At 38.6% G+C, this 57,671-nt stretch carries 57 protein-coding genes and 1 riboswitch (1 of these 58 running past the window's edge); of the genes, 50 read left to right on the plus strand and 7 right to left on the minus strand.

Going from position 1 to position 57,671, the window contains the following annotated elements; translation table 11 throughout:
• Positions 1 to 17 precede the first annotated feature (17 nt).
• The 4 genes from WBG45_RS01585 to WBG45_RS01600 all read left to right on the plus strand — a co-directional run bounded on the left by WBG45_RS01585 (position 18) and on the right by WBG45_RS01600 (position 4,229).
• Entirely contained in the window at positions 18 to 1,268 is a 1,251-nt protein-coding gene (locus tag WBG45_RS01585; protein WP_424412043.1) for a sugar ABC transporter substrate-binding protein, read from the plus strand.
• A gap of 75 nt (positions 1,269 to 1,343) precedes the next feature.
• The gene (locus WBG45_RS01590; protein ID WP_424412044.1) at positions 1,344 to 2,273 is read left to right on the plus strand and encodes a carbohydrate ABC transporter permease; all 930 of its coding nucleotides are present in this window, start codon (positions 1,344 to 1,346) and stop codon (positions 2,271 to 2,273) included.
• A gap of 34 nt (positions 2,274 to 2,307) precedes the next feature.
• The gene (locus WBG45_RS01595; RefSeq protein ID WP_424412045.1) at positions 2,308 to 3,111 is read left to right on the plus strand and encodes a carbohydrate ABC transporter permease; all 804 of its coding nucleotides are present in this window, start codon (positions 2,308 to 2,310) and stop codon (positions 3,109 to 3,111) included.
• Between the two features lie 224 nt (positions 3,112 to 3,335).
• Positions 3,336 to 4,229 carry a Gfo/Idh/MocA family protein gene (locus WBG45_RS01600; protein WP_424412046.1) on the plus strand — a complete coding sequence of 298 codons (894 nt, stop codon included), beginning with the start codon at positions 3,336 to 3,338 and terminating at the stop codon, positions 4,227 to 4,229.
• Between the two features lie 74 nt (positions 4,230 to 4,303).
• On the opposite strand, the gene WBG45_RS01605 is transcribed toward WBG45_RS01600, so the two are convergent.
• Positions 4,304 to 5,632, minus strand: coding sequence for a hypothetical protein (locus WBG45_RS01605; RefSeq protein WP_424412108.1), 1,329 nt, complete (start codon positions 5,630 to 5,632; stop codon positions 4,304 to 4,306).
• Positions 5,633 to 5,854: 222 nt separating this feature from the next.
• Between WBG45_RS01605 and WBG45_RS01610 the strand changes: the two genes are divergently transcribed.
• Genes WBG45_RS01610 through WBG45_RS01650 form a run of 9 tightly spaced genes read left to right on the plus strand, consistent with a single transcriptional unit; the run spans position 5,855 to position 15,137 of the window.
• Positions 5,855 to 6,871, plus strand: coding sequence for an NAD-dependent epimerase/dehydratase family protein (locus WBG45_RS01610; protein WP_424412047.1), 1,017 nt, complete (start codon positions 5,855 to 5,857; stop codon positions 6,869 to 6,871).
• The gene (locus WBG45_RS01615) at positions 6,872 to 7,924 is read left to right on the plus strand and encodes a dihydrodipicolinate synthase family protein (protein ID WP_424412048.1); all 1,053 of its coding nucleotides are present in this window, start codon (positions 6,872 to 6,874) and stop codon (positions 7,922 to 7,924) included. It begins immediately after the preceding gene.
• 15 nt (positions 7,925 to 7,939) lie between these two features.
• Positions 7,940 to 8,938, plus strand: a complete 999-nt coding sequence (locus WBG45_RS01620) for a zinc-dependent alcohol dehydrogenase (RefSeq protein ID WP_424412049.1) — start codon at positions 7,940 to 7,942, stop codon at positions 8,936 to 8,938.
• Between the two features lie 25 nt (positions 8,939 to 8,963).
• Positions 8,964 to 10,016, plus strand: a complete 1,053-nt coding sequence (locus WBG45_RS01625; protein ID WP_424412050.1) for a Gfo/Idh/MocA family protein — start codon at positions 8,964 to 8,966, stop codon at positions 10,014 to 10,016.
• Positions 10,017 to 11,582, plus strand: a complete 1,566-nt coding sequence (locus WBG45_RS01630) for an FAD-dependent oxidoreductase (protein WP_424412051.1) — start codon at positions 10,017 to 10,019, stop codon at positions 11,580 to 11,582. It abuts the gene before it with no gap.
• Positions 11,583 to 11,594: 12 nt separating this feature from the next.
• Positions 11,595 to 12,575, plus strand: coding sequence for an acetylxylan esterase (locus WBG45_RS01635; RefSeq protein WP_424412052.1), 981 nt, complete (start codon positions 11,595 to 11,597; stop codon positions 12,573 to 12,575).
• 15 nt (positions 12,576 to 12,590) lie between these two features.
• Positions 12,591 to 13,433 carry a sugar phosphate isomerase/epimerase family protein gene (locus tag WBG45_RS01640; RefSeq protein WP_424412053.1) on the plus strand — a complete coding sequence of 281 codons (843 nt, stop codon included), beginning with the start codon at positions 12,591 to 12,593 and terminating at the stop codon, positions 13,431 to 13,433.
• A gap of 13 nt (positions 13,434 to 13,446) precedes the next feature.
• Positions 13,447 to 14,166, plus strand: a complete 720-nt coding sequence (locus WBG45_RS01645; RefSeq protein WP_424412054.1) for a hypothetical protein — start codon at positions 13,447 to 13,449, stop codon at positions 14,164 to 14,166.
• On the plus strand, positions 14,163 to 15,137 hold the full coding sequence (locus tag WBG45_RS01650; RefSeq protein ID WP_424412055.1) for a Gfo/Idh/MocA family protein: 975 nt from the start codon (positions 14,163 to 14,165) through the stop codon (positions 15,135 to 15,137). The genes WBG45_RS01645 and WBG45_RS01650 overlap by 4 nt, the downstream gene beginning before the upstream one ends.
• A gap of 286 nt (positions 15,138 to 15,423) precedes the next feature.
• Here WBG45_RS01650 and WBG45_RS01655 read toward each other — a convergent pair whose 3' ends face one another.
• Entirely contained in the window at positions 15,424 to 15,591 is a 168-nt protein-coding gene (locus WBG45_RS01655) for a hypothetical protein (RefSeq protein WP_424412056.1), read from the minus strand.
• Positions 15,592 to 15,674: 83 nt separating this feature from the next.
• Between WBG45_RS01655 and WBG45_RS01660 the strand changes: the two genes are divergently transcribed.
• Both WBG45_RS01660 and WBG45_RS01665 read left to right on the plus strand, forming a co-directional pair.
• The gene (locus WBG45_RS01660; protein WP_424412057.1) at positions 15,675 to 17,354 is read left to right on the plus strand and encodes an alpha-glucuronidase family glycosyl hydrolase; all 1,680 of its coding nucleotides are present in this window, start codon (positions 15,675 to 15,677) and stop codon (positions 17,352 to 17,354) included.
• 30 nt (positions 17,355 to 17,384) lie between these two features.
• Positions 17,385 to 18,977, plus strand: coding sequence for an FAD-dependent oxidoreductase (locus WBG45_RS01665; RefSeq protein WP_424412058.1), 1,593 nt, complete (start codon positions 17,385 to 17,387; stop codon positions 18,975 to 18,977).
• 54 nt (positions 18,978 to 19,031) lie between these two features.
• On the opposite strand, the gene WBG45_RS01670 is transcribed toward WBG45_RS01665, so the two are convergent.
• Together WBG45_RS01670 and WBG45_RS01675 are read right to left on the minus strand one after the other, a co-directional pair.
• Entirely contained in the window at positions 19,032 to 20,129 is a 1,098-nt protein-coding gene (locus tag WBG45_RS01670; protein WP_424412059.1) for an ABC transporter ATP-binding protein, read from the minus strand.
• Positions 20,130 to 20,233: 104 nt separating this feature from the next.
• Positions 20,234 to 21,130 (minus strand): PucR family transcriptional regulator, encoded by an 897-nt coding sequence (locus tag WBG45_RS01675; protein WP_424412060.1) that lies wholly within the window; start codon positions 21,128 to 21,130, stop codon positions 20,234 to 20,236.
• A 178-nt stretch (positions 21,131 to 21,308) separates the two neighbouring features.
• Here WBG45_RS01675 and WBG45_RS01680 point away from each other — a divergent pair, with 178 nt between their 5' ends.
• The 6 genes from WBG45_RS01680 to WBG45_RS01705 all read left to right on the plus strand — a co-directional run bounded on the left by WBG45_RS01680 (position 21,309) and on the right by WBG45_RS01705 (position 32,613).
• A complete protein-coding gene (locus WBG45_RS01680; RefSeq protein ID WP_424412061.1) occupies positions 21,309 to 25,292 on the plus strand; it encodes a hypothetical protein in 3,984 nt (1,327 codons plus the stop codon).
• A 123-nt stretch (positions 25,293 to 25,415) separates the two neighbouring features.
• The gene (gene nagB, locus WBG45_RS01685) at positions 25,416 to 26,186 is read left to right on the plus strand and encodes a glucosamine-6-phosphate deaminase (RefSeq protein ID WP_424412062.1); all 771 of its coding nucleotides are present in this window, start codon (positions 25,416 to 25,418) and stop codon (positions 26,184 to 26,186) included.
• A 161-nt stretch (positions 26,187 to 26,347) separates the two neighbouring features.
• Positions 26,348 to 26,806: a flagellar assembly protein FliW gene (gene fliW, locus WBG45_RS01690; protein ID WP_424412063.1), complete on the plus strand. Its 459-nt coding sequence runs from the start codon at positions 26,348 to 26,350 to the stop codon at positions 26,804 to 26,806.
• A gap of 3 nt (positions 26,807 to 26,809) precedes the next feature.
• Positions 26,810 to 27,031, plus strand: a complete 222-nt coding sequence (gene csrA, locus WBG45_RS01695) for a carbon storage regulator CsrA (RefSeq protein WP_424412064.1) — start codon at positions 26,810 to 26,812, stop codon at positions 27,029 to 27,031.
• A gap of 178 nt (positions 27,032 to 27,209) precedes the next feature.
• Positions 27,210 to 28,037, plus strand: coding sequence for a flagellin (locus WBG45_RS01700; RefSeq protein WP_424412065.1), 828 nt, complete (start codon positions 27,210 to 27,212; stop codon positions 28,035 to 28,037).
• 145 nt (positions 28,038 to 28,182) lie between these two features.
• On the plus strand, positions 28,183 to 32,613 hold the full coding sequence (locus tag WBG45_RS01705) for an OmpL47-type beta-barrel domain-containing protein (protein ID WP_424412066.1): 4,431 nt from the start codon (positions 28,183 to 28,185) through the stop codon (positions 32,611 to 32,613).
• Positions 32,614 to 32,969: 356 nt separating this feature from the next.
• Here WBG45_RS01705 and WBG45_RS01710 read toward each other — a convergent pair whose 3' ends face one another.
• Complete coding sequence (locus WBG45_RS01710) at positions 32,970 to 33,251, minus strand: hypothetical protein (RefSeq protein WP_424412067.1); 282 nt, start codon at positions 33,249 to 33,251, stop codon at positions 32,970 to 32,972.
• Positions 33,252 to 33,479: 228 nt separating this feature from the next.
• On the opposite strand from WBG45_RS01710, the gene WBG45_RS01715 reads away from it, so the two are divergent.
• From WBG45_RS01715 to flgL, 13 genes are all read left to right on the plus strand, one after another.
• Positions 33,480 to 34,223 (plus strand): glucosaminidase domain-containing protein, encoded by a 744-nt coding sequence (locus WBG45_RS01715; RefSeq protein WP_424412068.1) that lies wholly within the window; start codon positions 33,480 to 33,482, stop codon positions 34,221 to 34,223.
• A 160-nt stretch (positions 34,224 to 34,383) separates the two neighbouring features.
• Positions 34,384 to 34,722, plus strand: a complete 339-nt coding sequence (gene flaG / locus WBG45_RS01720) for a flagellar protein FlaG (protein ID WP_424412069.1) — start codon at positions 34,384 to 34,386, stop codon at positions 34,720 to 34,722.
• A 27-nt stretch (positions 34,723 to 34,749) separates the two neighbouring features.
• A complete protein-coding gene (gene fliD / locus WBG45_RS01725) occupies positions 34,750 to 36,240 on the plus strand; it encodes a flagellar filament capping protein FliD (RefSeq protein ID WP_424412070.1) in 1,491 nt (496 codons plus the stop codon).
• A gap of 1 nt (position 36,241) precedes the next feature.
• Entirely contained in the window at positions 36,242 to 36,625 is a 384-nt protein-coding gene (locus WBG45_RS01730; RefSeq protein WP_424412071.1) for a flagellar protein FliT, read from the plus strand.
• Between the two features lie 8 nt (positions 36,626 to 36,633).
• On the plus strand, positions 36,634 to 37,011 hold the full coding sequence (gene fliS, locus WBG45_RS01735; RefSeq protein WP_424412072.1) for a flagellar export chaperone FliS: 378 nt from the start codon (positions 36,634 to 36,636) through the stop codon (positions 37,009 to 37,011).
• Positions 37,012 to 37,042: 31 nt separating this feature from the next.
• A complete protein-coding gene (gene motA / locus WBG45_RS01740) occupies positions 37,043 to 37,843 on the plus strand; it encodes a flagellar motor stator protein MotA (RefSeq protein ID WP_024536573.1) in 801 nt (266 codons plus the stop codon).
• Positions 37,833 to 38,594: a flagellar motor protein MotB gene (gene motB / locus WBG45_RS01745; RefSeq protein WP_424412073.1), complete on the plus strand. Its 762-nt coding sequence runs from the start codon at positions 37,833 to 37,835 to the stop codon at positions 38,592 to 38,594. Before motA ends, motB begins: the two co-directional genes overlap by 11 nt.
• 17 nt (positions 38,595 to 38,611) lie before the next feature.
• A complete protein-coding gene (locus WBG45_RS01750; protein ID WP_424412074.1) occupies positions 38,612 to 39,037 on the plus strand; it encodes a flagellar basal body-associated FliL family protein in 426 nt (141 codons plus the stop codon).
• 69 nt (positions 39,038 to 39,106) lie between these two features.
• Positions 39,107 to 39,490 (plus strand): flagellar protein, encoded by a 384-nt coding sequence (locus tag WBG45_RS01755; protein ID WP_424412075.1) that lies wholly within the window; start codon positions 39,107 to 39,109, stop codon positions 39,488 to 39,490.
• A gap of 70 nt (positions 39,491 to 39,560) precedes the next feature.
• Positions 39,561 to 39,833, plus strand: a complete 273-nt coding sequence (gene flgM, locus WBG45_RS01760; protein ID WP_424412076.1) for a flagellar biosynthesis anti-sigma factor FlgM — start codon at positions 39,561 to 39,563, stop codon at positions 39,831 to 39,833.
• A 29-nt stretch (positions 39,834 to 39,862) separates the two neighbouring features.
• Positions 39,863 to 40,348 (plus strand): flagellar protein FlgN, encoded by a 486-nt coding sequence (locus WBG45_RS01765; protein WP_424412077.1) that lies wholly within the window; start codon positions 39,863 to 39,865, stop codon positions 40,346 to 40,348.
• 25 nt (positions 40,349 to 40,373) lie between these two features.
• Positions 40,374 to 41,633 carry a flagellar hook-associated protein FlgK gene (flgK, locus tag WBG45_RS01770; RefSeq protein WP_424412078.1) on the plus strand — a complete coding sequence of 420 codons (1,260 nt, stop codon included), beginning with the start codon at positions 40,374 to 40,376 and terminating at the stop codon, positions 41,631 to 41,633.
• 25 nt (positions 41,634 to 41,658) lie between these two features.
• Positions 41,659 to 42,540: a flagellar hook-associated protein FlgL gene (flgL, locus tag WBG45_RS01775; RefSeq protein WP_424412079.1), complete on the plus strand. Its 882-nt coding sequence runs from the start codon at positions 41,659 to 41,661 to the stop codon at positions 42,538 to 42,540.
• A 614-nt stretch (positions 42,541 to 43,154) separates the two neighbouring features.
• On the opposite strand, the gene WBG45_RS01780 is transcribed toward flgL, so the two are convergent.
• Together WBG45_RS01780 and WBG45_RS01785 are read right to left on the minus strand one after the other, a co-directional pair.
• Positions 43,155 to 43,997, minus strand: a complete 843-nt coding sequence (locus tag WBG45_RS01780; protein WP_424412080.1) for a flagellar hook-basal body protein — start codon at positions 43,995 to 43,997, stop codon at positions 43,155 to 43,157.
• Between the two features lie 14 nt (positions 43,998 to 44,011).
• Entirely contained in the window at positions 44,012 to 44,869 is an 858-nt protein-coding gene (locus WBG45_RS01785) for a flagellar hook-basal body protein (protein ID WP_424412081.1), read from the minus strand.
• Positions 44,870 to 45,094: 225 nt separating this feature from the next.
• Positions 45,095 to 45,180: riboswitch (cyclic di-GMP riboswitch) on the plus strand.
• 82 nt (positions 45,181 to 45,262) lie between these two features.
• Between WBG45_RS01785 and flgB the strand changes: the two genes are divergently transcribed.
• The 16 genes from flgB to fliP all read left to right on the plus strand — a co-directional run.
• Positions 45,263 to 45,661, plus strand: coding sequence for a flagellar basal body rod protein FlgB (gene flgB, locus WBG45_RS01790; protein ID WP_424412082.1), 399 nt, complete (start codon positions 45,263 to 45,265; stop codon positions 45,659 to 45,661).
• A gap of 5 nt (positions 45,662 to 45,666) precedes the next feature.
• Positions 45,667 to 46,122: a flagellar basal body rod protein FlgC gene (flgC, locus tag WBG45_RS01795; protein ID WP_424412083.1), complete on the plus strand. Its 456-nt coding sequence runs from the start codon at positions 45,667 to 45,669 to the stop codon at positions 46,120 to 46,122.
• Between the two features lie 26 nt (positions 46,123 to 46,148).
• Complete coding sequence (gene fliE / locus WBG45_RS01800) at positions 46,149 to 46,445, plus strand: flagellar hook-basal body complex protein FliE (protein WP_424412084.1); 297 nt, start codon at positions 46,149 to 46,151, stop codon at positions 46,443 to 46,445.
• A 32-nt stretch (positions 46,446 to 46,477) separates the two neighbouring features.
• Positions 46,478 to 48,118: a flagellar basal-body MS-ring/collar protein FliF gene (fliF, locus tag WBG45_RS01805; RefSeq protein WP_424412085.1), complete on the plus strand. Its 1,641-nt coding sequence runs from the start codon at positions 46,478 to 46,480 to the stop codon at positions 48,116 to 48,118.
• Positions 48,119 to 48,129: 11 nt separating this feature from the next.
• Positions 48,130 to 49,143, plus strand: coding sequence for a flagellar motor switch protein FliG (gene fliG / locus WBG45_RS01810; RefSeq protein ID WP_424412086.1), 1,014 nt, complete (start codon positions 48,130 to 48,132; stop codon positions 49,141 to 49,143).
• Entirely contained in the window at positions 49,136 to 49,933 is a 798-nt protein-coding gene (locus tag WBG45_RS01815) for a FliH/SctL family protein (RefSeq protein WP_424412087.1), read from the plus strand. The genes fliG and WBG45_RS01815 overlap by 8 nt, the downstream gene beginning before the upstream one ends.
• Positions 49,914 to 51,236 (plus strand): flagellar protein export ATPase FliI, encoded by a 1,323-nt coding sequence (gene fliI / locus WBG45_RS01820; RefSeq protein WP_424412088.1) that lies wholly within the window; start codon positions 49,914 to 49,916, stop codon positions 51,234 to 51,236. The genes WBG45_RS01815 and fliI overlap by 20 nt, the downstream gene beginning before the upstream one ends.
• A complete protein-coding gene (gene fliJ, locus WBG45_RS01825; protein ID WP_424412089.1) occupies positions 51,233 to 51,700 on the plus strand; it encodes a flagellar export protein FliJ in 468 nt (155 codons plus the stop codon). The genes fliI and fliJ overlap by 4 nt, the downstream gene beginning before the upstream one ends.
• A gap of 20 nt (positions 51,701 to 51,720) precedes the next feature.
• Positions 51,721 to 53,055 (plus strand): flagellar hook-length control protein FliK, encoded by a 1,335-nt coding sequence (locus WBG45_RS01830; protein ID WP_424412090.1) that lies wholly within the window; start codon positions 51,721 to 51,723, stop codon positions 53,053 to 53,055.
• A 20-nt stretch (positions 53,056 to 53,075) separates the two neighbouring features.
• Positions 53,076 to 53,513 carry a flagellar hook capping FlgD N-terminal domain-containing protein gene (locus WBG45_RS01835; RefSeq protein WP_424412091.1) on the plus strand — a complete coding sequence of 146 codons (438 nt, stop codon included), beginning with the start codon at positions 53,076 to 53,078 and terminating at the stop codon, positions 53,511 to 53,513.
• 71 nt (positions 53,514 to 53,584) lie between these two features.
• Entirely contained in the window at positions 53,585 to 54,376 is a 792-nt protein-coding gene (locus WBG45_RS01840) for a flagellar hook-basal body complex protein (protein WP_424412092.1), read from the plus strand.
• 51 nt (positions 54,377 to 54,427) lie between these two features.
• Complete coding sequence (locus WBG45_RS01845; protein ID WP_424412093.1) at positions 54,428 to 54,643, plus strand: flagellar FlbD family protein; 216 nt, start codon at positions 54,428 to 54,430, stop codon at positions 54,641 to 54,643.
• Between the two features lie 13 nt (positions 54,644 to 54,656).
• Entirely contained in the window at positions 54,657 to 55,646 is a 990-nt protein-coding gene (gene fliM, locus WBG45_RS01850) for a flagellar motor switch protein FliM (RefSeq protein ID WP_424412094.1), read from the plus strand.
• The gene (fliY, locus tag WBG45_RS01855; protein ID WP_424412095.1) at positions 55,636 to 56,700 is read left to right on the plus strand and encodes a flagellar motor switch phosphatase FliY; all 1,065 of its coding nucleotides are present in this window, start codon (positions 55,636 to 55,638) and stop codon (positions 56,698 to 56,700) included. Before fliM ends, fliY begins: the two co-directional genes overlap by 11 nt.
• A 27-nt stretch (positions 56,701 to 56,727) precedes the next feature.
• Entirely contained in the window at positions 56,728 to 57,411 is a 684-nt protein-coding gene (locus WBG45_RS01860; protein ID WP_424412096.1) for a flagellar biosynthetic protein FliO, read from the plus strand.
• A protein-coding gene (gene fliP / locus WBG45_RS01865) for a flagellar type III secretion system pore protein FliP (protein WP_424412097.1) crosses the window boundary here: on the plus strand, positions 57,408 to 57,671 show its start. The gene runs 423 nt beyond the window's last position; 264 of the gene's 687 nt are visible here — the first part of the coding sequence; its start codon is at positions 57,408 to 57,410; its stop codon lies beyond the right edge, outside the window. The genes WBG45_RS01860 and fliP overlap by 4 nt, the downstream gene beginning before the upstream one ends.

A 57,671-nucleotide genomic window follows, 5' to 3' on the forward strand; every position in this document is an offset into this window, starting at 1 on the left:
TCATAAGGGGGATAATAATGTTGAAAAAATATTGGTCTTTATTCATGCTTTTCCTATGTGCTGTACTTTTAGTAGGCTGTCAAGAAGATATGACTCCAGTATCTAGCGACAAAAAAGATGGTAACAAGGGAGAAATCACTGTTTGGGCACATCCTTTCACAGGTGATCAAGAAATTGAAGGCGTTATGTGGAAAGAAATTATCTCAAGCTATGAAAAAGAATCGGGAGTTAAAGTTAACTTTGAACAAATTCCATGGGCAAACCGTGACCAAAAAGTATTGACGGCACTTGCTGCTAACAATGGTCCAGACGTATTTTACGTTATTCCAGACCAAATGCCACAATATGCAGATGCTGGAATGCTTTTAGAATTGACGCCTTACTTAGAAGATAACGATATGGATGATTTCGTTGAGTCAGCATTACTTTCAACAACTTGGAAAGATAAAGTATATGGTTTACCAGTTCTACAATCAGTAGATACACTTTTTTATAATGTTGACGTTGTAAAAGCGATCGGCGAAGATCCAACTAAATTACCTGCAACTTGGGATGAGTTTGAGGAGTGGGCAGCTAAAGCGAAAGCAAAAGGATTTTATGCAACAAGCTTCCAAGGTGGAGGTTCAATGAATGGAACGTTATATCCATTCTTATGGCAGGCTGGTGGAGAAGTTTTAACTGAAGATGGTGAAGTATTGATTAACAATGAAGCTGGTGTTGAAGCTTTCGAATTCATAAACAATATGTATAAAAAAGGATGGGTTCCAAAAGATTCAATTACTGCTATGCACCACGATGAAATATGGGATAGCGGGAAAATGTTAGCTGTCACAGGTTCAGGGATTTCTGTGAGTGGAATGCTGAATAAGGATATATTTGAATTTGTCATTGCTCCACCATTAAAAAATAAAGAGCAAATATCATACGGAACAACTGGTATGTTCGTAGCACCAATCAATACGGATAATCCAGATGCATCGGCAGAATTTATTAAATTCATGACGAACACTGAAAGTCAACGCAAGTTTAATACCGTTACTCAATATATCCCGACTCGTGAATCAGCTAAAGATATTTTTGACGACCAGAAATATTTGGCTCAACTTGCATCCTATACTCAGTATGCTTTACCAGGTGTTATTCATCCTGAAGGTCGCACAATCATGCCTTTAATCCAAGCTGAACTTCAAACAATGATGGAAGGTAAGAAAACACCAAAAGAAGCAGCGGATGCAGCTGCAGAGGCGATTAAAGCAAAAGTTCAGTAAAAAGTATTGGAGAGTTTGATCTGAGTTAGATCAAGCTCTCTCTTATTTCAATATACACAGGGAAGGGTGGTTCCGGTGAGCAAAGCACTGACTACCAAGACAAGGAAACCGCCTCTTAGTATAAGGCTTAAAAAAGAATGGAATCGTAATTCCATCGTTTATCTCGTATTAATCCCAGTTCTTATCCACTTCGCTATTTTTCAAGTCTATCCATTTCTATTAAGCTTTTATTTGACGTTTATGGACTGGAAAATCATTGGTGATCCCGTATTTGTTGGTCTCGAAAATTGGAAGTATTTTCTCAGCGATTCACTAGCGTGGAAAGCCATATGGAATACCGTGAAATTCTCTATCTATTACATTGCACCAACAATGGCGCTAGGTTTAATTCTCGCACTGATTATTAATTCAGGTGTTCGTGGAGCACGTTTCTTTAAAGGGGTATTCTTTTTACCAGTTGTCACTTCCTTTGTCATTATCGCGGGTATATGGGGATGGTTATTTAGAGGGACAGAGGAAGGGATGATTAACTTTATCCTTAGCTTTATTGGAATTGAACCACAATTATTCTTATCGAATTCCAGTCAAGCCTTGGCTGTTCTGGCTGGTTTAAGTGTATTCAAGGTTGCAGGAAGCACGATGATTTACTATTTTGCAGGGCTGCAATCGATTGACAAAAATTTGTATGAAGCAGCACAGATGGATGGAGCTTCAACATTTCGGATTTTTTGGACCATTACGTTTCCTTTGTTAAAACCTATCCACTTTTATGTATTAATCACAACCACAATCGGTTCGTTTCAAATTTTCGACTCTGCCTACTTATTGACTGGTGGAGGACCAAACTACGCTACAACGACGATTGTTTACTATTTATATCAACAAGGTTTTAATAGTCTTAACTTGAGCTATGCTGCTGTATTATCGTATGTTTTATTTTTTATCATCCTCGCTATTTCTCTTGTGCAAAGGAAGTACCTAGGGAAGGACTCGAATATTTATTAATTGTCGTATTTTTAAGAAAGGAGAATATAAGATTATGAAAAAAATAATCGCATATTTCTCGTTATTCATATTGGGATTTGCCTTCCTAATGCCATTTGTCATCATGTTTCTGGGTTCTTTTAAAGATTTAGAATTCACTCAGTTAGATCCATTGTTCTGGATACCTGATGAACCAACTGTCAGTAACTATCTGTACATTATGAGAGACGGCTTATTCTTAAGGTGGATATGGAATTCTGTTGTAATAACTGTTATTCCTGTTGTCAGTCAAATGCTCTTTTGCGCAGTATTAGGCTACATTTTCGCGAAGAAGCAATTTGTTGGCCGTGAATTAATCTTTTGGATTTTCATGGGAGTCATTATGATTCCTCAACAATTATTGATTATTCCTAAGTACATAATGTTTTCAGACTTCGGATGGATCAACACCTACTGGGCTCTTATAATTCCAGAGCTATGGGGTATTATGGGTGTGTTTTTAGTTCGACAATTCCTTCAAAGTATTCCAAATGATTTAGAAGAAGCTGCATTAATTGATGGTGCTAGTGACATTCAAATATTCTTTAAAATCATTTTGCCACTGTCTATCCCAGTTGTCGCAACCGTTGGAACGTTCTCCTTTATATCAAACTGGAATGACTTATTCCAACCTTTGATTTATTTAACTCAGGAGAAAATGTTCCCTATAACTTTAGGGCTTGCATCCATCTTAGGTAAGGAGGGGAACTTTGGAATTGAAATGGCTGGATCAGTGGTTTCCTTTATCCCTACTTTCTTGATTTTCTTGTTCTTCCAACGTTACTTTACAGAAGGAATTCAAATGTCTGGCTTGAAATAATCTTTGGTTACTTAAGGAAAGGCTTTGTTATATAGTGCTGTTGGTATTCCGCAAAACAGTTTCGCTTTCCGCGGGCTTACGCCGAACTAACTTGGACTTAATGTCTGAGTGGATTTCTGCATTGCTTTGCTAGCTTCGAAATATGAAAGTGAGTTGGAACCAAATCAACAATATCGTTTAACTGAGCCTAAGAAATAGAAAGAGGGGATTAAGTCATTACTGATTTGAACATTGGAATCATCGGACTCGATACATCACATGTTGTTGCCTTTACCAAATTGTTGAATGATAAGAATCATCCCTTTCATGTAAAAGGTGGAAAAGTAGTAGTAGCCTTTCAAGGGGGTTCTCCAAGTTTTGAACTGAGTAAATCTAGATTGGAGAAATTCACTCTAGAGTTAAAAGAGAATTTTAACATCAAGATTGTTCAGTCGATGGAAGAAGTGGCAGAGGAAAGTGATGCAATTTTATTAGAATCTGTCGATGGATCGGTTCATTTCGAAGAACTTAAGAAAATAGCCGCATTTAAAAAACCTATTTTTATCGATAAACCATTTACTTTAAGCTCGGAAGTAGCGGCTGAAATGGTGAAGCTAGCTGAAGAATTTGGAACTCCGGTTATGAGTTCTTCGGCACTGCGTTATGCGGAGAGTATAACAAAGGTTCTTCAGGAACATAACAATAGGCGGATTATTGGAGCTGATTGCTTCGGTCCCCTTGAAATAATTGATCAACAGCAAGGGTATTTTTGGTACGGGATTCACATGGCAGAAATGCTATTCGCCATACTAGGTCCAGGTGTAAAATCAGTTTCTACAATTTCAAATGAGCATCATGATATTTTAACGGGTTACTGGAATGATGGACGCTTAGGAACAATCAGAGGCAACCGAAAAGGCAATAATCAGTTTGGGGCACTCATTCATTTTGAAGAAGGAAGTGAATATGTGACGATTAACTCTCAAGATAAACCCTTTTACGCAAGCTTACTTGAGCAAATCATTCATTTCTTTCATAGCGGAAATTCAAATGTTCCGTTAAGTGAAACCAAAGAAATTATCCGTTTCATTGAAGCAGCTCATGAAAGTGGAAAAGTAGGGAAACCGATTAATTTATAATCTGATAACAAATAAAAGGCCGATGATTAACTTACTAGACATTCAATCGGCCTCGAAATATTATGATCTAACTATCAATCTATAAAACTCAAACGATAGATACGACGAGGTCTACCTTTATGCGTGACTTTTTCTTCACCGATAATTTCAACTAACTCTGCATCTGTCCATTTTAATAAAATTCGGTTGGCACTTCGCAGTGTGATATTAAGCGTTGTAGCTAAGTCTTGAGCTGTATACTCAATCTTCTTATGTCGTGACACTCGAGCCATCAGTTTCGTCATGTAGGATGCTGACATTCCAGCTTTTTCTGCTCGGTCCAGTAGCTTAGGATCCGTAATCGCTAAATTGTAAATTTCATATTGCTTATGTGATGTGATATCGACCGGTCCTATGACACTTTGATCTTCACGAACTATGTAGCAGACGTTTCCTCCTGAATCAATCGATTGACGCAACGCTAACCGAGCATGATTTCCTGACTCTGCCGCGGTGCGCCCAAAGCCGATTCCAAGACTAATCGAAAAGCCTAGCTGAGTTCTAACATCTTGCAGTAAAGGGATGAATTTATATCCTCGTGTCTCACGTTCAAAAATACCACGAGTGGTAATGAATGAATATTCAGAGCCTCCTAAATTGATAAGATGTCCATCTAGCATCTTGGTGTATTCGAGCAACATTTGTTGAAGGCGTAGTGTTAATAATTGCACGTCATGTTCAGAGGAATATTTGACGCTTACACTTTTATAATTATCGATGTTAATCAACCCAAAGACGATTTGAGACTCTTTGTTTCTTCTCGTGGTGGTAGCTAGAAGTGCCCGTTCTAACGAAACAATCATATCCTGTTGAGTTGGGGTCACCCATTGTACAGGAATGTTAAGTAGCGTTAGTTGATTCGAAACTTCTTGAATTCCAGTAAGGGCAACTGCTTGATGATCTCTATAGTTGTTAAGGTGAAACTGAACAATCTCAGTGATATCAATTCGAGAAGAACTGCTTTTGTAGACGAAAAGTTCATGTTGTGAATGTTCATCCAACTCATCTAGTATTTGTTCCACATATTTTTCATCAAACGTATCAAAAGATAAGGAACTTAAATTATTTGCAATTTTAATGAGAAATAATGAACGGTAAAGACCGGTTCCCATGAGTGGCATATGGTGTACAGGAATCTTGAAATCTATGTTTTGTTTGACGAAGTTGTAAGAGTGATACTCTGTAATCATTAAAACTTCGACTTCACTAATTAATTCTTTTGCAACTTGATCGATTTGACTGGTGGGAGTCGTAATACGAAAAACTGGATTGAAGTTTGGGAAAATTTTTAAGGTTTCCCTTGTTTGATCGACTAATTCCTTGGGCCCTATGATACCGATTTTAATTTCTGACGTATCTTGCATATCTGCCAATGGTCTTGCCCCCTTAAATTCATAGCATGTAGGTAATGTCTTTTAATGTGATATTGAATTCATCATAGTTAGAAAATTCAAATATGTCAAAACATTAATGATTCCAATGTCTTTCGGCTTAATCTACTTTTACTTATTTAAGGACACTATTAGGACATTTCTTTTAATAAATGGGTTAATAACGATAAAAATACATCACTTGGAGTGAAGAACATGAGAACTCTTGAAGAGTTAGAAGAATTTATGACGAGGCCCTCAACACAGTTAGTTGAAGACATGAAAACTATCGATGGCGATTTATTGATTCTTGGTGTTGGTGGGAAAATGGGTCCAACATTAGCGAAAATGGCCAAAAGAGCTATTCATGAAGCAGGCATTACGAAAAAGGTGATTGGTGCTTCTCGTTTCTCATCGGGTACTTTAAAACAAGAATTAGAGGACTTTGGTATCGAAACGATAGCAGTAGATCTTTTGAAAGATGAAGAATTACAGACCTTGCCTGACGTCAAAAACGTCATTTTTATGGCAGGAAATAAGTTTGGCACATCGGGGAATGAACATTTTACATGGGCGATGAATGCTTATCTGCCAGGAAGAGTTGCTGAAAAGTATAAGAATTCTCGCATTGTGGCTTTTTCCTCAGGAAATGTATACCCATTGACAAATGTCGTTAACGGTAATTGTTCGGAAGACACTAGTCCAGGACCTATCGGTGAATATGCACAGTCTTGTTTAGGCAGAGAACGTGTACTGACGAATTTTGCAGTAACGAATAATACACCCACGGTACTGTTCCGCTTAAATTATGCGATTGACATGAGATATGGCGTGTTACTTGAAATTGCTAAACAAGTATTAGCTGGTAATCCAATTGATCTTACAATGGGCAGCGTGAATGTAATTTGGCAGGGCGATGCGAATGAATATGCACTACGTTCATTAATGCATTGTCAAACTCCTCCGAAAATCTTAAATGTGACGGGTCCAGAGACACTTTCCGTTCGATGGTTAGCAGAGGAATTCGGCAAACGGTTTGATAAGTTCCCTCAGTTTGTTAATGAAGAACAACCAACATCCTTGTTAAATAATGCGACAAAGTCACATCAAATGTTTGGGTATCCGAAGGTGACTCTCCAACAGATGCTCGATATGACAGCGGAATGGTTACTAAATAAAGGGGATACGTATAACAAACCCACCCATTTCCAAGAGCGTAAAGGAGCGTATTAAATGTTAAACCCGGAAGTGAAAAAACACTTACTTGAAGGAACAGTTATCCCTGCCCACCCTTTAGCGCTGACGGAGAATCGCCAGCTTGATGAAAAAGGGCAACGAGCATTAACAAGGTATTATATCGCTGCTGGAGTTGGTGGAGTTGCGGTTGGTGTCCATACGACTCAATTCGAAATACGCGATCCTCAATTTAATTTATATGAAAAAGTATTGTCATTAGCCATGGAAGAAATGAAAAACGCTCAGGTACCGGAGTCTTTTATCAAAATTGGAGGAATCAGTGGTCCACTTGAGCAAGCAATCAAAGAAGCAAGGTTTTTACAGGAAATAGGATATGATCTTGGTTTGTTAAGTATGGGGGGATTACAAGACTCTACGGAAGAAGAGTTAATTACTCGTACTAAGAAAATTGCGGAAATCATACCGGTTATCGGCTTTTATTTACAGCCTGCAGTTGGAGGGCGCATCCTTTCATTTGGTTTTTGGAAGCAGATTGCTGAAATTCCAAACGTTCACGCCATAAAAGTGGCTCCTTTCAATCGCTATCAAACCTTTGATGTTATTCGAGCGGTATGTCACTCAAGTCGAAATGAAGACATCGCTATTTATACAGGAAATGACGATAACATCATCAATGATTTATTAACGACTTATCGAATTGATGTGGATGGGAAAAAGGTGGAAAAGCGAATTATCGGAGGGTTACTCGGACATTGGTCGGTGTGGACGAAAACAACAGTAGATATTTTCCAGACAGTAAAAGAGACTTTAACACATGGTGAAATTCCGAGTGAGTTATTAACACTCGGACAAGAAATCACCGATGCAAATGCCGCATTTTTCGATCCAAATAACCAATTTAAAGGAAGTATAGCAGGTATTAACGAAGTATTGGCAAGACAAGGAATTCTTCAAGGGAATTGGTGTTTGTTAGATAAGGAAAAATTAAGTCCCAACCAAAGTGAAGAAATTGATCGTGTATATGCGGCATACCCGCATCTGAACGACGACGAATTTGTAAAAGAGAATTTAGAAAAATGGTTTAACTAGTTAGGAGCGAACTAAATGAAGTCAATAGTTGCATGTAATCAAGTAGCTCATATTAAGGACTACGAAAACCCAGAAATAAAACCATCATACTTACTGATTAAGACTCTTTACTCAGCTGTTTCTCCAGGAACCGAGAATACCTTAATTTCCATAAGTGGTGATCATGATATTCCACTGGGATATAGTGCTGTCGGAGTAGTAGAAGAGTGTGGTGAACAAATAACTGATTACCAAGTTGGTGATATAGTGGCTTGCTACGGAGCACCTTATGTTGGCCATTCAGAGTACTTGGCCGTACCATCCACATTATGTGCAAAAGTTCCAGACAGTGTTAATCCTAAGGAAGCAGCTCTTGCAGGTATCGGAGCCATTGCGATTCATGCATTGCGAGTAGCCAAACTTCAATTCGGAGAAACGGTTGTAATTGTAGGATTGGGTTTATTAGGTCAAATGATTGCGAAAATTGCCAATGCAGCTGCCTATAACGTGATTGCCTTTGATCTTCTGCCGGAGCGAATCGCCTTGTTGCAAGAAGATGCCATTTCTGCATTCACACAGCTTTCAGACATGGAAAGTGAAGTGAAAAAAGCGACAAATGGCCAAGGTGCAGATGCAGTTCTATTATGTGCCGGAGGGGAAAAATCGCCACTTACTCAGCAGTGTCTAAACTGGATTCGAAATCAAGGGAGAGTGGTGATCGTTGGTGATATTGAACCCGATTTTCCTCGCAATCTAATGTTTGCGAAAGAAGCTCAAATTCTGATTTCGCGAGCCGGTGGACCAGGACGTTATGATCCGCTCTACGAAAAGCAGGCAACAGATTATCCATATGGCTATATCAGATGGACAGAAGGTAGAAATGTTAAAGAATACATTCGATTGGTACATGACAAGCGAATTGATGTTCAGTCATTTTTAAGCGATGAGGTCGATTTTGATGAAGCACCTTCCGCTTATGAAGAGTTGAAAACGAATATGTCACAATCACTCACGAAAATTTTTCGTTATAACTGAAATTTAGCAATAGGGGGCTGGAGAGATGTTAAAAGTTGGTGTGATAGGTGGGGGCTCGATTTCAGAGTTTCATATTAAACCTTATTTAAAAAACGAAGCTGTCGAATTAGTAGCAATGTGTGACAGTAACGAGCAACGATTAAAAAAAGCAGGTGAACGGTATGGAGTTAGTCATCTATACCTTAATTATAAAGAAATGATGCAAAATCCTGATATCGATGCCATAAGTATTTGCACATGGAACAATACACATGCGGAAATTGCGATTGCTGCACTTGATGCAGGAAAGCATGTCTTAGTTGAAAAACCATTAAGTATATCGGTAGAGGAAGCATTGGCTGTCGAAGAAGCTGTAAAACGATCCGGTAAAATACTTCAAATTGGATTTGTAAGACGTCACGGCACCAATACGAAGCTGTTAAAAAAGTTTATTGATCAAGATGAGTTAGGCCATATTTATTATGCAAAAGCGACCTGTCTAAGAAGACTTGGTAATCCCGGTGGATGGTTTAGCAATCAATCCAAATCAGGCGGGGGTCCGTTGATGGATTTAGGTGTACACATGATTGATATTTGTTGGTACATGATGGGGAAACCGCGACCAGTATCCGTTAGTGGAAACACGTATTCAAAACTAGGCAATCGTAACAATATTGAAAACCTATCTTTCTATAAGGCAGCAGATTATGATGCTTCTCTAAATGATGTGGAAGATTTGGCTAACGCTCTTATTCGCTTCGAAAACGGAGCTTCCTTATACGTTGATGTAAGCTTTACACTTCAAGCAAAAGAGGACGAATTGTATGTGAAATTGTTTGGGGATAAAGGCGGAGCAGAAATTGAGCCAGAGTTAGTGATGGTTACGGAGAAAAACAATACGATATTAAATGTTACGCCTCAAGTGGACAACTTAAGTTTTGATTTTGAACAAGCCTTCACAAACGAAATTAATCATTTCGTAGAATGCTGTATAGAAGGAAAAGAACCTTTGGCTCCTGTTGCAGATGGTGTTGAGGTCATGAAGATGTTATGTGCCATTTATGAATCTGCGAAAACAAACAAAGAGGTTTATTTATAAATGGAAACAACTCATACAGATTTATTTATTGCAGGTGGAGGTCTTGGAGGTTGTGCTGCAGCATTATCAGCATGTGCAAACGGGTTACAAGTTGTCATGACGGAAGAAACGGATTGGATTGGTGGCCAAGTCACTTCTCAAGGTGTACCCCCCGATGAGCATCAGTGGATTGAGAATTTTGGGTCAACTAGACGATATCGGGAATATCGAGAAAAAGTTCGGCAATGGTATTTAGAGAACATGAATGTTAACGACAAGAAGTCGCTTTTTAATCCAGGCAATGGTCTGGTCAGCAATATTTGTCATGATCCACGAGTTAGTCTGCATGTTTTACAAGACATGCTCATGCCCTATGTCTTAACAGGACAATTAACCATCAAGTTAAATACTGTAGTTAGTGAAATAAAGCGAGAAGGTAGAACCCTTCATAGCGCGTTAATCCATAACTTGACCGCAAATAAAGAAACAAGAATGACGGCGTGTTATTTTATTGATGCAACGGAAGCTGGCGACGTTCTTCCGCTAGCAGAACTTGAGTATGTAGTAGGGGCTGAAGCAAAGAGCGATACGAATGAACCACATGCGTTAGAAGTTGCGGACCCTCAAGATATCCAGGCAATCACGCACGTGCTAGCCATGGAATATCGAGAACATGAGGATCACACAATCGAAGAGCCTGAAATGTACATCTTTTGGCGAGATTTTCATCCATCGATTTGGCCGGATAAGTATTTAAGTTTTTATGCACCTCATCCTATTACAAAAGAGAAGCGGGAATATACGCTTTTCCGTCAAGAAACTGGATTTCCCCTTTGGGATTACCGACGCATTTTTGATTGTGAGCAGTTCAATTCATGGGTATATGCAGGAGATCTTAGCCTTATGAATTGGCCGCAAAGCGATTACTTCTTAGGCAATATTTATGATGTTTCTGAGCAAGACAAGAAAAAGCATTTGTATCAAGCCAAACAACTGAGTTTATCCCTTTTCTATTGGCTACAAACAGAAGCGCCAAGACCTGACGGTGGAAAAGGTTACCCGGGACTGAAGCTTCGAAAAGATGTGTTTCAAACAGAAGATGGGTTAGCGAAGGCTGCCTATATTCGAGAGTCCAGACGAATTAATGCCGAATATACAGTTGTAGAGCAAGATGTCTCACCAGAATTTAATGAGGCTCGAACAGGCAAGTTTTACGAAGATCGGGTTGGTCTTGGTTCTTATAGTATCGATTTACATCCGAGTATGGCAGGTAAAACGTATTTAGATATTCCGGCATTGCCGTATCATATTCCGTTGGGCGCTCTAATTCCAAAAGATGCGGAAAATTTATTAGCAGGATGTAAAAATATAGGCACCACACATATTACTAATGGTTGCTATCGCCTCCATCCGACTGAATGGAATATTGGAGAAGCCTGTGGAGCACTAGTGGCTTTTTGTATAAAAACAGAAGCATCACCAAAAGAAGTTCGTGAAAGTAAGGAGCTATTGCAAACCTTTCAAAATGAGCTCCGAGAAGATGGCTTTCAATTAGAATGGCCACAAGAATTTTATGAAAAACGATAGGGGATTATCGAAATGGGAAGACGTGTAGGTGATTTAAGTCTAGAAGAATTAAACATGTATCGACCACCATTATCTACGAAGCCCGCTGATTTTGATGCGTTTTGGAAAAATCAAATTCAATCAATTGAACATATGAGCCCGACTGTTGAGGTTAGTTTTAGGGAGTATCCTGTACCAAGTGTTGAAGTGGCGGATATTACATTTGAGAGTTGGGACGGTACAATTTTGAAAGGGATTCTTGTGAAACCTAGAAACGTGACGGCATGTCCCGTCATTCATAGTTTCCATGGATACACTGGGTCTCGTGGTCTACCAATAGATTACTTGAAATGGACGAGCTTAGGAGTCGCAGTCTATGCATTTGATGTGCGTGGTCAAGGAGAGTCTCCTGACCATGCAAGATATCCGAATGGAAGCAGGACGCCGGGATGGATGTTAGATGGAATTTTAAATTCGGAATCTTATTATTATACGAATGTTTACAAGGATATTTGGATGCAATTCAATTGGATTGTTTCCGAAGATTCTCCTGTAAACCATACGAAAATCGCTTTAGCAGGCTCATCACAAGGCGGTGGATTGGCACTTAGCTTGGCGGGGCTTGTTCAAAATGTGGATGCAGTGATTGCTGATTATCCTTTTCTGGCGCATTTTGAACGTGCCCTCAAAATTGCTCCGGCGGGTCCCTATCTGGAAATCGTCAATTATTTTAAAGTGTCCGATCCCCAATATAAAACATATGAAATCGCCATGCGTACGCTTGGATACATTGACTGTGTACATTTTTGTGGAGACATTCCCTTTCCTACATTAATGCAAATTGGTCTCGAAGATGACGTAACGCCACCATCCACCGTCTTTGCAGCCTATCATCATCTATCGTCTAAAGACAAAAAGATAGAGGTATACCCGCAGTTTAGTCATGAAACGAATCCCTTTCATGAAGAAAAAAAACTGGCATTTATCATGAAATACCTGATTGATTCCATGTAAAGAGAAGGTGATTAAATGAAAATTAGTGTAAGTATGTATAGCTTATCCTCCACTATCAAAAAAGAAAACTGGACCATTGCTGATTTTATCCATTATGCCAAGAGTATTTCTCTTGACGGAGTGGAGTTGCTGGATATGTATTGGCCGAACGATGAAGATGTACAATCTGAAGTCGAGAAAGTTAAACATGTCTTAAATGAAACGGGTCTGCATGTGTCCGCATATGATGTTTCCAATAATTTTGTGAAAGAATCTCCTGAAGAACGAATGAAAGAAGTAGAAAAAGTCTTAGATGGAATACACATTGCGAAACAATTAGGGGCACCGGTAGTTCGAGTATTTTGTGGGGATGTCCATGGTGACATTACATTTGATGATGGTTCTGAATGGATTATTGAGAGCCTAAAACTTTGTGTAGAAAGAGCGGAACAAGAGAATATCCTATTAGCTATTGAAAACCATGGGTTATTAGCTGGGAAGAGCGAAATGATTGATCATATTATTCAAGCTGTGAACAGTCCATTCGTAAAAAGTACATTTGATACCGGGAACTTTTTACTCGTGCATGAATCTCCTTTAGAAGCATTTAATCGCTTAAAAGGTGATATCGTTCATGTACATTTCAAAGATTTTCGTGAAAAAGAAGATCATGAATCACTTCGAGGCTTTCGATCAACAGAAGGTAAGGAACTGATCGGTACTGTACCAGGGGACGGGTTGGTCAATCTCGATATAATCATTCAAGGTCTAAAGGAATTAGACTATGACGGTTGGTTATCGATTGAATATGAAGGTCATGATGATGCGAAGCTCGCAAATGAAGAAGCGGTAAATCGCTTAAGAAATATATTGGGATAGGAGGTTGGATAAGATGACTATCGTATTAGTGGAAAGTCTAGACAAATTAGACAAACGAAAAACGGTAATGAATAAAGAAACAATAAGCTCTTTTGACGAAATAAAAGAGAATAAAGACGAGAATTTCGCTTTTGTAATGGAAGCTACTGAAGATAATGTCCGAAGTGTAACTAAGCATACTGATCGTGTTTTTCTTCCGTCTAAGTCTCTAATGACTTTTAATTCAGCAGTGGATTGTTACGTTTATTTTGATTTAGAAAGCTATCCATTTTTCCAGAAGTTCAAAAAACTCATGGGGCAGCTACAACAATTGAAAGGGGTACTTCGTTTTAGACGAACGATGCTTGAAGAAAACCAGGCGCTCGTCTTATCAGATTTATATGTTCTCTCTTCTATTTTTGGAGGCCTTGAATCCGTTCATATCAAACAGTCGAAACGACAATCAGGCTCTTTTCATATGATTATGCTGGTGAATTTCGGAAAAGGGATCATGTCACATATTGAGTATACAGTCGCTAATGAAGAGCGAATTGAGCTTGAGTTAAGTGGAATTAAATCGATTGTCGAATTTAATAGTGACCACATGAAGCCGATACAACCTGAAAGTAAAACGAGTTTACCATTAAGCTACTCTGTAGATGATATTATCGCCTCCGCACGAAAAGTGGATGACAATATGTTGAAGAGTCTACATGCTATTCGAGAATTGATAGAAGGGAGGGTCTCTGTATGAAAATAGGGATGATGAGCTTTGCACATATGCACGCCTACAGTTATGCAGATAGCATAATGCAAATTCCTGGTGTTGAACTCGTGGCAATTTTCGATGAAGATCAAGGTCGTAGAAGTGAATTGGCGAAAGTATATAAAACTACTTGTTACAGTGATCAATCCGAATTTCTAAAACTGGATTTGGATGCTGTCATTATTTGTAGTGAGAATAGTCGTCACAAGGAAATGGTAATCAATGCGGCAAATGCGAAAAAACATATTTTATGCGAAAAACCAATTGCGACAAATTTGAAGGATGCAGAAGAAATGATTCGGGTATGCGAAGACAACCAAGTTATTTTGCAGGTTGCCTATCCTGTAAGATTCAGTTCACCTATTCAACAAATAAAAGAAATGGTGGATCACGGAGAGTTAGGGGAAATTGTCGCTTTTCGAACAACGAATCGTGGACAAAACCCAGGTGGATGGTTTATCGAAGAACAACTATCAGGCGGCGGGGCTGTCCTCGATCATACCGTTCATATGGTCGACATCATGCGATGGTTATTAAATGAAGAAGTAACGGAAGTTCATGCAATGGTTGATTCGTATTTCCATCAAGTGGAAATTGATGATGCTGGACTTTTGACGCTTGAATTTAACAATGGCGTGATAGCTTCCCACGATGCAAGTTGGTCACGTTTTGCTGAGTATCCAATGTGGGGTGACGTGACGATTGAAGTTATCGGAACGAAGCAAACGGTGAAAGTCGATGCTTTTGCGGAACATCTGCGAGTATTTTCCAACAAAGATAAATCGCTAGAACATCATTTTTTCGGTAATGATATGGACTTTGGCTTAATCCTCGATTTTATTGACTGTGTCAAAGTAGGGCGAGCGCCATCAATTACAGGTTTTGATGGATTAAAGTCTTTAGAAGTAGCACTGGCAGCTTATGAATCAAGTAAATTAAGAAAGACAATTTGTTTATAAATCGCTACTGATGATTTCCGTTACATGCAGACGCTTTCCGCGGGCGGTCCGGGAGCCTCGCGTGAAAAACTTGTGCTCCTGCGGTTACTCGTCGCAAACGAGTTGTTGAGACCAACTCGTTTACTGCGAGGTCTAGTTTGGACACGCTTACCCGGCGCCTTCTACTACAATCATTCTAGTGAAAAAGTATATGAGATAGCTTTCGATTTAGTGATATGTAGCAAAACAGTGAAGACTCCAGCGGGAATAGCGAAGTGCAGAAATCCACTCGGACGTTAAGTCCGAGTTAGTTCGGCGCAAGCCCGCGGAAAGCATAACTGTTTTGCGGAATATCAACAGCAACAGTTAATATAGCCAATAAAAAAGAAGGAATCAGCCCCGTACCGCGGGCGTTCCTTTGTTTGCCTCCGGAGTCGCCGCCTTTCACTATAATCATTTTCAGTTTAATAATCAAAACTACAGAGCTTAATAAATAGTAGAGATAAAAAACTTGATTCTGTGTGAAAAAAATCCTCTAGTTGGGAAGGTGCTACTAACGTGTATAACATTCATTACAGCCAAACTGATGAGACCATTTTATTTGCAGTAGAAGAATTAAGGAGACTCATATTACAAGCAGGCTACGAAGCGTCCCCCCAGCTCCAATCCGAATGGAGTAATCATAAGAAACAACTTCCGAGAATTAACTTGATAACAGCAAGTGACTATCAAAAAGTTAAAAATCATAAAGAAATTCTTTTAATTCAAAAGGATGGATTCGCTATTGTACGTTCTTCTAAAGATACATGGATTATTGGAAATGAACCACGCGCTCTTTTATACGGCGCCTATTCCTATATGAAACAACAATTTGGCTATCGTTTTGTCATGTTGGATTCTGAAGAATATGGTGAACCTCCACTTACAGAAAATCTTTATATCCACGAACCGATGTTTACTAGAAGAGGAACAATTATCGAGACGATAAATAATCCGACGTATATTAATTCTCTCATTGATTGGGGAGTGAAGAATGGCCAAAATGAGTGCTTTTTCACATTCTTTTTATGGGATGAGTTGAAACCGCATATTACGGATGCTTTAAAAAAACGTGGAGTTCAAGTGACTCTCGGCGGTCATAGTTTAAGCTACTTATTGCGTGGTTTAATACCTGTAGAAAATGAATCGAATTCTCATCCTGTGAAAAACCTTACATTCTTTTCGGAGCATTCTCCATTACAACAACAAGTAATTGAACGAATCGTAGCTATTTGTCAGGAAAATGAAGTAGTGACTAGGATTTCTTTGTGGCCAGAAGATATCGGAGTTGATCGGAAAACTTCTGTTGAATTTCTACAGAATTATATTCGTTTTACTGAGAAATTGAGAGAAGCATTTGTGAAGCAAAAGATGGCTATTGAAGTAGAGTATATCGTCTACAATGCAGGGTTAGCTTGGAATATGCTTGAACGAGATGGCACAAAAGCTTCAAGTCAAGTCGATGGACTCTATGCATACTGGGGAAGAGATTATTCAACTGGCATTCATAGCGAAGAACCAAATCAACAGCGTGCGTACAACACATTACAAGATTGGCGCACTAGAATTGCAGAGAAAGGTCGAACGCTCACGGTCTTAGAATATTATAGTGATCATTTTATGTTAAGTGAACTGTTCCCGCCGCTGATGAACAGAATTGAACAAGATTTGAAAGAGTATAAACAACTCGGCGTCTCTGGCGTCTTGAATTTAATTGTTCCTATTCACAAGAAACCGCATGATCCTGATCAAAAATGGACCTATCCGTGGAAATGGATTCATCACATGAACAACTATGTTTACTTAAGGTTGGCTTGGGGTGAGAGTTTCGAAACCGTAATGGAAGAATACTTTGATTTGTTTGATCAAGAGAGAGAATCGTTTCATCAAATGCTTCGCACCTTGGAAAAACTTATTGCGGCACACACGAAATGGAATGTTCCTCTTTTTCCAGCGAGAGTCGTGGATCCCGAAAAGGTAAAAAAAGCTAACGATATAGCACAGATTGTAGAAGATTTACGTCAAATACAAGACTATGTATCGAGCTTGGATTTGACGCAGATAGAATCTCTATTACCTCTCCATCATGAAGACCAATTTTTTTCATTAACACCTAACGAAATGATGTTGGTGTACGTCTATTATGTAAAAACATTTTCTGAGACCTATTTAGCAGAATGGGAGTCGAAGCTTCACTGACCACATGAATAAAAGAATGGAGGTCTTTCAATGGATTATAGTCAGCTCCACTATTATGTCCCTTCATTAAAGCTGGAACAACCATCTTCGATTGCAAAGGACGTTATTATTTATGGGGGTACACCCGCAGGTATAACAGCAGCCGTACAAGTTAAAAAGTCAGGACTTTCAGTTGCTATTGTTGAATTTAGTCAACAAATTGGCGGGATGACAACTAGTGGTTTAGGTGCAACAGATCTCGGTGCAGAGGATGCAATTGGAGGTTTGTCGAGAACATTTTATCAGGAAATTGCTGCTTACTACGGAAAAGAAAAGGAATGGACATTTGAACCTAAAGCTGCTCAGTATGTGTTTAATCAATGGATTAAACAATACGACATTTGTGTATATGTGAATCAACATCTAGAAGAAGTCGTGAAAGTGGATCAAAAGATTACGGAGCTTGTTATGGAGGATGGTACTCGATATAAAGGAAACGTGTTTATTGATTGTAGCTACGAAGGAGATGTTTTAGCACGTGCAGGCATTTCTTATTATGTGGGACGAGAGTCTAATTCTACGTATCATGAAATCTATAATGGAATTCAGTTTGGAGCCCCACATCACAAATTCGAGAAATGGATTGACCCTTATATAGTAGAAGGTCAATCTGAAAGTGGCTTGTTACCTGGGCTAACGGAAGAAGATAAGTCGGAATTAGGACATCAAGGACAAGGTGACCATCGAATACAAGCATACAATTTCAGAATCTGTTTGACGAAGGATGAGGAGAATCGAATTCCATTTCCTAAACCTCCGCAGTATGATGCGGAAAGATATCGTCTCCTACTGCGCTATATCCAGGAGGGTGTATGGGACGCAATGAAGCTTCACAAAATGCTTCCAAATGGCAAATCAGATTTGAATAACTATGGTGCGATTTCTACTGATTACATAGGGATGAACTACGACTGGCCTGAAGGTAGCTACGAAAGACGCGAAGAGATTTTTCAGGATCATTTCAACTATGACCTAGGCATGTTGTACTTTTTAGCAAATGATTCTCGCGTACCTCCTACAATTCGTGAAGAAGTAGTAGCCTGGGGCTTGCCGAAAGATGAGTTTATGGAAACGGGGCATTGGCCGCATCAGCTGTATATTCGCGAAGCCAGAAGAATGATTTCCGACTATGTAATGACAGATCGTAACTGTTTGCACCAATCTTTTGTTGATGATTCTATCGGGTTGGCTTCATTCCATATGGATTCCCATAACTGTCGCAGAGTTGTTATTGATGGAAGATGTGTCAATGAAGGAGATGTTCAAGTGGCGATATCGCCTTTTGAAATATCATATCGGTCAATTCGTCCAACTTCACAAGAATGTACCAATCTGCTTGTTCCAGTTTGTTTATCGAGTTCACATATCGCGTATGGTTCAATCCGTATGGAACCAGTGTTTATGATTCTCGGACAGTCAGCGGGAATAGCCGCTGTTCTAGCAATCCAACATGACACTACTGTCCAAAACATTCCTTACGAAGATTTACAGCAAGCATTATTAGATGCTAATCAAGTACTCCATTGGAGCCAAGACATGAAAGATGATCCTATTAAGAGAATGGAAGAAACTTTCGGTGGTTAAACCGAATAGAATATTGACCATGAAAAAAGCCCACCGATAAAATGGGCTTATGTTTTATCGAATACGATTTTCTGTTTCTTTATCGAAGAAATGTGCTTTTGTTAGATCAAACGAAAGAGGCATCACTGTCTCAGGTTCAGCTGTAGCATCTGCATGTATACGGGCTACAAATGGTTGACCTTCAAGAGAAGAATACAACATGAGCTCAGCACCTGTTAGTTCAGATACTTCTACTTTCGAATCTATTGTTGTATCTGGGAAACGAGCAAGAGCATCTAAATCACCATATATATGTTCAGGTCTCAAACCAAGAATAAGGTCTTTCCCATTGTATCCTTGAGCGTCTAATAGAGTGAGTTTATCTTGTGAAACTTTCAGAGAAACTTGGCCAATAGTAAAGTGACCATCTACTAGTTTTCCTTCGAAGAAATTCATAGCAGGAGATCCAATGAACCCCCCAACAAAGACATTATCGGGATTTTCATAAACCTCTTTTGGAGATCCTATTTGTTGGATGAAACCATCTTTCATTACGACAAGGCGAGTTGCCATCGTCATAGCTTCTGTTTGGTCATGTGTCACATATACGGTGGTTGTTTTTAATCTTAGATGCAATTTAGCAATTTCAGCACGCATCTGCACTCGTAATTTTGCATCTAAGTTTGATAAAGGTTCATCCATTAAAAAGAGTTTAGCATCACGTACAATTGCACGTCCAAGAGCTACTCGTTGACGTTGTCCGCCAGATAATGCTTTTGGTTTCTTCTCTAAATAATTTTGTAAACCTAGAATCTCAGCAGCGTTTTGAACGCGGTCATCAATCTCTTTTTTAGGAAATTTTCGAAGTTTTAATCCGAATGCCATATTCTCGTAGACAGACATGTGTGGATATAGAGCATAGTTTTGGAAAACCATGGCGATATCACGATCTTTAGAAGCCACGTCATTGACTACTTTTCCTTCAATGCGAAATTCACCAGATGTGATTTCTTCAAGTCCAGCAATCATGCGAAGAGTCGTTGATTTTCCGCAACCTGATGGGCCTACTAAAACAATGAATTCTTGATCCTCTATATGTAAGTTGAAATCAGAGACTGCGGTGTACTTGCCGTCATAGACCTTGTTTATGTTTTCTAGCACGAATTTACTCATACAAACACCCCTTTGAAATGATTACTTGTATCTTAACAATAGGGGTGGAGGGAGGGTATGGACGATGTGCACAATATTTAACATTTCACTTAGTGCATGTTGGATTAATACTTCTCCCCAATTAAGCTTGCGCAATAAGCAACTAGTGCTCCATCAAATTGACGCACCGGGATTCCTGTAATGTTGTGAAATTTAGCCAAACGATACTGAAGAGTATTTCTATGAATATGGAGCTTCTTTGCTGTAATAGATGCATTGAATCCATTTTCGAAAAAAAGCTGAACCGTCTGCAGAAGTTCTAAATCATAATCAATGGGAATTAATATTTCTTTAACAAGCACATGTTTCATCTCTTCAGACATTTCCTTGATGAGATGAAACGGAAAAGAATTCTCCATGGTATAGATTCGTTCAGCTCGGTGGTTCTCCATGCTATTGAGAAACCAATCTTTCTCTGTTGAAAAATGCTGGGGGAACTGAGAATTAACTGTCTGGAATTTTCCGATGTACAGCTTCGCTTTACTATAAAAATCGCTTTCCAGTGCAGCAATAAAGGAAGAAAAATCTTCAACAGTGCAAATATAAGTTGTTTGTTTTTCAATCAAATAGGCACTTTGAGATGAGATAAATAGAAGTTGCATGGAGTCTCCAAAAAAAGCTTGGCAAGCTTCAGCTAAATCTGCTTCGTTTACATTGTTTTCTTTGAAATATAGTTGAATAATCCGAACAGACTCTTCTTCATTTATTGGAGAAAGACCTCTAGATTCGAGAAAATGAAGCCATTTTGTTGAAGTTAAATCATTAATCGCAGAACGGGATTTGATTTCCGTGTAGATGGAAGAGAGAAGAGCATACTCTCGGTTGGATACTTCAGTTTTTCGAATGCTAATCCAAGTGTTTGTCTGTGGATTGTGGAACGTATATTCATCTTCATTTAATTTTGCTGGATATTCGGATAGTAAATGGAGAGATGGAAAGAGTGTCATCAAGTTAATAGTCACGTCAGGAATTCTCCTTTTCTATCAAACTAAATATATGTTCATTTAACCATATTAGTAATTGTAAAGGAAGGAAGTGATTAGTAGGAATAGTACGACTTGAAGTGACTGAATATTGGGATAAATTTCATTTGTGAAAGTATGATCTTATTTAAATAAAATCCACTAGGAGTGAATCATATTGAAGTCTAACTATCGATTAGTAAAGCTACTCTTTTTATCCATTATCATCTTAATCGGGAGCTTACCTGTAATGCCAGCTGCCACCTTAGCAAAAGAATATAATTTAGCTATTGAGAATTCTACTTTCGAAGAACCCAATCAAATTCCCGGTTGGAAGGTTTTGACGGGAGTGGGAACCATCTCTTCAGATAATAAGGTAGATGGAAATAACAGTATGCAGATATTTTCCCAAGAAAATTTAATTCGTTTAAAAAGTGATCGTTTTCCTATTTCAGAAGGTAATTTTGAACTTTCAGCTAAGCATTATGTGCAAAATTTTGTAGAGGGTTCAATAGATTATAAAGTCACTTTTTATGATACAGAAGGAAATATATTAGAAACAAGTCTTTATCCGGTCACTATATCTGACAATGATCAATGGGTTGATTCGGGGCTAGACGTAGTAGCACCTGAGCAAACAGCAAAGGCGGAAATTGTCGTTGAGAGTTCTGCTTCGGAGCCTTTCCTAATATTTGTTGATCAATTAGAGGTTGAAAAAACTACGGATGGACAACAACTTCAACTGACTAATAGTAGTTTTGAGGAATCTGTTGTAATTCCAGGATGGATTACATCAGGAACTTTACTGACATCTACGCCTTTTGAAGGCCCGAACCGTTTACGCTTAAAAGACTATTCAAATCTCGTTCAAACGCAAGCCAAATCGAATCGGATTCCAGTAGCTGCTAACCATAGCTATAAGGCCACAGCAGAGATGAATGTTATTACACAAAGCCACTCTGTAGAATTCGCACTTTCATTCTACGATGACAAAAATGTGTTAGTCGGTTTTAAAAACGAGTTGCATAAAGGTAAAGCTGGTCTTGGCTGGCAGGAAATTATCTTAGAAGCAGATGCGCCTGCAGAAGCAGTCACTATGCAAATATCCTTTAACTCAGGAAAAATCAGTTTAACAGATGTTTACTTTGATAATGTCTTTTTAACTGAACAGGCACCTGAACCCCCTGTCGAAGACATTTTCGAAGTTCTTGTAAACGCAGGGTTTGAAATTCCAGTTAATAGCGACGGGTCGGTGCCAGGATGGAATGTAGAAAATGGATTAACAGGAGTTACGACGAATAATTCTGTCTATCATAGTGGTAATCAAAGTCTCCATTTCAAAGACACTTCTGATCAAACAGGTCTCAGAGTCTTAAGTAATAAAATTGCTGTCGAACCAGGAGCCTCTTATTTGGCAAAAGGTATGACTCATGTAATCCAGCAATCACATAATATCGTTTTTGAAGTTCATTATTATGATAGTGAAAACAATGAACTAGTGGATGAAGTGAAGTTTGAACTGTTTGGAAATTTACCGAAAAATCAATGGGATGAAATAAAGGTTTTCACTGATGCTCCAGCTAACGCATCTTATGCAAGACTCGCCCTTTATTCAGGTGGAATTAGTCTGACGGAAACATATTTTGATGATATCTCATGGGAGTTAGCTGAAGAGGAGTTAGCATTAGATCGTGAGTATGAAACACCAGCAAATTTAGGGAAAATGGTTCAGGTCCAATTAGGACAAGCATCTGTTATTCAAGAAAATAGCAAGGGAGAAAATGAGGTCTATTACCACTCAAATGGTCTACCAGGGACATTCTCTGTTTTAGATGCTGAAACAGGTGAGATTAAATTTTCTCAAGTAATTGAAGCGACAGAGGCCTTATGGGCAATGACGGTTGGCTATGATAAAAATGTTTATTTTGCTGGAACAGCTAATGGAAAACTATATCGCTATCTACCTGAATTAAAGGTTGTTGAAGAACTAGGAGTCAATCCTTCTGATGACTGGGTATGGGATATTGAAGCTTCCGAAGACGGTAAAATATATGGGACTACCTATCCAAATGCTAGCGTCTTTGAATATGACATTGCCACTGGTCAATTCAGAAATTATGGTACTGCAAAAGAGGGACAACAATACGCGAGAGGTCTTGCTGTAAATGAAGAGTTTATTTACGTGGGAATTGGAACGACAAAACATTTGATTAAAATTAATCGAGTGACAGGTGAGAAAGAAGAAGTATTAATTGAGGGACATTCCGGTCAATCTGGCATGATTGAAAATATTACGATCATCAAAGATAAATTGTTTGTTTCGGTAGGTTCCATAACAATGCTCGTGATTGATCCGAATACAAATGAGATTCTTCATACATTTAAATATAGCAATAAAGTTTCAAATCCTTCGCCATACAATGAAAATCTTATTTATTACAAATTTGAAAATCAATTGTATCAATATGATTTTAGCCTGAACGAGTCCAAAGTTATTGAGAACATACCTTTATTACCAGACACTGTTCGAGTGAAGGATATGGAGTGGCTTACGTTAACTAGTGGAGAAATTGTCTTAGCAATGGTTACTCAGTACGGTGAGTATATGTTATTTAATCCAGAAACAAATGAGGTCAGATTTATTGCGCTTGATATTTCATCACAGGCTGTCGCTATCCAGTCACTTAAAGCAGGATTTGACGGGAAGTTATACATGGGTGGTTATCAGCGGGGAATGAGTATTTATAATCCATTCTCTCAAGAAATAGAAGTTAACCTTCCAACCTTTGCGCAACCTGAAGAAATAGGGTTTTTAAATGATAAGGTCTACTATGGAACGTATGTTGGAGCGAGAATGTATAGTTACGATCCACTTAAGGAAATTGATTTAAATTCGAATCCTTCATTTGAATATGATATTGAAGATCACCAAGATCGCCCATTTGCGATAACTTCCGGTGACAATAAATTATTTGTAGGGACGGTACCAGATTACGGCGTTCTTGGTGGTGCTCTAGCAATTTTTGATGAACAATCAGATTCGTGGTCTCAGTACCGGAACATTGTCCAAGATCAAAGTACTATTGGACTGGCTTATAAAGATGGAAAACTGTATGGGAGCACTTCTGTATGGGGTGGTTTAGGAATTAATCCGAAAGCGGAAGAGGCGAAAATTTTCGTATGGGATGTTGCAAAAGGTGAGAAAATCGATGAATTTACAGTGGATATCCCAGGCATTGATGAGACACCAAAAATGATTGGTGAAATATCATTTGGTCCTGATGGCAACCTTTGGGGTGCTGTAGATGGGACAATCTTTGCGGTGAATCCTGAAACAAAAGAAGTCGTAAAGAGCAAGGTGATTAGACCAAGTCTATACAATAGTAGCAAATGGTTACCGTACCGATTAGAGTGGGCTCCAGATGGTATGTTATATACGACGCTAGCTCGTAAACTTATAGCCATCGATCCAGAAACACTTGCTTATAAAGTTCTTGTGGAAGATTTCATGAACAACATGACTCTCGGTATTGATGGCAGTATTTACTACGCACTTGGTAATGAGTTGCATCAAATCAAAGTTCAAGAAACAGACGCGACATTAAAATCAATTGCCTTAGATGGAACTGTTATTCCATCCTTTTCACCTGGCACGACGAACTATACACTGTTTGCAGATCAAAAAGATAAATTGGAAGTACTAGCAAATCAATCTGGTGCTGATGTTGACATGGTTGATGGAGAAAATTCCACGACAATTGTTGTAACTGGTACAGATGGTAAATCTGAAAAAGAGTATACAATTACTTGGAAGCAAACATACGCAATGGATGTCAAGAATACCTTTGTAAACAAAGATGGAAAAGGAATCAATCAGTTGACAGCAAGTGAAATGATTGTTGCTGAAATAGAAGTAACCAATAAAAAAACAATCAATCAAGATATTCTCGTAATGATGGAACTTCTAAATGAAAAGGGTCAAATTGTTGATGTTTCGCGTATTTCAAGAACCATTCCGAAAAATAAGACAATGAAGATGTCTACAAAACTTAAACTTCCGGAGATGATTGAAGGATACACAGTGAAAGTAACGGCATGGGAAGGGAAAAAAGATGGTGAAAATCTAATTCCGTTATCCGATGAGTTTATAATCACTGACTAAATACTTGAGAAACCGCGTGAGAGAAACCAATCTCATTGCGGTTTCTTTTAAAAAAATTGGAAGAATAGTGTGTGTTTCAATGAAGAATAAAGGAATGATTGCCTAACGAAAGAAGGGAATACGATGAATATAATCGTACTAGAAGATTATCAAGCTATGAGCGAGCAAGCAGCAAAACTGGTTGAAGAACAAATTAAATTAAATTCACACTCTGTGCTTGGGCTATCGACAGGATCAACGCCTTTGGGTCTTTATGAATGCCTTATTAATGGATTCAAGGAGAGAGAAATATCTTATCAGCATGTGACAACCTTCAATTTAGATGAATACCTTGGTTTGGGAAAAAACCATCCGAATAGTTATCACACGTTTATAAATGAGCGATTATTTCAACATATTGATATTGAACAAGAGAATACCCATATTCCAAATGGAATGGCTTCATCGATTGAAAAGGAGTGTGTCCGTTATGAGGATTTACTCGATAATGTAGGACCTATCGATCTTCAAATTTTAGGAATCGGAACAAATGGCCATATTGGATTCAATGAGCCTGGAACTAGTGAGTTTAGTAAAACGCATGTTGTAAAATTAGATGAAACAACTCGACAAAACAATGCTCGTTTCTTTGATTCTAAAGAAGACATTCCTAACCACGCCATTACTATGGGGATTGCCTCCATTTTAAAAAGTAAACAGATTTTATTACTTGCGTCCGGTGAAAAGAAAGCTAGTGCGGTTAAACAGTTACTGAGTAAAGAGATTGATGCAAACTTTCCAGCATCTTGGTTATGGCAACATGAAAATGTCACGTTATTGGTTGACCAGGATGCATATAAATTAATTGGAAATAGGAATGGCTCTGAAGGTTATTCAACACAAAAAAATAACTAAACAGCTTATTAGGTGGAAACATCTAGCAAGCTGTTTTTATTAATTAAAACGTTTCTCCTAGGAAGTGAGAGAAATAGTTTTACTGTCTACTAAAACGAATTTATGTAAAAATAGATACTAGAATGAAATAGAAAATCTTTACAACATGAAGGGAGCCGTTTATGAAGATTCAAACCACACGTTTTGGTGAACTAGAACTAGCAGATAGCAGTGTAATCACTTTTAATAAAGGGATTCCAGGATTTGAGGAGTCTAAGAAGTATGTATTAATTCCCGCGGATGATAAAGGAGAAACACCATTCTTCTTCTTGCAATCGATAGATATTGAAGAAGTGAATTTCTTTTTGGTCGATCCTTTCTCGTTTTTTAAGGAATACGACGTTAAACTTGAAGAGCAAATGGTGGAACGCCTTGAATTAGAGAATCCTACCGATGCACTCGTCTTAACAACAGTGACAGCTAATGGCAAAATACAAGATGCGACCACTAACTTAAAAGCACCTATTATCATCAATAATAACAAGCAACTAGGTATGCAGATTGTACTGGATAATAAAGACTATAAGATTAGGCAGCCATTATTCCAACACAGTGAAAAAGCTGTAGCAAGGCAGGTGTAGCATATGTTAGTGCTTGGAAGAAAAAAAGGTGAATCCATCATTATTGATGACAACATTGAAATTATCGTTACTGCCATTGAAGGAGATACGATAAAACTCGGTTTTAAAGCACCAAAGCATATAACCATTCACCGGAAAGAAATATATTTGGAGATTCAAGAAGAGAATCGACTCGCGACTTCAAATGTTATAAATTTGAGTGATTTCTTGAATATGAAACAGTAATTTCAATGTAAAACCTGCAGATAACTTGTAGGTTTTTTATTTTTTAAAAATTAATAGAAATATTTTCAAAAAACGCTAAACATTTGTTGAGAGCCTCCGATATAAATACTGTAAGGAAGTTCAAACGGATTTGAACTCTTGCAAAAAAACAAAAAACATTACACGGAGGTAATACAAAATGATTATCAATAACAACATCGCAGCACTTAACACTCACCGCCAAATGGGCCAAGTGAGCGGCAACGCAGCTAACTCAATGGAAAAACTTTCTTCAGGTATGCGCATCAACCGTGGTGCAGACGACGCAGCTGGTCTTTCAATCTCTGAAAAAATGCGCGGACAAATTCGCGGTCTTGAACAAGCTTCTAAAAACTCGCAAGATGCAGTTTCTTTGATCCAAACAGCTGATGGCGCTTTGAACGAAACACATGCAGTACTTCAACGTATGCGTGAATTGACTGTTCAAGCAGCAAGTGATACTAACAATACTGCTGAAAGAACAGCTATCGGTGGAGAACTTGAACAGTTGACTGCAACAATTCAAGATATTGCAGACACTACTCAATTCAATGGTCAAAAATTGCTTGACGCATCTGCTGGTACAGCGGGTGTATTGACAATCCAAAGTGGAGCTAATTCTGCAGAAACATTGGATCTTGATTTGACTAATGTAGATTTGACTGCAACTTTGACTGCTCTTGGTACTGTTGATGTAACTGATGCTACAACTTCAGCTGCTGCTTTGACAGTTTTAGATGCAGCAATCCAAACTGTTTCTGACGGACGTGGATACACTGGTGCTGTTCAAAACCGTTTAGACTACACAATCAACAACCTAAACGCAAGTGCTGAAAACACACAAGCTGCAGAATCACGCATTAGAGACGTCGATATGGCGAAAGAGATGATGAACTTAACTAAGAACAACATCTTGACTCAAGCTTCTCAAGCTATGCTTTCACAAGCTAACCAAGCACCACAAGCTGTACTTCAATTGCTTCGTTAATTTTTAATTATAAGTAAATGATGTGAAAAATAAGAGACTCTAGTTACTTGGGGGTCTCTTATTTTTCTGTTTAAACATTTGAAATGCCAATTAATTTAAGTTGTTTATTTGCTTTCTAAATAGGTATAAAGGGGGGTCAAAATAGATGAAGAAATATAGTCTTATTTCAATGTTATTAAGTATTTTGCTAGTACTTCAGTTCGTATTGCCTGCTGCAAGTGTTTTTGCAGCATCTTTAGAAGCACCGGAAGGTGTAACAGTCAGTGTTAGTAATGGGAACTATCTTCTTTTAAAGTGGAATGAAGTTTCTTATGCTCAAAAATACAATGTTTATTTAGTCCAAGATGGAGAAAAAACGATTGTTGGTTCTTCTACTAGAGAATCCTTCAGCTATTCAAATAAACCTGAAGGAAATTATACTTTCGAGGTAACTGCATTTAGTACAAGCATAGGTGAATCAGCACATTCGGCACCAGTTGAAATTACATTAGTGCATCCTGATATGGCTCCGCCATCAGAATTGAATTCAGTTATTTACAACGGCAACGATATCAATTTGAAATGGAAAGCTGCCGAATTTGCCGATAGCTATAACATCTATCAGGTTGAAAATGGCGTTAAGAAGTTAGTAATAAACACGTCAAACTTAAGTCGGACATTCAGCAATATGGCGGCAGGCGAATACACTTATGAAGTTGCATCAGTCAGCAACCGTTTTGGGGAATCTGCGACAACGGTCCGAACAGCTTTAACTTTAGTTCATCCCATCATGTCAGCCCCAAGCGATTTGACATTGAACGTTTGGAATGGTAATGATATTAACTTGAAATGGGTAGAAGTTGAATTTGCGACTGCTTATAACATCTATGAAGTAAAAGATGGCATGAAAAAACTTCTTAATACAACAGAAAATTTGTCTCGTACTTTTCCAAATAAAGCCGCTGGAAACTATAAATACGAAGTATATTCTGTTAGCAACCGATTTGGAGAATCGCAATCGGCGGTAGAGGCAGAGGTGGATTTAGTATTTCCAGAGATGGCACCTCCCGAAAGTGTTAACGTATTTGCAATGAACGGCAATGATTTATTTCTGAAATGGCCGGAAGCAACGTTTGCTACGGGTTATAATATTTATCAAATCGATAATGGCGTGAAAAAGCTCTTGTATACGACAGACCGTACAAGTCGCTCTTTTGCAAACCTTCCTGCAGGGGATTACCAATACGAAGTCACTTCGTTCAGCGACCGTTTTGGCGAATCCAAGACTGGGAGCGCAGTAAATTATACGCTTGTACATCCTGAATTAGCTGCACCTGAGCTAAGCATTAGTGTATTAAATGGCAACGATCTGTATTTGAAATGGAATGAAGTTGAATTTGCAACAAAATACGATATTTACCAAGTCAAAGATGGCGTAAAAGAGTTTGTGGTGACAACTGATCGCACAAGCCGTATCTTCACCAATATGCCAGAAGACTGGTACGAATTCGAAGTCACCGCAGTGAGCGAGCGTTTCGGTGAATCCGCTCCGTCAAAAGTGGAGTATACGCTCGGGCATCCTACTGTACAAAGTCCGGAGCTAAAGCTTTTATCATTCGACGAACAAACAGCGACATTAAATTGGAAAGAAATCACTGGTGCATCAGTTTACAATGTGTACGAAGTGATTAACGGTGAATATTTTCTAATCGATTCGACGGATAAACGAACTTATACAGTAAACGACATCACTGATGGTAAACATGAATATGTAGTTACTGTGACGCACAGCCGCTTTGGCGACTCGAATTACTCAAACGTAATTGCGGTTGAAATGCAAAATGATCTGACACCTCCAGTTACCTCGTCAAATGTAAGTGATACTTGGTTAAACCAAGACTTCCTAATGGAATTGACTGCAGAAGATGATAAGAGTGGAGTAGCTTCAACTTTCTATTCTTTTGATGGAGTGGATTTTAAAGAAGGCACTAACTTCACAGTAAGCGATGGCGGTATCCAAAAGATTTCATTCTACAGTACGGATCTTGCCGGAAACACAGAAGAAGTAAAAACGGCTCAAGTGAAAATCGATAAAACTGCTTCTGAAACGACTTCGAACGCAAACGGCAGCTGGTATCAGGAATTCATAGTCAAATTTACTGCTGAAGATGCACAAAGCGGAGTAGAGAAAACGTTCTACTCAGTTAACGGCTCTGAATTCACAGAAGGCGACAGCGTAATTGTAAATGAAGAAGGCATCAACACGGTGTCATTCTACAGCACAGATTTTGCTGGAAATGTGGAAGAAGTGAAGACGGCCGAAGTGAAAATCGATCAGACGGTTCCTGAAACTATTTCAAATGCGGATGCTGAATGGCATCAGGAGTTTGTAGTTGAATTGACTTCGACTGACGATAAAGCTGGCGTTGAAACGACTTTCTATTCAGTGAACGGTGCTGTATTCAAAGAAGGTCCAAGCTTTGTTGTTACAGGAGATGGCGTCAATACGATTTCATTCTACAGCGTCGATAAAGCAGGAAACATCGAAGAAGCGAAGACGGCTGAAGTGAAAATTGACAAGTCTGCTCCTGAAACGGTATCAAATGCTAACGACGAATGGCATCAGGAGTTCACGGTAGAATTGACGGCGACTGATGACAAGAGCACAGTTTCGAAAACATTATACTCTGTGAACGGTGCTGAATTTGAAGAAGGCACAAGCTTTACGATTAAAAATAATGGAATCAACAAAATTGAATTCTACAGCGTTAACCAAGCTGGCGGAGTGGAAGAAGTGAAGACGGCGGAAGTGAAAATTGACCGCACGGCTCCTGAAACAGAAGCGAGCGAGTCTGCTGACTGGCAGAAGGAAGCAGTTATTGAATTGACAGCAACTGACGACAAGAGCGGTGTCGACAAGACATTCTTCTCGGTAAACAATTCTGATTTTACAGAAGATACAAGCGTTGCTGTTACTGAAGCGGGTGTCAACGTTGTTTCTTTCTATAGCGTGGATAAAGTCGGCAACAAAGAAGAAGTGAAAACGATTGAAGTGAGCATTGATGGAATAGCTCCTGAAACGGTTTCTAACGAAGATGATCAGTGGTACCAAGAGTTCTCTGTAGAATTGACTGCGACGGACAATCATAGTGGCGTTGATAAAACATTCTACTCTGTCAATGGTTCTGAATTTGTAGAAGGCATCAACTTTACAGTCACTGACGAAGGCATCAATGTGATTTCATTCTACAGTGTTGATAATGCAGGAAACGTCGAAGAAGTGAAAACAGCAGAAGTGAAAATCGACCGCTCAGCTCCTGAAACGGTTTCAAATGCAGACGATAAATGGCATCAGGAATTTACGGTGGAATTGACAGCGACTGATGAGCATAGCGGAGTTGCACAAACGTTCTATTCATTAAATGGCTCAGAATTTGTGGAAGGCACGAGCTTTGAAGTAACAGAAGAAGGAATCAATACGATTTCATTCTATAGCGTTGATCAAGCTGGAAACGTGGAAAAAGTGAAGACAGCGGAAGTGAAAATCGATTCGGCTGCTCCAGTAACGATTTCGAACGCAGATGGCGAATGGCATCAAGAGTTTGCAGTGGAATTGACTGCAACTGACACTCAAAGCGGAATTGCTCAAACGTTTTACTCAGTAAACGGTTCTGAGTTTGCTGAAGGTACAAGCTTTACGGTGATTGAAGAAGGAATTAATACGATTTCATTCTACAGCGTTGATCACGCTGGCAATAAAGAAGAAATGAAAACGGCAGAAGTGAAGATTGATTTCTCTGCTCCTGAAACAGATTCGAACATCGAAGACAAATGGCTGAAAGAAGAATTTGCAGTTGAGTTAACTGCAACAGATATCTTAAGCGGTGTAACTTCAACTTCTTATTCAGTAAATGGTTCCGAATTTGCAGAAGGCACAAGCTTTACCGTGAGTGAAGAAGGAATCAATGATGTCCAGTTCTTCAGCACGGATATCGCTGGCAACAAAGAAGATGCTAAAACAGCACAAGTGAAAATCGACAAGACAGCTCCAAAAGTTTCATGGACGCTTGACGAAGAAGTATCACTTGGTTCGAAGTGGCCAATTACGTATGTAGCAAGTGATGCCCTATCTGGTATCGTTACTGAGAAATTGACAGTGAATGGCGAGGAAGTTGCGAATGGAGAAACGGTTTCATTCGATCAGCCAGGTGAATATAAAATTCAAGTAACAGTAACGGATCAAGCAGGATGGACAACTATATTGGAACATAAAATGACAGTTTATATTCCAATGGCTAGTTTCAAAGTAATGCCAGGTATCATTAAAGGCAATAGCGGCGTATTCTCTGTAGAAGTGAAATTGCCAAAAGGCTTTGATACAAAAGATTTCGTATTAGAATCGGTTACAATTAACGGTGTGTCAGCAATTTCTGGCAAAAATGGCTTCAGCCAACAGGCTAAAAATGGACATTTCCGTTTCAACCGCGAAGATTTCAACTGGATCGACGGCGAACAATTACTCGAATTCCGAGGTACGGTTGGCGGACACTTAGTTGTCGGCCAAGCAACTGTGGAAACAAAGAGTTCTAAGAAATAATTTGAATTAAGAAGAGTTGCATCCGTTATCGGGTGTGACTCTTCTTTTGATTCAAGTTAAAAGCTATGTTTTATATGACAGTTAACTTTTAAACAGGTAAATGATTGTAGTGAAAGTCGGCGACTTCAGCAGGAATAGCATGAGCTGAAGACCCCGCAGACAATGAGTTGTGTAAAAATTACACAACTCGTTTGCGACGAGTAACCGCAGGAGCAGAGAATTTTTGCTCGTCGAGGAGGCTGAGGCCATGCCCGCGGAAAGCGTCCGACTGTAACGGAAATCTACCACACTAAATAAAAAAAGGGAACTTCCCTAAGTCATATTTGATGACTTTAGGACAGCCCCTTTTTTATTAATCAAGCCTCCATCACCTTGCCCTTAGATTTGGACAAAGTGTTCACTGCCAGAGCAATAGCGGCAACAGCTGTTCCTATACTTGCAGCAAAAAAGCCGATTGCGTAGTTGGCAATATCCGCTTCTAATACTCGGTCATTAATTTCAAAAATCAAAAAGTACACACTGATTCCCGCACCATCAACAGCCGTTCTTTGTGACCATAACTCTATTCCTTTAATCGCCAATAAGCCAGTGAACATAAGTAGAATTACAAAAGCACCCCATCGGTAAGCCACCTTCATACATTTCCCTCCATCCATTTGATGTCTCGTGTAGTAAAGAATTCGGTATTCATCTCGGAATTCCTTCCTCTAAAACCAGTGAAACGTGACCTATGGCTTATATTTTCTAGGATTTTCATAAAATTAGGTAATGAACTAAACTTTTTTGTCACAATTAACCTATTTTAATATTCCAGGTTTTTCGTATAATGGAATCACGTTCATTTATAAAAAGGTGGTAAACGATTCATGTCTAGCCCGATTTCTTCCAATTGGTTTCAATATATGACCATGGCTTCCATGGCACAAGCATTGCCTTCTATCAATCAGCAAGGAAGCTCGCCACTTGGTGGCATGTCAAACGATAATTCAATGTTTATAATGATTTTGAATGCTGCGATGCAAAATATCCAACAGACGAACTTGCCAGAAGTTTCAATGATGAAAAATCCGATGTCACTTCAGGGGAACGGTTCATTTACGCCAATTCAAGTGATGATTAAGCAGCTTGAAACACCAGTTTCAACGAGCATCTCGCCAATCGATACACGGGAAGTGGCGACGAGTCAGAATGACACGAGTGATTTTGGCTTCAAGCCGGTACAGCTTATCAAGCTCGAGAATTCGCTTGAAGGCAAACTTAGCGGAACGGCAAATCATTTTATCAACGCTGGGAAAAAATACGACATTGATCCGACTCTTCTTTCTTCGATTGCTATACACGAAACGGGAAATGGTTCTTCTCGAGCTGTTCATGACAAAAATAATGTCGCTGGCATGATGGGCAAGAATGGACTGCGAAGCTATGCATCTGTTGAAGACAGTATTTTCGATATGGCGCGAAATCTTCGCAAGAACTACTTGAACCAAGGCAAAGAGACCATTGCTGAAATCGGTGCAAAATACGCGCCAGTCGGTGCTGCGAATGATCCGACAGGCTTGAACAACCACTGGACAAATGGAGTAAGCCGCCAGTTTAATAACTTAGCTTAATAAGAAAAGCCGGTTCTTCATGAATCGGTTTTATTTTTTTGCGAAAATGAGTTAAAAATATTGCCCTTTGTGCCGATAACTAATGTATACATAACGGTTGAAGTTGTCTTTCTCGGACGCAGCCGCGATACATAGTGGAAACGCAGGGGGAGAGCCGCAGATGGAAGTGAAAAACACGACAGCTATTTATTTTCCGAATAAGGCTGAAATAAACAGAGAGAAACCGGTCCCGGCAGAGCTAACACAGCCTATCCAAGAAACGGTCGACAAAGTTCCGAAAGAGAAGCTCCTGGCTAAAGCGAATGAAATGAATGACTTTTTGAAGCCATTCTATACGTCGTTGAAGTTTCAGCTGCACGAGAAACTGGACGAATATTACGTCCAAATCATTGATACACAGACGGACGAAGTGTTGAAAGAGATTCCCAATAAAAAATTCCTCGATATGTACGCTTCGTTGGCGGAAATCGCAGGATTGTTAATAGATAAAAAGCTATAGAGATTCATAGAAACGGAGTGAAGGACATTGCGTATTGGCGGATTAGCAACAGGGATGGATATTGACCAGTTAGTGAAGGACCTTATGACGGCTGAAAAAATGCCACTTGATAAACTGACCCAGCAAAAAATGTGGACAGAATGGCAGCAGGATTCGTATCGCGATTTCAATTTGACGTTATCGAATCTGAGGACCAGCGCGAACAGTCTACGTTTCTCCTCATCTTTTAACGCCTATAGTGCGACATCATCGAACTCAGCTAGCTTGTCGGTGACAACGACTTCAAGTGCGGTCTCAGGTTCGTACCAGGCAGAAGTAATAAGCGTCGCGAGTTCCGCAAAATTGCATTCGGAGAGTGCTATCACAAAAGCAGATGACTCTGTGGCTAAATCAACGGATGTAATAGGAACAGCAGGAACAATTACAGTGAACGGTAGCTCAGGTGCTGTTGCGGTAACACTTGATGGCACCGAGACATATAAAGAAGTAGCGACCATGCTTCAAGATGCGACTGCCTCATCCTCGCCGGCACTTCGCGTGAGTTTTGACGATACTACATCCCGATTCTTCGTTTCCACAAAAGGCATGGGAGCATCAGAGAATTTCACTCTCGACTTTGGTTCTGCTGCATTAGCAAAGCAAGTGGTCGGTGTCGATACACAAACATCATTTTCTACTGCCACTGCGACAGCTTACTCATCGGCCGCGAAAAACGGGTCGGTGAAACTCGATGGTATTTTAATCGACGGACTGAAGACGAATCAGACAACGGTAAACGGTTTGACTTTGAATTTATTGCAGGTTGCTCCTCCGTCTACCATTACGGTTAGCTCGGATACCGCAAAACCGATTGAATCTATTAAAAGCTTTGTAGAACAATACAATAAAGCAATTACTGAAATCGAAATGGGGCTCCTTGAAAAGCGTTACCCGGATTTCCAGCCACTGACCGATGAACAGAAAAAAGCGATGAGTGACAAGGAAATCGAATTATGGGAAGAAAAATCAAAGAGCGGCTTGATGCGTAACGATCCTATTTTAAGAGATACGGTGTTACAATTGCGTCGCGCTTTCATGGACGAAGTGGAAGGAATTGCACCTGGCAACCTCACCCTACTGTCACAGATCGGTATTTCGACGGGCCATTACAGCGAGGGAGCTCGCTTGAACATTGATGAAGACAAGTTGAAAAAAGCGTTGACGGACAAGCCTGATGAAGTGATGCAACTGTTCACGAATAAAACCGGAGGCCTCGGAATTGGTGACCGAGTTTATAACGAATTAAACTCGGCTATTAAGAATCTAGGAAACCGCGCAGGAAACCCTGGTAGTGCGATCGATAATAGTTTCATCACGAAGAAAATCAAGCAAATGAACGATGATATAAGCAAATGGCAAGACCGTTTGACTCGCGTCGAAGATCGCTATTGGAATCAGTTCTCGGCAATGGAAAAAGCGATGAACAAGATGAACCAGCAAAGTGTATGGATGCAACAGAACATGTTCGGTGGCATGTAAAATGTACAAGAAAAACGTAGTGGAATTGCTCAAGCTGACGAAAGAACTACACCTGCAAGCGAGTGCGGTCGACTCTAAAATGGAGAACAACAGAGACGGGCAGCTCGAAGTCTTGCAGGAACTATTTGAAAAGCGGCAAGAGATCATAGGAAAGCTCGCAGAATTAATTGGAACTGAAGGGTTTCACTGGACTTCGGAGGACAAAGCTGTGATTTATGAATTAAAAATTCTGGAAGAGTTGCTGCAACCGCTCATCAATGACCTCTATCAGGAATTCGGCACCCAGATGAACCGTATCAGTCGAACAAAGCACATGTCGAAGAAATATATCGGCGCTTACCAAAATATTGGGGTCGGCGGATCATTTATTGATAAAAGGAAGTAGGGGAAGTAATGGCAACAATCAATCCTTATCAAGCATACCAACAGAATTCCGTCATGACAGCATCACCGCAGGAACTAACGCTGATGCTATACAACGGCTGCCTGAAATTCATAAAGCTCGCAAAAAAAGCGATGGCGGACAATAAATACGAAGATAAGAACACAAACATGATTAAAGCGCAGGCAATAATTCAAGAACTACGCTATACCTTGGACCCGGACATTGAGCTTTCCGCAAGCATGGCTCAACTATATGACTATATGTATAACCGACTCGTCGAAGCGAATATGAAGAACGACACGATTGTTCTCGAAGAAGTAGAAGGCTATGTAGTCGAGCTTCGAGATACATGGAAGCAAGCGATGAGTCAGATGAAAAACAGATAAGAGAAAACAAAGTTTGAAATGAGGTTTTGGTGTGGATAAGACATCATGGTTAGGCATAATACTTGGATTTGTTGTATTGGTTGGTGGGTTAATTTTAAAAGGTTCTGACCCTATTGCTTTATATAATCCTGCAGCACTTGTAATCATCTTTGGTGGAACAGCTGCCTGCATATTAATAGCGTTTCCAATGAATGAAGTAAAGAAAATACCTGCTTTATTTAAGGTTATTTTCTCGGATTTAAAGATCGTTCCGATAAAGGAATTAATTCCTACTTTTACAGAATGGGCAATGCTTGCGAGAAAAGAAGGTCTTCTTGCGTTGGAAGAACGAGCTGAAGAGGTAGAAGATCCGTTTTTACAACGAGGATTAAAGATGGTGGTTGATGGACAATCACAAGAATATATTCGAGAACTGATGGAAGAAGAAATTGCTGCAATGGAAGAAAGACATGAGCTTGGTGCAAAAATTTTCACACAAGCAGGTACATATGCACCCACTTTAGGTGTACTTGGTGCAGTAATTGGTCTTGTAGCAGCACTTGGCCACTTGGACGATATTTCCTTGCTGGGTAAATCGATTTCTGCTGCATTTATTGCTACGTTATTCGGTATATTCACTGGTTATGTAATGTGGCACCCTTTTGCAAATAAGTTGAAACGTAAATCAGAACAAGAAGCTAAGATTAAATATATTATGTTGGAGGGATTACTGGCCGTTCAAGAAGGTCTTCCCGTACGTATAGTGGAAGAAAAACTACTTACGTATTTACCTGCAAAAGATCGTGTTCTTGATGAACCAGAAGAAAAAGTAGGTGTTCGTGTTGAAGCGTAAGAAAAAGCATGAAGATCATGTTGATGAATCATGGCTAATTCCTTATGCAGATATTTTAACGCTATTACTTGCTCTTTTTATCGTTTTGTTTGCTGCGAGTGAAGTTGATTCTAAAAAATTCAAAGCGATTTCGGATTCTTTTAATACGGAGCTACAAGGCGGGACAGGCGTTCTAGACCAACAAGCTGCAATCGAGATTACTGAAGATACTTCTTCAACGGCCAAGCTGGATGAGACGATTCCTATCGAAGAAAGTGAAAAAGTAATGTCTGCTTATGAAGACCACAAAGAACTCCAGGAACTTCAAGAGAAAATCGAAGAATATATTACCGAAAAAGGATTATCGCCAAGGCTACAAACGGAGCTAACGATTAAAGGATTGGTGCTTAAAATAAAAGAAGGTGTTTTATATCAATCTGGTAGTGCTGATATTAATGAAGAGTCAAAAGTTATTGCAGTTGAGATTTCTAATTTACTAGTGACGGACCCTCCTAGGAATATTCTGATTGATGGTCATACGGATAATGTCCCTGCGGTTTCAGAAGAATTTCCGTCAAACTGGGAATTAAGTTCTGCGAGAGCCATAAATTTCATGAAAATACTTCTTGAAAATAAGAAATTAGATCCGAAAAAATTTAGTGCAACGGCATATGGTGAGTTCCAACCAGTCACTTCAAATGACACAGAGGCGGGTAGAGCAGAAAACCGTCGCGTAGAAGTATTAATCTCACCTTATAAGCAAGAAAATTAACTATTTAGAGGTGTAACATGGGAAAAATTAAAGTAATATTTGTTGTTTTTTTCGCTGTAGCGGCTATTGGTGCAAGCGCGATGTTTTATATGAAAAAAGTTGAGGCAGAACCTGAAATTGAAAAGGCAATATCAGCAGAAGAGTTAGCTGAACTAAGTATTGATACCGATATCATTACAACGAATTTAGCATCTGCTAGTAATTTTGCGATTGTGCAATTTAATATATTGTTGAGTAGCAAAGAAGCGAAAGAAGAGACAGAAAAGCGGACACCTGAAGTACGTGCTGCGATTATTTCTACTATTGCTGGCCTGACGAAAGACCAGTTAATTGGTGGGGAAGGAATATCCATACTCGAAAAAGAACTTTCTGCGAAGCTTGGTAATATCGTGGAGACTGGGGAAGTCGACCGTGTGTTAGTAACGGAATTTAAAATACAATAAATAATAATTTTAACTAAACATTTCTAATGAAATGCCGATATAACTAATAGAAAGTATCAGGTGATTCACATGCAATCAGGCCAGTTAGATAACTGTATAATTTGCGGAAGATTATTTCTAAAAGATCATACGGATTCTTGCTTAGATTGTTACCGAGAAATCGAGCATAATCTTAATCTCGTGGCTGACTTTTTAGAAATTGATCAAAACCGTTATGCTACGATTGAAGAAGTGAGTGAATTTACGAATGTATCTGTAAAACAAATTGCAGAGTTCCTTCGTGACGGACTTATCTTCTCTGAGGACTATCCTAACCTAGGATATCGTTGTGCTCACTGTGGTAAACTGATCAAAAGACAGCTGCTCTGTAACGAGTGTTTCACTCGATTCTCCACCGATGTGAATCGAACATTAATGCAAGAAAAGCTATTAGACGAAATTCGCAGTAAGTAGAACATATATTTCACTCATTTTTGCAGGTAGACAAGTAACGAAAAAAAATAAACGACAGGGCGGTGAAGGAATGAATATTGACAAAACAACTGGTTCTTCCCTTATTCAATCTTATCAAAAACAAATGCAAGTAACTCCAGTAGGGAAAACACGAGCTATTCAAAAGGAAGACCAACTGCAAATTTCCCCACAAGCAAAAGAGATGTTTAAGAAAAACATTGAAGTAGATGTAGAGAGACAAGAAAAGATAAATGCATTAAAAGCCCAAGTTCAATCTGGCGAATATCAAGTCAACAGTGAGAAAGTGGCAGATTCATTCTATCAATTTTGGTTCGATAAATAAGTTGGTGCTTTAAAAGAGGAGGGTGTCGGATGCTTCACGTAATGGTCACGACGCTGGAAGAATTAATTAGCATACAAAAGAAACTTATAGATTACGCAGATCAAAAGAAAACAGTCTTAATCGAGCGAAAAGTTAATGAGTTAAATAAGCTAGTGCATGAAGAGACAAAAATTGTGAAACAACTCAATGACCTAGAAAATGAACGTCAACAGTTGGTAGAGAGTTTGTTGCAAAAGCATTCGTCACAGAGCTTTAGTCAATTTGTAGAACTACTTCCAGATGAAAGCGTCAAAAACACGTTGCATTCACAACTGGAAACATTACAACAGCTAATGGTAGAGCTACAAACAAAAAATAAAATTAATGAGAGACTCCTTACAGACTCGATGAGCTTTGTTCAACATATGATCGAACAAGTTACAAAGTCAAAACAACAACATTTCAATTATCAATCCCCGTTATGTCAACAAAAATCACAAACAAGCAGTCAAGGCTTTTTTGATACAAAAGCTTAATCGAAGGTAGAGAGAAGGGATATACATGGTTTCAACTTTTCACGGATTAGAACTTGGAAAACGCGGCTTAAATGTTGGGCAAGCAAGTATCGCAACAACAGGTCATAATATTGCCAATGCGAATACCAAAGGGTACTCACGCCAACAAGTGAATACAACGACTTCACCATCATTAGACGTTTGGACAAGTGGTGCAGTTAATCCAAGTCAACTTGGCTCCGGGGTATCACTAGACTCGATTACCCGTGTAAGAGACCGCTTTTTAGATCAACAATACCGAGACCAAGCCGGAACACTTGGCGAATGGTCAGTTAAACAACAGACACTGGACCGCCTTGAAACGGCTATCAATGAACCAAGCGAAACTGGACTTCGTTTTGCAATGGATCAATTATCTGGTGCATGGCAAGACCTAGCGAATGATCCGAGCAGTCCATCCGCACAAGCAGTTCTTAAAGAACGAGCAGAAGCATTCGTAGAAACCGCTCAGACAATGGACCGTGCGATGTCAAATGTAAAAGACGATTTAAACCAACAGTTAACTGCGACGACGGACGAAGCAAACGACTATTTGAAACAAATAGCTGAATTGAATACTAGTATTCTACGAAGTGGTTCACAATCAAATGATTTACTTGATAAGCGCGATGTCCTGGTTGAAAAACTATCTGAACTTGTCCCTATAAAAGTGAACGCTCAAACCAACGGAGTTTATAATATCACCTTGCGTAACGGAACTTCACTTGTCGATGGATCGAATGTGACAAAGATTGATGAGAACAGTGTTATTACCGGAGGGAAATTGGCTGGTATCAATGAATCACTGACAATCGTTGCTAATTACCAAAACAAACTCAATGACTCGGTCAAAGAGTTTGCGGTGGCAACTGGGATGTCTGCAACTCCTGCAACAGCTGGAGGGAACTTGTTTATCGGAGATGAAAATAACTTTTCGATTGCTAATCTTAAAGTTAACTCTACAATTAGCAAAGATAATCCACCTGTGTTAAATCAAGCTGGTAATCCTCAGAGTGCACAAGATTCGTTCCAATCTCTTGTGGGTGAACTGGGAGCGGAAAGCCAATCTGCGATGAACTCAATAGCTAATCATGAGGCTGCTTTAATGGCTACAGAAAGTCATCGACAATCGGTGAGTGGTGTTTCTCTTGATGAAGAAATGGCGAATTTAATTAAGTATCAACATTCATATAGTGCGGCAGCAAGAATGATTTCAACCACAGATCAAATGCTAGATACGATTATTAACCGTATGGCTGCACGTTGATCATGAGGTATTGGAGGATATGATGATGAGAGTTACGCAACAAATGTTACATCAAAATTCATTGCGTCATATGAATCAAAACTTGAGTCGATTGGAAAAAACCAATAACCAAGTATCAACAGGCAAACAACTTCACCGACCTTCTGATGACCCGAATGGTGTCAGTAAAGCGATGAACTTGAAAAGTGCGCTAGCTGCTAATGAACAATATGAACGAAATACCAATGAAGCAACCTTATGGTTAGATGAAACTGATCAAACGATTAACGACATGGTTAATGTTATGCAGCGAGTACGTGAATTAGCTGTTCAAGGAAGTAATGATACACTTACAGATGCGGATAAATCGATTATCGCGACAGAAGTGGACGAACTAACTGAACAAATTCGTACATTTGCCAATTCAAAAGTAAATGGCAACTATTTGTTTAATGGACAAAAAACGAAGGAAGCACCATTCCCTGAAAAAGATTCCTATAAAACAAATCCGTTTGATACTGGTGCTAAAACATTTACCATTGCAGATGGTGTGGTTGTTCAAGCGAATGTGACAGCTGATAAATTATTTGGAAATGCAGAAGATGATGCCAATCTGTTTCAAACATTAAACAATCTTTCTGAAGGACTTCGTTCTGGTAGCCCAACCTCTATAGAGCAAATCGATAAAGGGATTGAGAGAATATTATCAACTGGAGCGGAAGCGGGAGCTAGACAAAATCGTGTGGAAGCGGTCGCAAATCGTATCAAAGACAGTAGTCTTGAACTTAAATCGATGTTATCAAAAATCGAAGATATTGATTATGCAGAAGCCATTACGAGATTAAAAAGCGAAGAGAGTATCTATCAAGCAACTCTTGCAGCTTCAGCAAAAATCATTCAACCAAGTCTAATGGACTTCTTAAGATAATAGGTATGAAAAAGGAGCAAATGCGCTATACATTTGCTCTTTTTTCATAGTTATTTTTGTGCTTTCTAATGTTTTCCTACGTGAACGTCGATTTTTCATACGTCGACGCAGTTTTTTCCTACGTCCAAATTGAAAAGCTTGAATCAAGGTTTGTCTTAACCCTTACCAACAGAAAAGAGTCATGCAGCTTAGCGTAATGACTCCTATCTAAAGGGTTTTGAATGGTTTTAGTTACGCTCCGCTCCATTTAGAAAAAGCGTTGTAACTACTAACTTAAAAAATAGCCGAAAATAAAATAAGCAGAGAGTGGCCGAAATTTCATCTTCGGCCGAATGTCTAAATAAAGCGAAGGAAGCGCATCCGCCGAGAGGTGATTTAAAAAAGAAGAGAGTTTGGCGAGTGACGAAGTCACAAGCCAAACTCTCTTTAATCTCAAGAACAAGCTGCAGCAGGTAAAGCCGACTGAAAACCTGGTCCCTCCCGATGTTTTTCAGACGTCAACGCTAATTTTTCAGACGTCAGGGTCGTTTTTTCAGACGTCAACGTCAATTATTCAGACGTCAAGCCCAAAAAGTCAGACTGAGATTTTCTAGAAGACTGAAACCTCTAATTTATTAACCCTTTATCGTATTAACTAAGCCCATCATATCGTCGGCGAATGAAATAGCTCTTCCTTGTGATTGGAACAATCGTTGCGTCGAAATTAATTCTGTCATTTCCTCTGTCAAATCAACATTTGACATCTCTAGGGAACCTTGATTAATTCTGATGGAACGATTATTTGGATCGGCTAAATTTACAACTTGTAAAGTACCATTTGCTACTTGCTCTGCTTCAGTTCCAGGAAGTTGATATCGATTAGCCCCGATTTTCTCAAGCAAGTTCGGACGGTTAATATCCGCAATGCTTAATTGGATTTGTGTAGGCTGTTTTGCTGAATCCTTATAGGATATCTCTAGCGCTCCATTTTCATTAACCTTAATCGTATCGTAATCTCCGTCAAAGGAAATTGGACGATTATTGCTATCGAGAACAGAGTCCCCTGAAGATGTTACTAAGTTTACTTGATTGGAATTTAGGATTGTTTGCAATTGAAATGATCCATCTTTTGTATAGTAAGTATTGCCTTGAGAAGCAACTCTGAAAAAGCCGGAATCTCCTTGAATCATAAAGTCGAGCGGCCGATCTGTTTTTTGAATCGAACCTTGTTCAGTCCGAAGAGTTGTTTGAGAAATAAGGGCTCCAGATCCTACGCGTAATCCATAAGGTGTACTTCTCCCTACTTCATGCTGCAGTCCTGCTTGTTTTTCAATCGATTGGACAAGTGCGTCAGAAAAGTTGGCTTCTTGGCGCTTATAGCCAGTGGTATTTACATTCGAAATATTGTTCGAAATAATATCAATTTTCTTCTGCAATTCACGCATCGATGTTGTAGCGGAATTCATTTGGATATTCATGTGTAGTAACCTCCTTAGTAAACTCGGCCAATTTCATTTACCGCTTTTTCCATACTGCGATCATAGGCTTGTATAACCTTTTGGTTCGCCTCAAAGCCACGATATGTGCTCATCATTTCCGTCATCGTTTGCGTCAAATCGACATTGGATTGTTCAACAAAACCTTGTTTCACTAAGGGACCTGCATTATTTAGCAACTCTACAGTTTCAACAAACTGAGGTGTGTCTTGCGCATTTCCACCCCAACGCATCAAGCCTTGACCTTCTTTAATAAATTGTTTAGGCTCTTGAGTGTAACCGAGCCATAATCGATTAGTTGTTGTGCCGTCTTCTAAAAAAACTTGTCCATTATCCATGACCTTAAAATCTTTTGAATTCACTTGGATAGGCTGTAAGTTTTGATTTAACACATTGTAACCTTCAGCAGTTGTAAGATTACCGGATTCATCAACTGTGAATTGACCATTCTGTGTATAGCGAACTTCGTTATTATCAAGTCCAACAGCAAAGACTAATGTACCTTGTTGTTGTGTGTCCTGATTAATTGGTAATGACTCAGTAAGAAGGGAGAAATCTGTTGTGTTTCCAGTCTCTCTTAATGCCCCTTGAGTAAAGGACGGGATTCCTTCTTGCGTATAGACTCCTGTATTTAATGTGCCGATGGTCGTTTGTCCAGAAGGAATGTTAGTACCATTGTCCATGGTGTATCCTTTTTCCATCGCTTTTAGTAATTGAGCAGGAAAAGCACGCAAAACAGTTAAATCTTGTTTATATCCAGGGGTATTCGCATTTGCTAAATTATTAGTCAAAATTTGCTGCTGCCTATTATGTGCCATCATTCCAGAAGTGGCAGTATATAATCCACGAAACATGATTGTTCCTTCCTTTCAAAAACGCGCTAATCTGATTATAAATCAGCATACCATTTTGCTTTGGATAAATATAGAAAAATTAAATTTAAAATGGTAATTAAAGTATTTATTTTTATTGAAATGTCACACAAATTCAGAAAACTATGTTAAAGTGTTAGTATATTTTGGTACTAATATGTCGAAAAACCACGAAAAAATGTTTGATAACTTAATATAGTTTTTTCATAACGATAATAGCAAACTTATTCGAAAGATAAGGACGCAAAGCCACGGGCCTAAATATTTTGGTATAGGGTAGCCGGGTTGCCGAAAATGGAGGATTGAAAGTAAAGTCCACCTTTTTCTTTAGGGTGTTTTTTTATGGCCATTTTCAAAAAAAACAGGAGGTTAAGCATGAATATATTTCCTCAATCTTTTCAATCTCTAGAGCAGGCACTATCAACTGCTTCATTAAAACAGCGGGTTCACTCAGCTAACATCGCAAATGTGGACACAGCTAATTACAAGAGCAAGCAAGTTAGTTTTCAAACAGCTTTAAATAATGCTCTCGATTCTCAGGGTATCTCCAGCTTTAAGACAAATGCTAATCATATTCCTTTTAGCAGTGAAACTGCACAATTTAATCCAACAATAAAGGTGAATAATGCTACACAATTTAATCCGAACGGCAATAACGTGGATATGGATGTTGAAATGGCAGAATTGGCAAAAAACCAATTATGGTATAACGCAGTAACCGAACGAGTAAATGGGAAATTTAATAGTTTAAGAACAGTGATTGATGGGAGGTAGTAGGAATGAGCTTATTTAATGGTTTTAATATTAGTGCTTCTGGATTGACAGCCAATCGTATGCGAATGGATGTTGTATCTTCAAATATTGCTAATGCCAATACGACTCGTGCTCAGCTTGTTAATGGTGAGTGGGTTCCTTACCGTCGAAAATCAGTGGAATTATCACAAAGCGGGGTATCCCCGTTTGAACAGCAACTTCAGTCCATAATGAATCAGGAATCTGGACAAGTGTCGGGAGTAAAGGTATCAAAAATTAAAGAGGACCAATCGCCATTTACCGTTACCTATGACCCAACACATTCCGATGCAGATGAAGATGGTTATGTCCGTTCTCCAAATGTTGATCCAATAAAGGAAATGGTTGATCTTATGTCTGCAACCCGTTCTTATGAAGCAAATGTCACGGCACTAAATGCATCGAAAAGTATGTTTATGAAAGCTTTAGAGATTGGCAAATAATTTAGTAGATTGCTAAGGAGTGTACTATGGACAAACTAAGCCAAATTCAAACCCCGTTTATTCAAAATCAATCGATTTCAAAAACCCAGCCTGAAAATAAAGTTGAAGGTTTTGGTCAACTATTTAAACAGACACTTGAAGAAGTAAAAGCTGCGCAGAATCATTCGGATAAATTGACCAATGAATTAGTAACAGGTGAAGTAAAAGATATACATGAAGTAATGATCGCATCACAAAAAGCTAGTCTGTCTTTACAACTTACTGTTCAAGTACGTAACAAAGTTGTAGAAGCTTATCAAGAAGTAATGAGAATGCAATTATGATTCCTGTAATAAGGGTGAAGGATGAAGGATAAATGAAAGATCAGATACTCGTTTATAAAAAGAAATTAACAGAATCATGGGGAAGCTTTTCTAAAACTACCAAGTGGTCTATCATCGGTACATTTTTTGCTACTCTGTTGCTACTTTTTATTATTGTATTTTTTAGTTCGCGTACAAGTTATGCAGCGCTATATACAAATTTGTCTCCAGCTGAAGCTGGTGAAATTAAAACGGCAATCGAAGAACAAGGAATTCCAGTTCAGATTTCGTCAGATGGTAAGGCAATCAGTGTTCCTAACGAAGAGATTGCAAATTTAAAAGTAAGTTTAGCAGCTGATGGCATACCGAAAAGCGGCAATGTGAATTACAGTATTTTTAGTGAAAATATGGGGTTAGGAATGACGGATCGTCATTTTGATGTAGTTGAGCGTGATGCGATGCAAAATGAACTTGCTGATTTAATCAAGCAAATTGATGGTGTTACGGAAGCAAACGTCATGATTACCCTTCCAAAAGAAAATGTTTGGATTACAGATGAAGAACAAGTAGCAACCGCGTCTGTTGTTGTAAAAGGTGATCCAACCTTCCAACTAGATCCAAAACAAATTAATGGTCTTTATCATTTGATAAGTAAAAGTGTTCCTAATTTACCGCCTGAACAAATTGTCATTATGGATCAAAATGGTCAGGTTTTTGAAATACAAGAAGAAAACCAGATAGATACAGCTTTGTCTGTATATCAGCAACAGCGAGAAATAAAAAAGGATATTGAAAAAGATATTCAGCGTGAACTGCAACAAATGCTCGGTTTAACTCTTGGTCGTGACAAAGTGGTCGTGTCAGTCATGGCAAGTATTGATTTTACGAAAGAAAAGCGGGAAGAAAATCTAGTTGAAGCTGTCAATAAAGAAACAAATGAAGGTATTGATATAAGCGTTGAACGAATTGTAGAGACCTATTCAAGCGAAGGCGCTACTGCAGACGACACATCAGGTGTTGGTGAAACGGAAATAGCAAATTATCCAGGTCTTGCTCTAGGCGGAAATAGTGAATCTGAGAAAACAGAAGAGCGAATTAACCGCGAAGTAAACAGGATTAATCGCCAAATAGAATTAAGTCCATATGTCATTGATGATATTACGATTAATGTTGGTGTCGAGCCACCTAATCCTGAAGATTTGGAAAGTTTAACACAGCAAAATATAGCTGATATTAGTAATCTTTTGAAAAATACAGTAAGTACCTCATTAAGTATGAATGGCAACCAAGTGACAGACGAACAGCTGGATGACCGGATATCCGTATTTGCAACTGAATTTCAAGGTAAAACAGTCGTAACGGGTGACCCCAAAGAATCGTTGTTAAATATTAATAATATACCGAACTATGTTCTTATCTTTATCGGCGTTGGAATTGCTCTTTTACTTCTAATCGTTGTTATTTTAATATTTGTTATTCGTAAAAGAAAACGTGAAGAACTTGAGGAAGAATTCGAATATGAAATGTTTGAACCACCTGCATCTTCAACTCTTAGCATTAATGAGAATGAAGAAATGGATTTATCCGAATTTAATACAAAAGCAAATCCTAAACGAAAAACAATTGAAAAGCTTGCCAAAGGACGACCAGAAGATTTTGCGAAATTGTTGCGGACATGGATGTCAGAAGATTAGGAGAGTGACACATGGCTAAACAGACAAAAGAGTTAACTGGATTACAAAAAGTAGCCGTATTGTTAGTTGGTTTAGGTCCGGAAGTATCTGTTGAAGCATTTAAACAACTAACGGAGCAAGAGATTGATCGACTAACGATGGAAATCTCTAATGTTCGACAACTAAAAAAAGGTCAAACAGAACAGGTAATTAATGAATTTTACGAGATGATTCTCGGCCAGGATTATATGAACGAGGGCGGCTTGGCTTATGCAAGAGAAGTCCTTGAAAAAGCGTTAGGAAAAGAAAAAGCAATGGATACAATCGGACGCCTATCGAACAAATTACAGGTAAAACCATTCGATTTTGCTAGAAAATCTGATCCAAAACAGCTTTTAAATATTTTGCAACATGAACATCCACAGACGATTGCACTTGTTCTCTCTTATTTGGACTCTAAGCAATCATCGCAAATTTTATCTGAGTTACCACCTGAGAAACAAGCAGAAGTAGTTCGAAGAATTGCACAAATGGAAAGTACTTCACCAGAAGTAATACACCAAGTAGAGCAAATTCTTAAGAGAAAGCTTACGGCAACTGGTGCTCAAGATTACACGGCAACAGGCGGCGTAGAAGCAATTGTTAAAGTATTGAGCAATGTGGATCGTGGAACAGAAAAAGCAATTCTTTCTCAATTGGAACTGGATACACCTGAGCTTGTAGCAGAAATTAAGAAGCGAATGTTTGTATTTGAAGATATCGTGAATTTAGATACACGTTCAATTCAGCGAGTTATTCGTGAAGTTATTGATGCGGATTTAATATACGCATTAAAAGTAGCTAGTGAAGATGTGAAAGATGTAATTTATCGCAATATGTCAGCTAGAAGAGCTGAAACAATCAACGAGGAAATCGGCTTGATGGGTCCTGTGAAATTAAAAGATGTTGAGAATGCACAAACAAATATTGTGACGTTGATTCGAAGTTTAGAAGAAAAAGGCGAGATTATTGTAGCCCGTGGCGAAGGGACTGAAATAATTGTCTAATGTTTTTCGTTTCAATCATCTTCCTACAGTTGAAAAGAAAATAATACAAACAAAAAAAATAGAAAACAAGAGATTGGATTCTATCGAAAAAGAAATAGATTCTGGACAAATGAAAGAACATTTGATGTACGAGGTAGAAGTATTAGAAGCTAAGTACAGTGAATTACAAAATCAAATAAAGATAGATCAAGAAAATGCTCAAATAGATATTGATAACTGGTGGCAAGAGAAGCAAGAAGAAGCTAAACAGGAAGCAAGAAGAATAGCAGAAGAAGCATCAACACAAGGTTTTCAAGCTGGAACGAACCAAGGTCTTTTGCAAGTCGAAGAAGAATTTCGAGAAAAGCGACAAGAAATGCAGGAATTAATCCAAACAGCTTATGAAGAGAAAGCTAAAATTGTTCAACAATCGGAATCATTCCTACTGTCTCTCAGTGTGAAAGTTGCTGAAAAAGTGATAAAAGAAGAATTAAAACAGCATGATGACCAATTACTAAACGTCGTAAAGCATGCTCTAAGACAAATTGAAGAATCTGAAGACGTAGTGATGCATGTGTCACCAGAAGATTACCCAATTGTTTTACCCTTTTTAGAGGAACTTAAAACCTATGTAAGAGCAGAATCAGAATTGAAACTGATTCCAGTTGCTAATCTTGCAAAAGGTGGTTGTATGATACACACGGCAAGTGGTTCATACGATGTCACGATTGATAGTCAGCTAAAAGAAATTAAGAAGCAATTACTCGCCTATTGTGAGGAGAAGTCAAACGATGAACCTAAGGCAAGATGATTACCTTGCGTTATTAGAAGAAATTGAACCGATTAAAAAGCATGGAAAAGTGATTCAAGTGATTGGCTTGACGATCGAATCAAGAGGACCGTATGCAAAAATCGGAGAAATATGTCTGCTGTACCCTAACAATCATGAGAAGCCAATTGAAGCCGAAGTAGTGGGCTTTAAAGAAAATAAAATTCTACTAATGCCGTTTAAAGATGTATCTCAAATTGGACCGGGATGCTTAGTTGTCGCAACTGGATTTCCACTTCAAATTAAAGTTGGTCCGTCTATCTTGGGGAAAATCCTTGATGGAACGGGGAAACCGTTAGATGAAAGGGAACTACCAAAGGGTTTAACAAAATACTCAACCAATAATACACCACCAAATCCATTACAAAGACCAAGAATAGAAAAGCCATTAGAAGTTGGTGTACGAGCTATTGATGGGTTGTTGACAGTTGGTCAAGGACAAAGAATTGGTGTTTTTGCAGGCAGTGGTGTTGGAAAAAGCACATTAATGGGCATGATCGCCCGCAATACAGAAGCCGATATAAACGTCATCGCGCTAGTTGGAGAGCGGGGCAGGGAAGTTCGTGATTTTATCGAACGTGATTTAGGTCCTGAAGGATTGAAAAAATCAGTCATCGTTGCAGCAACTTCAGACCAGACTCCACTGCAGCGGATTAAAGGTGCACTAACAGCAACCGCAATTGCCGAATATTTTCGGGATCAAGGAAAAAATGTCATGTTAATGATGGATTCTGTTACACGGTTTGCAATGGCACAGCGTGAAGTTGGACTTGCGGTTGGTGAACCTCCGACAAGTAAAGGTTATACACCAAGTGTGTTTGCCATGTTACCAAAACTATTAGAACGCTCAGGAACGTCAAGCAAAGGTTCAATTACTGCTTTTTACACGGTTTTAGTTGATGGTGATGATATGAATGAACCGATTGCCGACGCTGTTCGAGGAATTCTTGACGGGCATATTGTGTTAGATCGTAAAATTGCCCAAAAAGGTCAATTCCCTGCAATCAATATTATGTCTAGCGTTAGCCGAGTCATGCATGAAGTTGTTTCTGAAGAACATCAAAAGGCCGCTATAGAATTCAAGAGATTGTTAGCTGCGTATGATTCAGCTGAAGACCTGATAAATATTGGAGCCTATAAAAGTGGTGCAAATAGAGAAATAGATGATGCTATCCATTCTTATCCCTTGATGAAAGAATATTTACAACAAGATATTTATGAAAAGACCAAGCTTGAAGATAGTATTAAAAAGTTATCAGCGCAATTTGGGGGAACTTATACGTGACACAATTTAACTTCCGATTTCAAAAAATATTAGATTTAAAAGAAATTGAAAAAGACTTTGCACAAATCCAAATGGCTGATGCCATTAAGTTAGAAGAAGTTGGACACCGAAAAAAAGAAGCCATCTATAACAAAATCATGGATGCAGAACGTTTAAAAAAAGATAAGCAACAAGATGGTGTTAACATCTCGGAATTAAGAATGTTGGAAACTTATATTCATCAACTTCAAGATTTGTTGGTTTCTTCTAATCAAGAGCTCATGCATTTACAAAACAATGTGACGAAAACACAAAGTCACTTACAAATGAAAGCTCAAGAAGAAAAGACCTGGGGCAACTTAAAGCAACAAGACCTTACTATGTATGTAGAACGGAACAAAGTGGTAGAACAGAATTTTTTTGATGAATTGGCGAGCACGAGATTTTATCGAACATCGCAAGCCAGTTTAGCTGAGAGAGGGTGAATTCAATAGACGCATTGCATATGTCTTTTCAGTCACCAGTCGTTCTAACAACAAAACCTTTAAATCAAACTAGTACGACAGCAAAAGAATCCGTGAATTTTGCACAACTGTTGAGTGTTTTCACTGCTGAAGGCCAAATACCAAGTGAAGAAGTAATAACTGAAAAAATAGCAACTGAGACTCCGCAGGTTAAGCTGCTAGAAAAACTTGAAGATGTGTTGCAAGTGTTGCAAGGTTTACCGAAAGAAAACCTGTCACCTGAACAACAAGAGATGATGAATGCGATCATCCAAATGCTATCTCTTCAAACGGTTCAATTGGAAGAAAACCTTCAAGTCACTGAGTCGAGTGTAGAAAAGGTAATGGTAAGTAACCCGTCTCAAGACAAGCTAATGAACTTACTTCATCAGGTTGAGCAAGAGCTTAAGTCGCTCATGTCAAAAGCATCTGTTAAACAATTCGAGGATGATCCCAAAATTATGGGGGTAGAAGATAAAAATATTTTAGCTGATCCCAAAAAGGTTGAGCAGATATTCAAACAATTAATCGAGTTTACCCAACAGCTTGAGACAGAACAACAAAGTGCTGGGAAACACACTCCATTAAAGCAATTAGAACAATTGGAACAAGTACTAAAACAAATGAATAACCTTAGTCAAGAACTGACAAGCCATACACAGTCAATTGATTCCGAGCTAAGCATTGAGGCAAATGTTGAAAGTACCACTCGACAGGTAACTGAGACTACCGTAAAACAACTGTCTAATGTGGATAGTCTGCCACTAGAAGCAATTCAAAACGAAGAGAGTAGCTCGATTTTGATGGCTACAGCTTCAGACATAACAAAGACAAGTCAAGCATCCGGGCGACCCGAGTCGAGTGCACCAGTTCAAGCGCCAACTGTTCGCATGACTAATCTTATAGAAGAGTTAGGTGAAGTTCTCCGCGGCTCTTTTCGTTTGAATGGTACTGGGGAAGGCACACAAATAAAAGTGAACATCTTTCCAGAACATCTCGGACATTTAGATATTCGAATAACCGAATTAAATGGAAAGATTGCAGCTCAGATTTTCACTAGCAGCTCAGTAGCAAAAGAAGCGTTAGATCTCCAAGTTAATCAGTTAAGAAATTCACTGCTTCAGCAGGGGATAACAATAGAGAAGATTGAAATAATGCAACAACATTCTTCACAATTTGGACAGCAAAATGCACACCCAGACCAACGCTTTTCTCAACAGCAAAAGCAAGGGAATGCGTCGCACAATAAAAATGGCTATCAACGACTTGAAGAAGAAGTGACGATAGAACGTAATCATGCAGTAACCGGACAGATGAAGATCGATTATACAATTTAGTATATGAAAGGAGTGTTTTCATGAATGTGGGCAGTTCTAGCTCGGTAAGTACGCAAGCGTTGGGTACAACTAAACCAACAGAGCCACAAAATGCACTTGGTAAAGATGCTTTTATGAGAATTCTAGTGACACAAATGAAAAACCAAAATCCTTTAGAACCGTTAAAGGATACGGAATTCATTGGTCAAATGGCTCAGTTTAGTAGCTTGGAACAGTTAACAAACTTAAATCAAGCGATGACTCAGTTTGTTGGACTTCAAGGTAAGCAGTCTTTAACTGAACATGCTGATTTAATTGGAAATACTGTGTATTGGGAACAGGAAGTAAATGGGGTACTGCAGTCGGGTGAAGGAATTGTTAAAGCGTTATCCATTAAAAACGGTGAATTAATAGTGGAACTTGAAAATGATAATGTAAAGGTCCCTATTAATACTATCCAACGTATTGAAAAGAACTGAGAAACAAAAAATGAATAGGAAATTGTCTAATTCTAAAGGATAAAAGACAGTTCCTCAAAGGGGAAAAACAAATGTTACGTTCAATGTATGCGGGTGTGTCGGGTATGAAAGGTTTTCAAACTAAATTAGACGTGATTGGTAACAATATTTCGAATGTTAATACGATTGGATATAAAAAAAGCACAATCAATTTCCAAGATTTATTAAGTCAAAATTTATCAAGTAGTGGTGTTAATCCAATGCAGGTTGGATTAGGGTCAACGACTTCTGCAATCAACGTGGTTCATACATCTGGTTCATTTATGACAACTGGTGTTGGGACAGATCTTGCTATAAGCGGAGACGGATTTTTCGTAGTGCAAAACCCAGAAGAAGATGGTACTACAAATGATCGTTATTTAACACGAGCTGGGAATTTTGTAGTAAATGCTGAAGGAAACTTAGTCACTTCACAAGGCTATAATGTTCTAGATAATAATGGAGATAAAATTAACATTAATTCAACTACTTATGATTCATTTACTATTAATCGTTTAGGTGAAGTAATTGGTAAAGAAGCGAATGGAAATGAAACAACAATTGCTACTATTGGAGTTGCTCAACCTGAAAATCCATCGGGGCTACGTAAATTTGGTGGATCTTTATATGAAATGACTTCAAATGCAGACACTGGTGGATTAACAATAGGATCTCCAAAAGATTTGAATACTGAAATAGCGTCAGGCATGCTTGAAATGTCGAATGTTGACCTTACTGAAGAATTCACGGAAATGATTATCGCGCAGCGTGGTTTCCAAGCAAATTCACGTACAATTACAACTTCTGATGAAATTTTACAAGAAGTCGTTAACTTGAAACGATAATATAGGGGGGTTGGGCTGAGAGAGGAATTCCTCTCTCTCGCCACTTTTATTATGATTCATTTAACTAGATTAAATCGTTCGTCTATTACATTAAATGCCGTTTATATAGAAAGAATAGAATCAATTCCAGATACAGTTGTGACGTTACTATCTGGTAAGAAGGTACATGTATTAGAAACGGTTGAAGAAGTTACAGATAAAGTAACGACCTTCTACCAGAAGATAAACCTTTTACATAGTTTACAAGAGCCAAACTGGACGGAATGAGGGGGGAACTTCCTTGGTAGATGTTTTAACAGATGAAAATATTGATGCCATTCTTTCTTCTTTAAAAAAGGAAGAACCTAAACAGGCTAAACCTATCAAAGATAGAAATGTTCAAACGTACGACTTTAAAAAAGCACTACGCTTTTCACAAGATCAAGTCAGAACGTTAACTAGAATACATGAGAATTTTTCGCGTTTACTGACAACATACTTATCAACGCAACTACGAACAAATGCTCAAATTTCAGTTACTTCTGTGGAACAATTTCCATATGAAGAATTTATCAATAATGTGCAACAGAAATCCCTTTTAGGTGTATTTGATGCTCCTCCACTTAAAGGAAGTATGGTCATGGAATTTTCTCCTGAAGTTGTATATGTCATGATCGATCGTTTGCTTGGTGGTCAAGGAAATATATCGCAAAAGAGCAGTGATTTAACTGAAATTGAAATTAGTGTGATTCAGAGAATTTTTATTAGAACCTTAACTAGTTTTCAAGAAGCTTGGTTGTCCGTAATTAAACTATCTCCTGAATTTAAAGAAATCGAAGTGAATCCTCAATTTTTAACGATGTTTCCACCGAATGAAACGGTAATTTTGGTTTCTTTACATGCAAAAATTGGAGATGTAGAAGGCATCATCAAGATTTGCTTGCCACACGTGGTATTAGAGCAAATTCTTCCTAAGCTATCCGCACGCCATTGGTTAGCTAATCAGAAGAAAACAATTGAAAATCATGAAATGGAAGCGTTAGAAAAGAAATTACAAGCGACGAGACTCAATGTCAAAGCTATTTTAGGAAGATCATCGATAGAAGTTGGCGATTTTTTAACTCTTAAAAGTGGAGATGTTATTCGCTTGAACGAGTCCTATACCGATCCCGTTATTGTATTGGTTGATGAAAAGCAAAAGTTTTTTGCACAACCAGGGGTTTCGAAAGGCCGGATGGCTGTACAAGTTACCGGTATTCATGGAGAAGGAGATGAATTCGATGACAACTAATAAGTTATCTGACGATGAGATTAACGGTTTATTGGGTCAAAAAGAAACGACAGACAAGATGATTTCCGAAAGCTTACTGTCTAAAGTGGAAATGGAAGCTTTAACAGAGTTACTAAATGTTTCAATGGGTGGTTCTTCTAACGTACTTTCCTCACTATTTTCTGAGCAAACCACTGTTATGTCTGCAGAACTATCAATAAAGCAAAATGATCATTTAATAACGACTACAATGTCACCTTATATTGTTGTGCTAGGGGAATATATCGGAGGCATCAATGGCATACAGATTCTAGCTATAAACGTAGAGGATGTCCAAGCCATTAGTGAAATGATGGACGCAGGTAGTGAAGCAGAAAATATGCGAAAACAGTTCCAGATTGTTGAAGAAGTTGTTGAAAAAATGTTCACTTCTGTGTCGCAGTCAATGGCTACTGTATTAGAACAAGAGGTTTCTCATTCCTTATCTAGTATGGATTTGATTGAAACACAACAAGACTTCCCAGTATCTAAATTTACGCAAGAAAGATGGTTTGTTCAGGGGGATTTCCAAATAAAAATAGGCAGTCAAAAAAGCCTAAGCCTCCAATTGAATATTCCAGTACGCTTAGCTAAACAAATGGTAGGGATTTTAACAGATTCATTGGACGAGGATTATCCGGAGGAGACACAAGAGATGCAATTCCAATCTACTACTCAATCAAACAGTACAAAAACAATAGATTCAGAATCAACACCAAATATCCAATCTGTCCAATTTTCAAGTTTTGATGAGTCTAGTTCTTCTCAATCTGAACCAAACAATTTAAACATGTTACTCGATATTCCACTTCAAGTAACGGTTGAATTGGGACGAACAAAACGGATGGTTAAAGAAATATTGGGAGTTTCTCAAGGGTCGATTATTGAACTAGATAAATTAGCAGGGGAACCTGTTGATATTTTAATCAACAATAAATTAATTGCAGTAGGGGAAGTTGTCGTCATTGATGAAAATTTTGGCGTACGTGTAACAGATATTTTAAGTACAGCAGATCGTATATCAAAGCTACGATAATGCACTAAGTAAGGAGTTTACCAAGCCTTGATTCAAAAAAATTTTTTGTCTGTTATTGCACTAGTTCTATTTTTTTCTTTTCTAATAGTTTTAATCCCATCTTCTGCTGATGCAAAAGAGCCGATGGTTTCTGATTGGGTTGAAAAAGAACAACCTAAAGGAATGACCGATGATAAAGAAAAAGAAGAAAGTAGTAAATCGAATACTACAGAAGACACCAGTCTCGTGGTCATTATATTTAAACTTATTTTCTATACGCTTCTAATCCTAGTCATGATCTATGCCTTGATAAAATTCTTGGCCTTAAGACAAAGGAAACTGCAGCCAAATCAAGCAGTTAAATTAATGGGGGGAACTCCTTTAGGTAATAACAAGTCATTGCAACTTGTGAAAGTTGGCGAAAAGGTTTATTTAATAGGTGTTGGAGACCAAGTCACATTAATCAAAGAATTTTCTGAGTCGGATGAGATTAACAACATTGAAACAGATTTAGAGAACCAATCAACGCTGTTCACTAGCCCTCTAGCGAATATCTCTACCTCTATCGTTAATTTTTCGAAAGAGAAGATAAGCAAGAGGATGGAATCAAAACCTAACCTGAGTTTTGAGCATTTATTCAAACAAAGCCTGAATAAACAAAAGGGTAAGCAAGATCAACTTAAGCAGGATTTAAATGAAGTAGATGAAGAAAAGGAAGGTAACTCAAAATGACCGACTTCCTATTTCTTGTGAGTATTCCGGGTATCGATTTTGGTTCTGATGCACCAGGGGATGTTTCAGTTACCCTCCAACTTCTAGCCTTAATGACTATTTTATCTCTTGCTCCCGGCATCTTAATTATGCTTACCAGTTTTACTCGAATCATCATTGTTTTGTCATTTGTGCGGACAGGATTAGGCACACAGTCTATGCCTCCAAATCAAGTTCTTGTTGGGCTGGCGCTGTTTTTAACGTTCTTTATCATGTCACCC

Origin of the sequence: Paenisporosarcina sp., assembly GCF_049671445.1 — a bacterium.
GTDB lineage: Bacteria > Bacillota > Bacilli > Bacillales_A > Planococcaceae > Paenisporosarcina.

Excerpts from the sequence above, each read along its gene's own strand:
- WBG45_RS01780 (WP_424412080.1), bottom strand. The coding sequence starts at position 43,997 with ATGAATATCCAAATGAATTCCGCTACAACATCGATGCGTGAATTGCAG.
- nagB (WP_424412062.1), top strand. The coding sequence starts at position 25,416 with ATGAATATAATCGTACTAGAAGATTATCAAGCTATGAGCGAGCAAGCA.
- WBG45_RS01640 (WP_424412053.1), top strand. The coding sequence starts at position 12,591 with ATGAAAATTAGTGTAAGTATGTATAGCTTATCCTCCACTATCAAAAAA.
- WBG45_RS01785 (WP_424412081.1), bottom strand. The coding sequence starts at position 44,869 with ATGTTTCGTGGATTATATACTGCCACTTCTGGAATGATGGCACATAAT.
- WBG45_RS01840 (WP_424412092.1), top strand. The coding sequence starts at position 53,585 with ATGTTACGTTCAATGTATGCGGGTGTGTCGGGTATGAAAGGTTTTCAA.
- WBG45_RS01625 (WP_424412050.1), top strand. The coding sequence starts at position 8,964 with ATGTTAAAAGTTGGTGTGATAGGTGGGGGCTCGATTTCAGAGTTTCAT.
- fliF (WP_424412085.1), top strand. The coding sequence starts at position 46,478 with ATGAAAGATCAGATACTCGTTTATAAAAAGAAATTAACAGAATCATGG.
- WBG45_RS01645 (WP_424412054.1), top strand. The coding sequence starts at position 13,447 with ATGACTATCGTATTAGTGGAAAGTCTAGACAAATTAGACAAACGAAAA.
- WBG45_RS01620 (WP_424412049.1), top strand. The coding sequence starts at position 7,940 with ATGAAGTCAATAGTTGCATGTAATCAAGTAGCTCATATTAAGGACTAC.
- WBG45_RS01700 (WP_424412065.1), top strand. The coding sequence starts at position 27,210 with ATGATTATCAATAACAACATCGCAGCACTTAACACTCACCGCCAAATG.
- WBG45_RS01670 (WP_424412059.1), bottom strand. The coding sequence starts at position 20,129 with ATGAGTAAATTCGTGCTAGAAAACATAAACAAGGTCTATGACGGCAAG.
- WBG45_RS01610 (WP_424412047.1), top strand. The coding sequence starts at position 5,855 with ATGAGAACTCTTGAAGAGTTAGAAGAATTTATGACGAGGCCCTCAACA.
- fliG (WP_424412086.1), top strand. The coding sequence starts at position 48,130 with ATGGCTAAACAGACAAAAGAGTTAACTGGATTACAAAAAGTAGCCGTA.
- WBG45_RS01585 (WP_424412043.1), top strand. The coding sequence starts at position 18 with ATGTTGAAAAAATATTGGTCTTTATTCATGCTTTTCCTATGTGCTGTA.
- fliI (WP_424412088.1), top strand. The coding sequence starts at position 49,914 with ATGAACCTAAGGCAAGATGATTACCTTGCGTTATTAGAAGAAATTGAA.
- flgC (WP_424412083.1), top strand. The coding sequence starts at position 45,667 with ATGAGCTTATTTAATGGTTTTAATATTAGTGCTTCTGGATTGACAGCC.
- WBG45_RS01835 (WP_424412091.1), top strand. The coding sequence starts at position 53,076 with ATGAATGTGGGCAGTTCTAGCTCGGTAAGTACGCAAGCGTTGGGTACA.
- WBG45_RS01845 (WP_424412093.1), top strand. The coding sequence starts at position 54,428 with ATGATTCATTTAACTAGATTAAATCGTTCGTCTATTACATTAAATGCC.
- WBG45_RS01650 (WP_424412055.1), top strand. The coding sequence starts at position 14,163 with ATGAAAATAGGGATGATGAGCTTTGCACATATGCACGCCTACAGTTAT.
- fliS (WP_424412072.1), top strand. The coding sequence starts at position 36,634 with ATGGCAACAATCAATCCTTATCAAGCATACCAACAGAATTCCGTCATG.
- flgL (WP_424412079.1), top strand. The coding sequence starts at position 41,659 with ATGAGAGTTACGCAACAAATGTTACATCAAAATTCATTGCGTCATATG.
- WBG45_RS01755 (WP_424412075.1), top strand. The coding sequence starts at position 39,107 with ATGCAATCAGGCCAGTTAGATAACTGTATAATTTGCGGAAGATTATTT.
- WBG45_RS01715 (WP_424412068.1), top strand. The coding sequence starts at position 33,480 with ATGTCTAGCCCGATTTCTTCCAATTGGTTTCAATATATGACCATGGCT.
- WBG45_RS01665 (WP_424412058.1), top strand. The coding sequence starts at position 17,385 with ATGGATTATAGTCAGCTCCACTATTATGTCCCTTCATTAAAGCTGGAA.
- WBG45_RS01605 (WP_424412108.1), bottom strand. The coding sequence starts at position 5,632 with ATGCAAGATACGTCAGAAATTAAAATCGGTATCATAGGGCCCAAGGAA.
- csrA (WP_424412064.1), top strand. The coding sequence starts at position 26,810 with ATGTTAGTGCTTGGAAGAAAAAAAGGTGAATCCATCATTATTGATGAC.
- flgB (WP_424412082.1), top strand. The coding sequence starts at position 45,263 with ATGAATATATTTCCTCAATCTTTTCAATCTCTAGAGCAGGCACTATCA.
- WBG45_RS01765 (WP_424412077.1), top strand. The coding sequence starts at position 39,863 with ATGCTTCACGTAATGGTCACGACGCTGGAAGAATTAATTAGCATACAA.
- fliY (WP_424412095.1), top strand. The coding sequence starts at position 55,636 with ATGACAACTAATAAGTTATCTGACGATGAGATTAACGGTTTATTGGGT.
- WBG45_RS01830 (WP_424412090.1), top strand. The coding sequence starts at position 51,721 with ATGTCTTTTCAGTCACCAGTCGTTCTAACAACAAAACCTTTAAATCAA.
- WBG45_RS01630 (WP_424412051.1), top strand. The coding sequence starts at position 10,017 with ATGGAAACAACTCATACAGATTTATTTATTGCAGGTGGAGGTCTTGGA.
- WBG45_RS01595 (WP_424412045.1), top strand. The coding sequence starts at position 2,308 with ATGAAAAAAATAATCGCATATTTCTCGTTATTCATATTGGGATTTGCC.
- WBG45_RS01615 (WP_424412048.1), top strand. The coding sequence starts at position 6,872 with ATGTTAAACCCGGAAGTGAAAAAACACTTACTTGAAGGAACAGTTATC.
- WBG45_RS01730 (WP_424412071.1), top strand. The coding sequence starts at position 36,242 with ATGTACAAGAAAAACGTAGTGGAATTGCTCAAGCTGACGAAAGAACTA.
- WBG45_RS01750 (WP_424412074.1), top strand. The coding sequence starts at position 38,612 with ATGGGAAAAATTAAAGTAATATTTGTTGTTTTTTTCGCTGTAGCGGCT.
- fliW (WP_424412063.1), top strand. The coding sequence starts at position 26,348 with ATGAAGATTCAAACCACACGTTTTGGTGAACTAGAACTAGCAGATAGC.
- flaG (WP_424412069.1), top strand. The coding sequence starts at position 34,384 with ATGGAAGTGAAAAACACGACAGCTATTTATTTTCCGAATAAGGCTGAA.
- WBG45_RS01710 (WP_424412067.1), bottom strand. The coding sequence starts at position 33,251 with ATGAAGGTGGCTTACCGATGGGGTGCTTTTGTAATTCTACTTATGTTC.
- WBG45_RS01705 (WP_424412066.1), top strand. The coding sequence starts at position 28,183 with ATGAAGAAATATAGTCTTATTTCAATGTTATTAAGTATTTTGCTAGTA.
- fliE (WP_424412084.1), top strand. The coding sequence starts at position 46,149 with ATGGACAAACTAAGCCAAATTCAAACCCCGTTTATTCAAAATCAATCG.
- flgK (WP_424412078.1), top strand. The coding sequence starts at position 40,374 with ATGGTTTCAACTTTTCACGGATTAGAACTTGGAAAACGCGGCTTAAAT.
- WBG45_RS01635 (WP_424412052.1), top strand. The coding sequence starts at position 11,595 with ATGGGAAGACGTGTAGGTGATTTAAGTCTAGAAGAATTAAACATGTAT.
- flgM (WP_424412076.1), top strand. The coding sequence starts at position 39,561 with ATGAATATTGACAAAACAACTGGTTCTTCCCTTATTCAATCTTATCAA.